This window comes from Rhizobium sp. CG5 (assembly GCF_023701945.1).
Taxonomy (GTDB): domain Bacteria; phylum Pseudomonadota; class Alphaproteobacteria; order Rhizobiales; family Rhizobiaceae; genus Allorhizobium.
In genome coordinates, this window is record NZ_JABAEF010000031.1 from 1 (window position 1) to 42,155 (window position 42,155).

Consider the following 42,155-nt stretch of genomic DNA (forward strand, 5'->3'; position numbering starts at 1 on the left):
CGAGCGAAACGATGTAATTGCCGTGGTTGCTCATCAGCGGCGGCATCAGGACATTCGGCAGGCGCAGCGAGCCGGCCGGGCCGAGAAAGAGGAACTGGTCGTCGGTGACTTCCGTCTTGAAGGGATGATCGGCCTCGTCGCGCCAGCCGGGGATCAGCTTGTCGACACCGATCGGATCGACCACGGCGCCGGACAGGATATGGGCGCCGACTTCAGCGCCCTTTTCGAGAACGACGACGGTGAGCTCCGGATTGACCTGCTTCAGGCGAATGGCCGCCGAGAGACCAGCCGGCCCGGCACCGACGATCACCACGTCGAATTCCATGCTTTCACGCAAGGAGGAACTATGCGCTTGGGCCATCACGCTGTCTGCTCGCCATGCATTGCGTGATAATCTCTCAAGAACGCGATGATGGCCGAAAAATCCCTGTGCCCCTCCCCGGACACTACAAAGTCCTCGTAAAGCCGTCTGGCGTGCGCACCCAGCGGGGTTGCCGCCGTGCAGTCGGTAGCCGCTTGGCTTGCAAGACGAAGGTCCTTGAGCATCAGAGCACTGGCAAAGCCCGGCACATAGTCGCGATTTGCCGGTGAGGTTGAAACAGGACCCGGGACCGGGCAATAGCTGTTGACCGACCAGCATTGGCCCGACGAGGTCGACAGGACGTCGAACAGGGCCTGATGTTCCAGACCAAGCTTTTCGCCCAGCACGAACGCTTCGGCCGCACCGATCATCGAAATACCGAGCAGCATATTGTTGCAGAGCTTTGCCGCCTGACCTGCACCCGCCGTTCCGCAGGGAATGATACGGCCGCCCATGGGTTCAAGAACCGGACGCGCAGCGTCGATCGCGCCGATGTCGCCGCCCAGCATGAAGCTCAGCGTTCCGGCTTCAGCGCCGCCCGTTCCACCGGAGACCGGCGCATCTACAGTCACGCAACCGGGCAGCAGCCTGTGCGCAGCGCGCGCGCCTTCGACATCGATCGTCGAACTGTCGATGACCAGGGTTCCCGGCCGAACGATGGCGGCGAGCCGTATCCAGACCTCCAGCACCAGTGCGGCATTCGGCAGCATGGTAATGACGGCATCCACCCCATCGGCCGCCGCTTCGATGGAATCGGCGATCAGCACCCCGCGGTCGGTTGCATTTTGCCGCGCGGCTGGTGCGACATCGAAGCCGGTCACGGTGTAACCGGCCTTGACGAGGTTACCCGCCATAGGCGCACCCATGTTTCCCAGACCTATAAAGGCGATCGATCGGACCATATCAATTCTCCTTCCGTCGGAGGTTTTCCGACAATGCTATTGGAAACAGCGAGGGGAGAGGCTTGATCGCGGCGAGAAGCGCCTGCTGATCGACCTCTTCCAGCCGCGCAGGCGACCATGCGGGATTGCGATCCTTGTCGATGACCGCAGCTCTTACCCCCTCGTAGAAATCATGACCGTGAAGGATCGCCGCATCGGCGGCATATTCGCGATCGAGGCAGGCTTCGAGTGACGCCGACCTCTGTGCCTCGCGCAGCAGATGCAGCGTCAATACGAGGCTGGTCGGAGATTTCCCCTCGAGATGCGCAACTGTCATTGCTGCAAAATCCGATCCAACGGCACGTAGGGCTTTGAAAACCCCGGCCATGTCCCGCATGGCGAACACGCTGTCGATCAGCGCGGCATTCTCTTTCAGCGTTGACACGCCGGGATCGACCCTATGGGCGGCGATGGCAGTATCGACGCTCCGGCCTGATGCAATATCGGACAACAGTGCCGGAAGGACATCAGACGGAACCATGACATCGGCAAGACCGGCAGCAATCGTGTCGGCGGCGCCAATGCTGGCACCGGTGAGCCCGATCCAGAATCCAAGGTGTTGCGGCGCACGCGCCAATACCCAGGTACCGCCGACATCGGGAAAATAACCGATACCGGTTTCCGGCATCGCAAACCTTGTCCGCTCCGTCACCACGCGATGACTGCCATGAACAGACAGGCCAACGCCGCCGCCCATGCAGATGCCGTCCATCAATGCGAGCCAGGGCTTCCGCATATGGCTGATCCGGGCGTTCAGGCGGTATTCCTCCGCCCAGAAAGCGAGAGCTTCCTCCGGCGCGGTTCGCCCTGTCTGCCAGATCATCTTGATGTCGCCGCCCGCGCATAGCGCCCGCCCCTCGCCCGTCAGCGCAATCACGCGAACGGAGGGATTGCTCTCCAGCGCTTCGATTTCCCAGGCGATCTTGCGGACCATATCCAGGTCGAGGCTGTTCAGGGCCTCCGGACGGTTGAGATGAATGCGCCCCAATGCGCCGTCGACCCCGGTCAGGACCGTATCGCTCGCCATGACGTCCTCTGGAAAATCCCACGGCATCCTATCGTTCCCTTTGAAAATCTGGCGGGCGTTTCTCGATGAAGGCAGCCATGCCTTCGCGTTGGTCATGGGTGCCGAACAGACGGTGGAACACGGCGCGCTCGTACAGAATGCCTTCACGCAGGGACAACTCCTCCGCCTTCATCACGGATTCCCGTGCCAGACGTGTCGCGGAACGTGAATAGCCGGCGATCTGTGTCGCAGCCGCCATTGCGGACGTCACCACCTCGGCATCGGGCACGACACGGGCCACGAGGCCGGCGCGCAACGCCTCATCCGCTCCCATCATCCGCCCTGTCAGGTGCAGGTCCATGGACAAGGCCCGACCGATCTGCTTGGTCATGCGCTGGGTGCCGCCCATGCCTGCGATCACGCCGAGCTTGACCTCGGGTTGTCCGAATTTCGCGCTTTCGCCCGCAATGGCGAAATCGCACATCATCATCAGTTCGCAACCACCGCCAAGCGCATAGCCGTTAACGGCGGCGATCTTCGGCAGTCGATTGCCTGCGAAACGATCCCAGATCGCGAAGAAATCCTCCTCGATCATCTGCTCGGCGCTTTTGCCGACCATTTCGGCGATATCGGCGCCAGCCGCGAAGGCACGATCCGAGCCCGTGATCACCAGGGCGCCGACGTCCTTGTCGGCATCGAGTACTTCGACGGCCGCAACCATCTCCGTTGCGAGCTGCGAATTCAACGCATTGAGCTGCGCCGGACGGTTAAGCCGGATCAGCGCAACGCGGCCTTCCCTGCTGATTTCTATCGTGTCTGGCATGGCCTTCTCCTAGAGCTGACGGGCGATGACGAGGCGCTGCACCTCGCTGGTGCCCTCGTAGATCTGGCAAATACGCACGTCGCGGTAGATTCGCTCGACCGGATAGTCGGCCAGATAGCCGTAGCCACCATGCACCTGGATGGCTGCGGAGCAAACCTTCTCCGCCATCTCCGAGGCAAACAGCTTGGCCATGGAGGCTTCCGTCAGACACGGCCTTCCCGCATCGCGCAGGCTCGCGGCATGCAGCACCAGCTGGCGCGCCGCCTCGATCTGCGTTGCCATGTCGGCGAGACTGAACCCCACGGCCTGATGTTCGATGATCGCCTTGCCGAAGCTTTTTCGTTCCTTGGCATAGGCCGTTGCAGCCTCGAACGCCGCCCGCGCCATGCCCACGGCCTGCGAGGCGATGCCGATACGCCCGCCCTCAAGATTGGCCAGCGCGATCCTGTAGCCTTCGCCTTCGGCTCCTAGCCGGTTTTCCACCGGGATGCGCATGCCGTCAAACGCGAGGGCGCATGTATCGGACCCGTGCAGGCCCAGCTTATGTTCAACGGATACAACATTATAACCCGGCGTCTCGGTGGGGACGATGAAGGCCGATATGCCCTTCTTGCCCGCCTCCGGATCGGTGACGGCGAAAACGATGATCACCTTGCCGTTCTTGCCTGAGGTGATGAACTGTTTTGATCCGTCGATGATGTAGTGATCGCCATCCAGGCGGGCACGCGTGCGCAGGGCGGACGCATCAGACCCCGCCTGGGCCTCCGTTAAGGCGAAACCGCCGATCCACTCGCCGGAAGCCATTTTGGGCAGAAAGCGGGCCTTCTGATCTTCCGTCCCGAAGCGCAGGATGGGCACGCAGCCGACGGAGGAATGGACCGATACGATCGTCGAGCATGCGCCGTCTGCGGCGGCGATTTCTTCCAGCGCCAGCGCATAGGCGACCGTTCCCGTTTCCGAGCCGCCATACTCCTCCGTAACGAGCATGCCGAGAAAGCCAAGCTCGCCCAGTTCCGTCAACTCAGCGCGCGGAAAAGCACTGTTGCGATCCCGCGCTGCGGCACCGGGAGCAAGGCGATTGGTGGCAAAGTCGCGGACGGTATCGCGGATCTGTTCCTGAAGGTCATCCAGCAGCATCAGTTGATCCTCTCGATAGCGATCGCGGTCGCTTCTCCGCCGCCGATGCAGACCGAGGCCATGCCGCGATCAAGACGGTGTTCTTCCAGCGCCGCCAGCAGGGTAACGATCACACGGGCGCCTGAGGCCCCGATCGGATGGCCCAGCGCGCAGGCACCGCCATTCGGGTTGACCTTGTCATGCGGCAGGTCGAGGTCGCGCATGGCGGCCATGGCGACCACCGCAAAGGCCTCGTTGATCTCGAACAGGTCGACATCCGCCAGCGCCCAGCCCGTTCGTTGCGACAGCCGACGTAGCGCCCCGATAGGGGCCGTGGCAAAAAGCGACGGTTCGTTGGCATAGGTTGCATGGCCGGAAATGCGCGCCTTCGGCCTCAGCCCACGCCGTTCCGCCTCGGATGCACGCATCAGCACCAGGGCGGCGGCCCCGTCCGAAATGGAAGAAGCGTTGGCCGCAGTGACGGTACCACCCTCGCGAAATGCAGGCCGCAGCCTGGGGATTTTTTCCGGCTGCGCCTTGCCCGGCTGCTCATCGATGGAAACGACAGTCTGAACTTTGCCCGTGGCAAGCGTCACCGGCGCGATTTCAGCCGCAAACCGGCCGTCGGCAATCGCCGTTCTGGCGCGTTCCAGGGAGGCCAGCGCATAGGCATCCTGCGCTTCCCGGGTGAATTGGTAGGCCTCAGCGCAATCCTCGGCGAAGGTGCCCATAAGGCGACCCTTGTCATAGGCGTCCTCCAGCCCGTCGAGAAACATGTGGTCGAGGACCTGCCCATGACCCATCCGATGTCCGGTCCGTGCCTTGGGTAAAAGATAAGGCGCGCTGGACATGCTCTCCATGCCACCAGCGACGGCGACATCCGCCGAGCCGGCAGCGATCAGGTCATGCGCCAGCATCACCGCCTTCATGCCGGAACCGCACATCTTGTTGAGCGTGGTGGCACCGGCCGCCAGCGGCAAACCGGCGGCAATTGCCGCCTGACGTGCCGGTGCCTGCCCCTGCCCTGCCGACAGCACGCAACCCATGAGGATCTCTTCGACTGCCTCTTTTGCCAACCCGGCTCGCGACAGCGCACCATCGATGGCTGCCGCACCGAGCAAGGTTGCAGGAATATCGGCAAAATCGCCCTGGAAGCCACCCATGGGGGTGCGCGCTGCGCCGACGATCACGATGGGATCTCGTTCATTCATCTGTCTGTCTCCTGCTTTTGCATTGCTTCAGCGCGGCGGCATTCTGAGTGCACCGTCGAGACGGATGACCTCACCGTTCAGCATCGGGTTTTCGACAATATGGCGCACCAGTGCGGCATATTCTGCGGGCCGACCGAGACGCTGCGGAAAGGGAACGGAAGCGCCGAGTGCATCCTGCACTTCCTGCGGCAACCCGCTCATCATTGGCGTCTCGAAAATTCCGGGTGCGATCGCCATGACACGGATCGCATGCCGAGCCAGTTCGCGCGCTGCCGGCAATGTCAGCGACGCGACGCCACCCTTTGAGGCGGCATAGCCGCTCTGCCCGATCTGTCCCTCGAACGCAGCAACGGATGCCGTGCTGACGATGACGCCACGCTCCCCGCTATCGCCGGGCGGCTGTTTTGCCATCGCATCCGCCGCCAGGCGCAGCATGTTGAAGGTGCCGACAAGGTTGATCGCCACCGTTCGTGCGAAGCTGTCCAAATCGTGCGGCCCTTCACGCCCGACGATCTTTTCACCTGGGCACACGCCGGCGCAGTTGACCAGCACATCGACGCGGCCGAAGGTGTCGATGGCGGTCCGTACAGCTCCGGCTCCGTCCTCGGCGCTGGTGACATCGGTGCGCACGAAGCGGACGCCATCGCCTAGTTCCGCGGCAAGCGCCGCGCCACGGTCCACGTTGACATCCAGCAGCACAGCCCGCGCGCCCGCTTCTACCGCCATTTTGGCGACAGCAGCACCCAGACCGGAACCCGCACCGCTAATCAGAAATACGCTGTTTTCAAGCTTCATGCCGAGTGATCCTGCTTCTGAGCCGCGTTCAGTTTCTCGACCTCCGCCTTGCGCAGCAAAAACCGCTGTATCTTGCCGCTCGGCGTTTTCGGCAGCTCGCCTACGAAATCCACGAGCCGTGGATAGGCATGGGCCGACAATCGTCTCTTGACATGCTGCGCGAGTTCCTCGGCCAGAACGGGCGTGCCCTCTACCCCCTTCGCCAACACGATAAAGGCCTTGACGATTTCCGTTCGCTCCGGATCCGGCACGCCGATCACCGCTGCCTCGATCACGGCGGCATGCTCGATCAGGGCGCTTTCGACATCGAAGGGACCGATCCGATAGCCGGACGATGTAATCAGATCGTCTTCCCGACCGATGAAACTGATGGAACCATCTGGCTCGGCCTCGACTGTATCGCCGGTTCGATAAAAGCCCCCGGCGATTGCCGGCGTTTCCTGTTGGAAATAACCTCTGAACCACATGAGCGGCGAATTGGCGATATCAACGGCCAGCACGCCTGGCTTGTTGGGACTAAGCTCGCGGCCGTCGTCATCGAGCACGGCAACCCGATAGCCCGGCATGGCGAAACCCGCCGAACCGGCCCGCACATCATGGACCAGCCCATGATGATTGTTGACCACCATGCCGGTTTCCGTCTGACCATAGTGATCGTAGATGGGTGCGGCCAGATGGGTTTCGAACCAGCGCAGGATTTCCGGGTTCAGCGGTTCGCCGGCGCTGCTGACGACACGCAGCCGCCCTTTGGTGCCAGCCGCCGCCTCGTCACCCGCAGCAATCAGCAGCCGGTACGCCGTGGGCGATCCCGCAAGGCTGGTGACACCCAGTCGGTCGATGATGCGATAGGTGCTTTCTGCGGTAAAGCTGCCCTCGTACAACACTGTTGCGCAGCCCAGCATTAAGGGTCCGGTCACCGCGTAATACAACCCGTAGGCCCAGCCCGGATCGGCAATGTTCCAGAAGACATCGTCCTCGCGCAGATCGATGGCATAGCGCATATAGGCGGAGAAGGAGACAAGGGCGCGCATCGGAACCGGAACACCCTTGGGAAGCCCCGTTGTGCCCGACGTCGACATCATCATGAAGAGGTCGTCGCCCTTGCCCATCACCGGCTCGAAGTCCGGGCTGGACGCTGCAAGCGCCTCACAGAAATCGATGGTGCCGTCGTTGAGAGGCTCATTGGCGTTGCGCACGACGGCCAGCATCGGACGGTCCGACACCTCGGCGAACTTCGACTCGTTGACCGTATTGGTGACAACCAACCGGGCGTTGCTCATCTTCAAACGATGCTCGATTGCCTTTGGCCCGAAAGCCGTGAAAAGCGGCTGATAGACTGCGCCCAACCGCCAGGCACCCAGGATGGCCGCGACCAGCTCGACGGCCCGCGGCAGCATGCCGGCGACCACATCGCCTTGCCTGACCCCCTGGGACACGAAAAAATTCGCCGCGCGTGCGGACATGTCTCGCAGATGTTCGAATGTATATTCGCGCAACGCGCCATCGGCGGACAGGCAGCGAAGGGCAAGCTTGCCGCTGCCGACATGCCTGTCGCAACATTCCACGCAGGCGTTGATGCCATTTTCCAGATCGCCGGCGAGAAGCCCCACCGCTTCCTTGAGCTGAAACGCGGATTTTTCGACCGCATAGCTGGACTTTGTCGCACCTTCATTTAGCTGCAGCATGATTATCTCCTCATCAACCCGCGCTCAAAGCGTCTCCTCCGGGTGCTTGTAAAATCTATCAAATTTATCCTTGCAAACAATGACAAACGTCAACATGATAAGTGATCGAAAATACAATGATGGACAGCACCGTGAGCGAACGCCGCATGATATCGCCGGGCTTTGTCGAGGATGCTCTTGACTGCCTGCGGCGCGAAAACATCGATCCAGCAGGCGTGTTGGCCCGCGCGAATATTTCACAGGATGCCGCGGACTATGTCTCGAACGAGCAATATGGCATGCTCTGGCTCGAAATCGCGGCTCTGTCGAGGGACGAATTCTTTGGCCTTGGCGCACGGCCGATGCGTCCCGGCAGCTTCAAGCTCATGTGCTACGCCTGCCTGCATGCCGGCACCCTGGAGCGGGCCCTGCGCCGGGCCCTGTCCTTTCTCAACGTCGTGCTCGACAGCCCGACCGGCGAGCTTCGCCAACAAGACGGGCAAGCGGAAATCGTTCTGACCAGTGCCGATGCGCCCCGCCCCGCCTTTGCTTATCGGACCTACTGGCTGCTGCTGCTCGGCATTCTCTGCTGGCTGATCGGACGACGCATCCCTCTGCGGCGCGTGGATTTTGCCTGCCCGGCGCCGACAAACCGTCGCGACTATCTGCAGTTTTTCGGCGCGCCGGTGCATTTCGGCACTTCGCACGGCCGGCTGGTCTTCAATGCAAGCTATCTGACGCTACCGACAATCCGAGATGAGAAATCATTAAAAAACTTTCTGCGCGGCGCTCCTGCGAATATCCTGCTGCGCTATCGTCACGATCAGGGCATGTCCGCCCGCTTGCGAAACCGTTTCAAAATGACAGACCCGGCGGATTGGCCGGACTTCGATGTCCTTGCCCGCGAGTTGAAGCTGTCTCCCGCAACCTTGCGCCGCAGACTGAAGAGCGAGGGGCAGAGTTTCGTCACTATTCGCGACGAAATTCGCTACGAGCAGGCGCGCGTCCTGATGGGCAAACAGCAGCTAAACGTGGCGGAGACCGCAGCCCGACTGGGCTATGCGGAAGCAAGCGCTTTTTACCGTGCCTTCGTGAAATGGTCCGGCATGACACCCGCGGCCTTTCGCCAATCCATCAAGAACAGATCCGACGACAATGATGTCGCTTGAAGCATCGCTCAGTTTAGCAATGTACAAGCGTCTTAGATCTGTTAATTTTGCACGAAATTGAGGCTGTGGCAACGATGGCGCGTAAAACTCTAAAGATCGGTGTTCTCATCCCGCGCAGTGGACCGGCCGGGATCTGGGCGCCGTCGTGTGAAGCCAGCGCCATTCTTGCAGCGTCGGAGATCAATGCGGCAGGTGGTCTTCTCGGCCGGGACATCGAACTCGTCATCCGTGATGCCGGCTCCACAGACCGCAGCGCGGCTGAGGCGGCGTCCAGCTCTGCCAGTCTCGATCTGGTGGAAGCCGTCGTCGCCATGGTGCCAAGTTCGGCCCGGCAGCCGGTCCGCCATGCGTTACAAGGGCGTATTCCATTCGTCTACACACCACAGTTCGAAGGCGACGAGCATCACCCCGGCATCATCACCATCGGAGAAACGGCAGCCGAACTCCTGAACCCGGGCGTGGAATGGCTGGTCCAGCAAAAAAACGCGTCTCGGTTTTTCCTGCTGGGCAATAACTATATCTGGCCGCAGCGCTCCATGGCGCAGGCGCGGCGTCTGATTTCCCGCGGCGGCGGGCGGGTTGTGGGAGAGACCGAAGTGCCATTCGGCCTCGAAGATCAGGACTTCATTCTGTCGCAAATCCGGCAAACACGTCCGCATGTGGTGATGTCATGGCTATTGGGGCACGAAGCGGTGGTTTTCAACCGGGCATTCGCCGAATCAGGGCTTGCTAGCAGAATTCTGCGCTTCAGTACGTCCATCGATGAAACCGTGCTGTATGGTATCGGGGATGATCACACCGAGAATCTTTATGTGTCGTCGGCTTATTTTTCAGGTGTGCGTTCACGCAACAACGATGCCTTTCTGGAGAAGTATCACCAGTATTTCGGCGCATGCCCGGCACCGCCCAATGCGTTTGGGGAATCGCTCTATGAGGGCGTCCACTGCCTGGGCAGCCTTGCGCAGGCCGCCGGCAGCATTCAATCCTTGGATCTCGTGAGTAAGGTGGGACGCTCAAGTCAGTCGCGAACCGCCCGGGGTATGGAGCCGGAAGTGGCCACAGGGAACAGACATAAGGTTCACATCGCCGCCGTGGATGGTTTCGATTTCCGAATCATCACCAGCTAGAGTTGGAGCAATTCCAGGCGAAGCGAAGTGGTTTTGGCGGCGCACGATACCACAAAAAGCCAGAGAATTTTACTGCGACCCAGAATAGCACAAGCGCTGGAGATTTCGCGCGTTTCCCTTATCCGGCCCTGGACCGCCGGGGCTTGTCAGTTCATAAGGCCGCGCAAAATATCGGCAAGCTGGTCGGCTTTTCGCTCCGACAGACGGCTCACAAGGTTATGCTGTTGCGCATCATGGAGAATTTTCAGCCGCTCATAGAGGGCTTTGCCCTTGCTGGCCATGCATATCAGGACTTTCCGCCGGTCGTTCGGAGCGGGCGCGCGAAAGACGAGTGCCTCGACCACCATGCGGTCAATCACTTTCGTCAGTGACGCCGGATCGATCAGCACGGCACTGGCAAGATCACCCATTGGGCGACCATCGGACGCGGCCAAAGCCGTCAATATCCGGAAATGCTCGATCACCACACCCTGCGGCTTCAGAATATCGCTCATCTCTTCTTCAAGCTGACGATTAATGCTTGCGATCAGGTAAGCAAGCTGATCCTGCATTGTGGGTTTGCTCGGCACGGCAACGATCCAATCGTCATTAATTCATAATCATGGTATTCTCAGATATATAAGGCTCAATGGTCGGACTTACAAGCTTATAAATTGGCATGCGCGCCTATTTTTCAGGCACCAAGCCGTACGCTTGGATAAGATGCAAGCGACCCGCCACCGCCGCGATACGATGTTGCCAATAAGCAGCACCAGATCCATCCTAGCCTGGTAAGCCCCTCCCGATTAGCGGGAAGGGCTCTGATCGCAAAAGCCAACTAGGCTGCACTATGCAGGCGACTGACGAACGCCGGGCCTTCAGTGAACTTGCGCAGGGATTTTGCCATTGCCAGAACCGCAAGGTCAAGCAACGGCTCCACGACCACGACGCTCATATATGCGGCACCAAACATGGTCACGTTGGCGAGGTTGGCTGCCGTAAAGCCCTGTCCATACAAGGCCCAGAAGGCGACCCACAGAACAATACCGCCTTGATATGCCGATGAAAGCGCAAGCGTCTGCCTATAGGTCACCTCGACATAAGGCGTTTCCTGAGGGATGAGGCGCTTGGCTATCTGGTTGATCGCAAAGAGCGGAACCAGAAGGGTCGTCACGTTCATGCCGTATTGCGGCAGGTCGAATGGCGCAAAGAAAATTCCCTGCAGCAGCAGCCCGAGAGAAAGTCCCACGGCCGCCGGCCCCGCGCCAAACAAAAGCAGAAGTGTCGACCCAAGGATAAGATGGACTTCCGACACCCCGACCGGATGGTGCGGCAGCACTTCGAAGAAGAAAAAGACGAGCGCCGTCGCGATTGCACTTCTCATCGCATAAGGCACGGCACCGCTCACTCGGACAGTGTCGTAAGACATCTTGGCCGCGCCACCGAACGCACCCAGCGCCGTGACGTAACTAAGCACGATTTTAGCGTCGTCGACGACGCTTGGTTCGATATGCATGGAGTTCCCCTTCTCTCTTAATTTGAAACAGGCGCGGCAATCGCGACAGGACGCCGCGTTGCTGCATGATGGTGATCGTGATGATCGTGATGATCATGGTGGTCGTGATGATGTGCATGCTTTGGAGGGCAGCTGGCATTCATGAGCAGGATCGGCTGGCCATGGGGCGTATTCAGATAGGCTTGCCGCCATTCCTGCGTGCGGTCGCGGAGGTCGGTTTCCTCTACGAGCTTGCGGGATGCGACCATCTTTTCCAGTGCGGATATCCACTGGCGATAATAGGCATCGTTGATGCTCTCACCGGGCAGTTCAGGAGAAGCCTTGATTTCCGCGCTGAAGACCTCGACCCATTCGGGCCAGGTGAATAGCTTGCTCTTGTAAAGTTCGACCGTGAGAGCAAAGGCTTGCGCCTGCCATGGCCGGTCAAAAACCGGCCCGGCCTCATCGCTGGGAAGATGGACCAAATCGTAAGGGACGGCCGCGTTCATGATCCGACCTTTTCCAGATAATCGTCCCAAAGGTCGATGGACACCGTGTCCTTCCCGGATGCATTGCCGCCCCAAAGTTCGTCGCCATGGAAGACGACATTGTAGAGGTGCTGCGGATGTTCCCCCAGTCCGTGCGCCACGGTGTCCGGCGTCACAAAAACCCCATGATCCATCAGGATCGTACCGACCTTGCCGCGCACGTAGCGGGGAAGCCGCGTATGCGTGGTCGGGTTGATGTTCTTGGCGCGAACCTTGTCACCCACCTTGAAGCTTGCGGGCATGTCTTCCGCGACACGTGCAGATGCGCCCGTCTTCACGATGATTGGAATCATATCTTTGGTAACGGCCATCAGTTGGCTCCCTTCATCTGTGCGATCCGGGCATCGAGTTCTGCCGCCGTCATGTAGCCCTTCTCGCAAAGAAGCGTCTCGAAAGAATGCAGCCAGTGCTCGTAATAGCTACCTTCGAGATATTCGGCCGGTGGCATGCGCTCGATGGCATGGCGGAATTCATCGACGTTGAAGCAGCCCGCGCCAAACAGCGGCACGAACAGCGCGAAGGCGCGCCGCTCCCATTCATGCGTGAAGACCGGCTCTTGCGCCGGCGGTGCGATCGGCCCCATGCCATGCATGCCGCCAAGATCGTGGATCCCGTTCATTGTCAGTTCTCCTCATTTGTTATCGTCGTTGACACATGACTGTAGAAGCAGCGGCCGGAACGAGCACGACAAGTCGTGCTGCCCCTTTGGCCACTGCCGAGATCGGCGTCAGGCGCCGGCGCCTGGCACACTCGCCTGCTTCGGAAATCCGGTACCGATCATGGAATCGCGGGTGACGAGTTCGACAAGCCGTTCCTCGCTCCAGTCGTCCGTTCCTGCAGGGCGTTCCGGAAGCACGAGGTATCGGATTTCGGCGCTGCTATCCCAGACACGGATTTCCTTCTCCGCCGGTACGCTGACGCCAAACTCGGCCAGCACGCCGCGCGGATCCATGACGACGCGAGAGCGGTATGGAGCCGATTTGTACCAGGCCGGGGGTAGACCAAGGGTCGGCCACGGATAGCACGAGCACAGCGTGCAAACCGTCATGTTGTGGACGTCGGCAGTGTTCTCGACGACGACCATATCCTCACCCTGAACGCCGGAAAAACCGAGTTCCGCGATTGCAGCCGTGCTGTCCTCCAGAAGGCGTTTTTTATAATCCGGGTCGGTCCAGGCTTTGGCAACGACAAGCGCGCCGTTCCGCGGTCCGACGCGGTTTTCGTATGTATCGACCAGTTCATCCAGAGCGGCAGGGTCGATCAGACCCTTTTCCGTCAGGAGAGACTCCAGCGCCTTGACGCGCAGTTCGATGTCTGCGGGTGGTTCTGTGTGGCTATGCGACATGTCAGTCTCCTCTGTCATGATATTAAATCGTATCATCGTTTATCGTAATTACAAGTAATTGGTTGCGATCTAGAACAGCTTCAGCAAGCGCATGGAAACGCGGGCGTCCTCCTTGAACCCACCTTCGACACGCAGATCGCGTTGCAACAGGCCCTGGAGCTGCAATGTCGGCGTCAGGAACTTCGCCGCTTGCAGCCTGACCTGGTCGGACTCGGTAAAGGTACCATTTGCGACACCGTCGAGCCTCTGCTCGCCACCCCAATATTTCGAGTAGCCAACGGCAAAGTTCCAGCTGGTGTCGGCTGGTGGCGTGTAGGACAGCCAGATTTGTGCTTGATAGGTGTTGTCCTGCTCAAGATTCCCGACGCCTTCAGAAGTGGCATCGGAATTGCGCCCGTACCACATCGTATCGAACGATGCCTGGACCGTGAAACCGTTACCGAGCGCCTGCGTTCCACCGACCTGAAGATCGAATTTCCAGCGGTTTTCGCCCAAATTGAGCGAATCGCCAGCCTCATAGGTTCCGAGCGGGACGAAGAGATAGGGAACGACGGCGAACGTCGTTCCGCTTTCCTTGTTGTTGACGAGCCACAACGGCGCAGCCAGGATCGGATCACCAATGCCGCTTGCCGATTCCAGTGCCGATCCGCCCAGACTGCCATTGTACAGACTGCCATAGGGCAGCAGGACCTGCGGCGCGAACGCCAGGCCGCCGATGTCGGTATAGTGAACGTAGCGAAGGATACCGACATAGGAGTCAAGTCCGGTACCGTCTTTTATGCTCTGTCCGTCACCGGTGACGTAGCTGCCCCTCTTCGTGAAGGTCGAATAGGACAGGATCGCATTTGTTCCGCTCGGAGCCGGAATGAGATCCAGTGCATCGAGATCCACGGCCCTGGCGGGCGAAGCCATTACCAGACCGAAAGCCATCATGGCCGTCATCAGTGTCATTCGTTGTTTCAGAAATGGCATTTCATCAGTCCCCCTTTTTAGCGGGCGGATATCCCAACCGATCCGCCCGGATTTCTAGTCTTTGATGTGCTCTCAGAACGTCTTCCAGTCGCCATCGGCCTCGAAGGCGCTTGCCGCCTGGTAGATCGTGCCTTCGCAGTAATCGTTGGCGATCAGCATGAGGCCGACGGGGAGGCCGTCGGACAGGCCGCAGGGAATCGACATGGCCGGATGCCCGGTCACGTCGAAGGCGGCCGTCGTTGCCGTCATTTCGAAACCGCGCGTAACGATTTCAGCAATGGATGCATCCTTGCCGGGCAGCGGCGACGCGACGCAGGGCACGGTCGGCATCAGCAGGAGGTCATAGGAGCCGAATACGGCGTCGAACGCTTTTTTCAGCTCAAGCACGATGTTGTGCGACTTCGCATAATAGCGGCCGCGATAATGGCTGAGCCCCCACTGCCCCACGAGCATGCAGAGCTTCAGCGTCACCGAGAGATCGTCGGCCTTCTCCCGCCAGCTCGAATGGGCATCGAGCAGGCCCACGTCATAGAGACCCTTCCAGTTGAAGCCCATGCCGTTGCCGTGCAGCATCTGCGCCATGAAACCTTCGAGCGTGATCGGGTTCCAGGCGCAAAGGGCAGTGAGGAACTCCGGTATGGAAACCTCGGAAACCTCGGCTCCGAGTGCCGCAAAGCGCTCGGCCCCTGCCCGCACCTTTTGCGCCACGCCGTCCTGCGTATTCGGGAAGGAGAAGCCCTCCGTCAGGATTCCGATCCTGAGACCCTTGACGCCCTTGCCGAGGAAATCCGTATAGGCTGCGACCTTGGGCGCATACTGGCGCGGATCGAGACCATCGGCCCCGGCCAGCACTTCCAGCAGCAGAGCATTGTCGGCAACGTTCGACGTAATCGGACCGGTATGATCGATGGTGCTTTCGATCGGCATGACGCCGGTATAGGGCACCAGGCCATGCGTGGGTTTCATTCCATAGGTGCCGCAATAGGCCGACGGAATGCGGATCGATCCCCCCTGATCGCCGCCGATCGCCATATCGACTTCGCCGGCCGCGACCAGTGCTGCCGAGCCGGAAGAAGAGCCGCCGGCCGAATAGCCATGACGGTTCGGATTGTGGACGGGGCCGGGATGGGACGTGTGGCTGCCGCCGGAGAGGCAGAAATGCTCGCAGGTGGCCTTGCCGACGATGGTCGCACCGGCATCCAGCATGCGCGTGACGATGGTGGCGTCGCTGGCGGGAATGAAGCCTTCCAGCGTTGTGGAGCCGTTCATCATCGGCACGCCGGCAAGCGCCACATTGTCCTTGAGAGCGACTGTCCTGCCCGCAAGCTTGCCGTCTTTGGCGCCCGTCACGGTGCTTTTCCGAGCCCAGGCGCCGAGTTTGTTTTCGTCTCCGCCCGGCCTGTAGCCCGGCGTGCGGGGATATTTGACATCCGGCGTCGGGTTCGGGTGATTGTCGATCACGTCATAGGCGTCGAATATCCCGCCCATCAGTGCCTGGTATTCGGCCGCCTCTTCCAGAGACATGGTCATATGCAGGCTGGCGGCAAGCTTTGCGACGTCTGCTGCGGTGGGGCGTGTGATGGACATAGGTCATCCTTTCCTGTTGTGACAAGAGCATTGGGTGTCAGTGATGGAGTTGGGTGGCGGCGGTGGCCTGCGGTTCGGTTCAGCCGATGCCGAACTGTGCGGCGATGCCCTCATACCGGTCGAGTTAACCTGTGATCCTGCGTATCTGGATAGGCAGAATGTCTTCGGTCGGTTTAGAGAGCAGCATCTTTCGATGCCACGCGACACGGAACGCGGGCCGAACTGATCACGCCGCGATCCTCGTCAAAATGGGACCGGTTGAAGAGGCCGGTTGGCGCAAGACGGCGGGCGCAGGGAAGAAAGCGCCGCGGATGCAGGCGGTACAACACAGGAAAAGGCGGCCAGACAATTTCATCATTGGGTTCCCCATTGTTATAGCGAGAGATATGGATGAAATTATATTAGTTGTAAAGTCTATTATTTTGCGCGATACTCGTTACGAAATAAGGCAGCTATGCCACTAATATATATACATATTTCCGCTTTTCGTGCCCACAAGAACCCCAATGCAGGACCTTGGAAATGCGCACAAATTCGAAACAGACGGCAAACATGCGCCTACATTTGCCGTCCGCATCAAAGAGGAGCGGCCGTTTAGTTTCCGGCGCTCGCGGCATCCCGCATCATGCCAGTTTCGGGATGACAGTTGATGTATTCGTAGAACTGGTTCGCACCGTCGAAGACCGATACCTCATGATAGAGGCGCAGCTTCTGGAGACCGGCGGCAACGCGGAAAAACGTAACGAAAATACGCAGATGCGTCGGATGCGACTCCGCCCAGCGCTCCAGGAGATCCAGCGAGCGCCAGTGACCGATGTTATAGCTTTTCTCCAGCAAATTGCCGTCAAGATCAATGTATTGAACGTAGCGGTTGCTATAGCAGCCGAGCGGTTTGCCGTTATCACGCAGGAAGTCCATGCCGTCCCGCAACGTCGGCTCAATCTCATCGAGATAGAGACTGCGCTCTGTGCCGTCCGCCTCGGCCCAGTCCTGACCGGAGCGGATAAGGGCAATGTTGTCGTGTGCCTTGACGACCACCCTCCCCCGTTTATCCGGCTCTCCGGATATGATCTCGAGTCCGCCGGTGGCGCTCATCCGATCGGTCTGCGAAATCGGAAACCTGTCGCGCATGGAGCCCCAGTAACCATGCTCCTGAATATCTCCACTGATATCGTCCATGATGGCACCGACGCCGGGAAGCCGGTCCTTGAAGGCGTAGAGCGTTTCATACTGCTCGGCGCGCGGGCTGACGATCTCGCGAAAGTATCCGACGGAGTCCGAAAGTCTCTCCTCCGACGCCCACCAGCCGGCGACGGCCGGCGAAGCCAACCAACGCAGATAGGCGTCTCGATCGCGCCAATAGCCGACGGCAATCAGGTTGTCATAGCCCTGCGCATCCTGATGGTGCGTGAGATCGTATTCTCCCGGACCGTCCGGCAGGGCAAAATGGCTGACGAGGCCACGAAGCGCATCCATCGCGTTAGCTTTCCGCTCCTCGCCGAGATACTGAACGCCGAGATATCCCATGACGACCTGTTGCAGATCTTCACCTGCTCGTGCGACCCACATGGGAAACGGCGGTTGATAATCATCAGCAATACGGCGGGACAGGGATCTGGGACATTTGAGATGCTGGTCGATAGCCGATTCCATAGTTCCTCTCTTTCTTCCTTCCCGCCGCGGCGAAAAGCCTTTCAGCCGATCCAGCGGGTGGCGCGGGTCCTTCGAGGTGCGGGATTGCTCTTGAGGCCCGTCTGCGAGAATGTCATCGGCAACGGGACCGGTATCGTCCCGTATTGCGGAGTCGTTGACCGAAACTGCGCATTGGCGAGAAGGCGAGCCTTATGACGATCGACTGTCACAGCACGCGGAAATACAGCACCGGGACATTGATCGCGGTGGAACAGGACACGCCGCTTATGAGAGTGGAAACCTGGCGCCATGGCGCAGGCCGTTTGCCGGAGGTTATTCCCGCGGCGACCGAGATCGCGGTCATGCTGTCAGGCCGGCTGAACGTCGAACGACGAGGGGATGGCCGCTATCAGAAGAGCGCGGCGGGCCCTGGAACATTCTGGCTCTGTCCCGCAGGAATCCATGAATCCTGTATCTCGCTGTCGGACACCATGGTCGAAACGGTCCATTTCTTCCTGCCGCCGGACCTGCTCGGCGCGACGGCGCTCGAGGAATGGGAGATCGACCCGGGGGCCGTCCAACTGGACTATGCCGGCGGCTGCTTCGATCCGATGCTCAATCAGATCGCGACGGCATTTCGCACCTTGCGTCACGCGCCGGAAGCAGGAATCAACCGGTTGCTGTCGGACAGCCTCCGGATAACGCTGGCGGCCCATCTGTTGCGTTCCTATCTGGTTCGCCCAGCAAGCCGCGATGAGCCGACGCAGCGCCGTGGCCTCCTCGATGATCGCCGTCTCCGGCGGGTGGTCGACCTTGTGGAAACCCGGCCTGAAGCAGATTTCTCGCTGCAGGCGCTTGCCGATGAAGCCTGCCTCAGCCCGTTCCATTTCGTCCGAGCCTTCCATCGCACTGTTGGGAAAACACCCTACCAATATGTCGTCGAGCGGCGGATCGAAAAAGCGAAGGACAAACTTCGCTCGAGATCGCTATCCCTCGTGCAAATCGCCGCCGAAAGCGGCTTCGCCACTCAATCGGGATTTACCCGCACCTTCAGGAAACTGACGGGCGTTACGCCGGGACGTTTCCGGGATAGCGCCGCAGAACAGGCAGGGGTGCCTGAGCGCAACAAGGGTGTCGGTGAGGCGCATCGCAAACAGCCGCCATCCTGAGCATCAAGCGGGCGTCGGTCGCGACGCTTTCTGTGAACGAACGACAAGTCTTGCCATTTCCAACATCAAATTTTCCATGAGCGAATTTGGCGCATTTTTCTTATTTTCCCGATGTCAGTTTGTGGCGTTGCAACGAGGGCAACACGATGTGGACATGATGTCTTTCGATCTGGCCAAGATCAGAACGGCAGAGCGATTCCGCGGCTGCAGACGCTCTGTCTTGGCGGAACGCCGCCGAGGCATCGCCGATCCATGGCCTTGAGGTATCAGATACATTCCCTAACGTGAGACAAGGATCAACGCGCACCGCCGCTCGCGCTACGAAACGACATGGCGGTGATCGGCGAGATGGTCTTCCCCGAACGATGCGGCTGGCCTGAACTGCGGCCAGATACATCCTCCAGATGGAAGCGCCCGACGAGACGCATGAGTTCCGCGGCTTCCTGTGAAAGACTATGGATGGCGGCCGTCGTCTCTTCCACCATGGCGGCGTTCTGTTGCGTTGCCTGGTCCATCTGGATGACGGCTGTGTTGACCTGCCCAAGGCCGGCCGCCTGCTCCTGTGCGCCTGTGGCGATTTCAGAAACTATGGCATTGATGTCGCCCACATGAGTGACGATGCGATCAAGCGACTTGCCAGTTTCATCGACAAGCGTGACGCCCTGGGTTACCTGCTGCGCGGAAGTCGAGATAAGTGACCTGATCTCTTTGGCAGCCTCAGCTGAACGTTGGGCCAATGCTCGCACCTCGGACGCCACCACAGCGAAACCGCGCCCAGCCTCGCCTGCCCTTGCCGCCTCGACGCCAGCATTCAGCGCCAACAGGTTCGTTTGAAATGCGATATCGTTGATGACCCCGATGATCTGGCTGATCTGTCTCGACGACTGCTCGATAGCCGTCATCGCGGTGATCGCGTCACCAACTACCTTGCTGGAATGTTCGGCATCGGCCCTGGCGTCCAGGACCGCCTGTTTTGCATGTCTGGCTCCGCTCGCGGTTTTGTTCACGGTCACGGTGATCTCGTTGAGCGTCGCAACGGTTTCCTCGAGTGAGGCTGCCTGTTGTTCGGTACGTCGGGACAGGTCCTCCGCAGCGCCAGAAATTTCGCGAGAGCTTAAGTCTATCGTCGACGTGTTGGTCGCAACCATCCGGATCGCGTCTTGCTGCTTCTGCATGGCTTGGTTAAAGTCGTGCCGCAATGCTTCATAGTCCGCAGCGAATACATCAACCAGGCGGAACGTCAGATCTCCGTCCGCAAGTTTGCTGAGACCGGCAGCGACCCGATCAACGACAAGTGCCTGTTGGCTGAGCAGCGCGGCTTGCCTTTCCTCAGCATCCTTGATCTCCTGGATATGAGATTGGGTGCCTGTCATCCGGAGAGGCTTACCAGCTTTATCGCGCAAGCACGCAGCGGAAGAACGTACCCAAACCCATGAACCGTCACGATGCCGAAGCCGAAAATCCTCGTAAAAGCGCTTTTTGCCCGTAGTATCAGTCGCGAAGGCGGCAAGTGCTGCCAGGATGCGGTCAGCATCTTCCGGATGGAAGCGCTCACCGACGAATGCGATCGAATTTGGAAAATCTTCCTGACTGTTAAACCCGAGAAAACGCCGATAACTGTTCGAGAAGACCCATTTGCAGTCAGGAGACAAGATGTCGCCGTCTGCAATCACGCAGTCCCACACGCCGACACCATCAATGTCAAAAACGAGTTCAGTCATCTGACGCAGATCGAGAAGTTCCCGACGTTCAGGCGACGTCATTTGAGACCGATCTGAAAACACTTTCGAAAACATTCACATGCCCCTCACTGAAATTTGGAGCAAGAATACTCAACATAAGTTAATTTTGTCAGAAAATGCAGATAATTATTACATGAAAAAGCGTCCGATTAAGGGAAGGGAAAAATCCTGCAATCTGAGAAACCTCCGTCTGGAGCAGATCGATCCCATTCTTTCACTCATCAAAGAACCATAGGGACGATCATCGTCCTGAAGATGAAACACGGTGTAGCGGTATGCCGGCGGGCTTTGCGGCCCGGAATCCTGGTAAACGTGCTTGGTTCTGCACATGACTATTGCTGTAAAGTCTTGAGCCGCGGCAGCGCAATCCGGCTCGCGCATTTAGTCGTAAGTACTATGAATCATAGATTTCAGTTTTACGACCTTATATTCGCTGCTTGCCGTGCGCGCAGATACCACACTGCTGCACCTGACAGTATTAATATCCTCAATCTCCAAGCAGAGATGATGGACACCCCCCCGCCAGGTTCGGCAAAAGATGTGGATGAGACTTAAAGCGTTCCGAGCGCTATTATATTTGCCAAGCGCTAGATCCGCCGAACGGTGCTCGTCCACAGGCCTAAAAGTCGACTGCATGCGCATGGTGAGCTTCCCGGAATTCGCGCGGGGAGGCCCCGAAGCGTTTGCGGAAGGTCCGGCTGAAATACGAGAGATCATTAAACCCCCAGGCAAAGGCTATCTCCGATATCGACAGCCGAAACTGCTGGTTGGCGAGTGTATCAGCACAATGATCCAGACGTTTCTCCAGCAACATCCGTTCGAAACAGGTGTCCTGTTCGTGGAGCAGTCGCTGGATTTGCCGTCTCGATATGCCAAAACGCCGCGCCACCTTGTCGATATTCAATGCCGCATCGGCGGCATTGCCATCGATGTAACCTGCTATGGAACGTTTCAACTCGGATCGAACGATCTCGCGACTTGACTCCACGGCAGGTTGCGTCGCTCCCATTGCAACGGCTGTCAATTGCGCAATGCTCCGCGACATCACGTCGGCTGAGCCCTGGTCGATATCCTGTGCCTTGCCCGCAATCGACTTGAGAAAATCGATCAACACCTCACCGACGCCGCTGTCACGCCCCACGGCCACAGCGAGCGCCGCCTCAGGGCGTTCAAGGAGCGGGCGCAGCAAATGTTGCGGAATACGGAACGACACGACGTTCCAGTTATCGATAAAATCAAGAGAATAGGGGCGCGTCGAGTCGACAATGGCGAACTGGTCCGGATAGACCATCGTTTCCCGACCTGCATGCATCACGCGGCTGCGGCCGGCGAGTTGCAGGTTAAGGAAGAAGCAATAGCGATCGTCGCGTTTGATTTCCCGGCTTCGCCTGTGTACGATCTGGGACTGCGACGTGACGTTGACGACATTGATATCGGAAAGAAGCTTCGATTCAACGCGACTGGAAAAGCCCCCGTTGGTTCGACGCTCCGGCAAGAGATTGATGAATGCCTCGCATAGAACCTCGCGCCAATAGCTGAACTGGTCCTTCTCCGGCAAATGCTCCGTTGTCCAAACAGTCATCCCTTAACTCCAGATCCGCGATTAACTCCCTCCCGCCGCTTCCCTGTTCTTTTTATCGAAACGGCGTTTCGACGCACGTGGTAACCAAGGCTTTTCATCGGGGCGGTCTCTTCAACCGCTCCGATGCCATGCATAGTCAAAACGGCCCGCCGCAGGAACCATAACGCACCTGCAGGCCAGATCAACGACCTGTCAAGCGCCGCAGGCACCCAACGGATCATAGTCGTCGCTCAAAAACATCTCATGGAGCTGTCGCCGACGCGCACCCATATTGCCACCATCATAGAGCGGGAAGCAGAGCGCATCCTGCATAAGCTCAGCCAAAGGATGGAGTTGGGTATAACTGTCGACCCCAACCAGCCGCATCGCGTCGTAAACCACCTGGACTGAAAGTTCCGAGCAATAGACCTTCGCCATGACCGCGAGTTCGAGATCCTCGTAATCGCTTTCGTCCAGACGATGGCACGCCTTCCATGTAAGGTAGCGAGAAGCCTCGATCCGCATCTTGAGGTCGGCGAGCATGAAGCCGACATTCTGATAGCCAATGATTGGCGCCGGGCCCGACCGGCTATCTGTACGCGCGAATTGATAGGCCGTTTCGAATGCCGCGCGCATGACGCCGGTGCATGCTGCGCCGATCAGGGCGGCGGTCCATGCAAAGGTCTGGCCAAGGATGCGTTTCCCATCGCCCGGTTTGCCGAGCAGGTTCGACACCGGCACACGCACATTGTTGAACCGGATACGCGGCGACACTGTTGCGCGATGGCCGAGCGTGTCGAGGAAACCCACCACTTCGATGCCGGGGGTAGAGCCAGGAACGACGATCATTGCCAAAGATTCTTCTGGCCCCTTTGTCGGGTCGGTGCGGCAAGTGACCGTATAGAGATCGCAGGTGGTACCGTCCCACCCCGAGCCGTTGGTCGTGTAGTGCTTCTCGCCGTTGATGACATAGTCATCGCCGTCGCGGATCGCGAAGGTCTGAACGCCAAAGCGCGGGTCCGGACAATCGAAATTCGCGCCACCTGTCACTTCGGTGAAAGCCAGCGCCGCGAGCTTAGCATCGCTTCCAGCGAAGTCGGGCAGGAAACGCTGCTTTTGTTCTTCCGTGCCGAACCGCGCAATGGGGATCACGCCCAGACCAGTGGCGAGCAGGGCGGAAGGCACATTGACATCGATGCGGGCAAGTTCTTCGGCGGCAAGGGCGAAGTCCAGGGTAGGCATCGCGGTCCCCCCGTATGCCACCGGCAGCAGCGCCTTCAGGAAGCCCGCGTCCACCATCTTTTGGTAAAAGGGCCGTGTAGCGTAGAACCTGTCTTCCGGTTTTGCGAAGGGGGCGATCGTTGCCTTTACCTGGCCAAGAACCGTTTCTGCAAACATGCGGGCATTCTGACGAAGAGCCTTTTGCTCGTCGCTGAAGGTGAAATCAATCGACATGATGTAATCCGTTCCCTTTTTTGTTGTTTACGAGCGGCCAACGACGCCGCATCGGCCAATATTTCGGCCAGGGCGAATGCCGCAGGCGCTCGCCATGTCCTCGTGTCGGCTGTCCGTGCCAATCCAGATTCAACACGCTGGCGTCTGCGTTCTGATCCGTATGGCAGTCACAGCATTTGACGCGGTTGCAAACTCAATAAAATCCCGCCTGAACCTCCCCTGCGTTTCTGCCGATACCGAGGGCTTACCGTGCAACGTTAAGCACTTGAATCTGCATGAATTCTTTTAGCCCTTCCTCCGACTGCTCGACGCCGATGCCGGACTGCCGGAATCCCGCCATGGGCAGATCGGGACCGATTGCCAGATGTTGGTTGACCCAGATCGAGCCGGTCTGGATACGATTGGCGACAGCGATGGCCCGCTCGGTATCGGCAGACCAGACCGAGCCACCAAGGGCCTGGGGAGAGGCGTTGATATTGCCGATCACCCTGTCCAGATCGTCGAACCGGATGACCGGGAGAATCGGGCCGAACTGCTCCTTGTCGACGATCTCGTCGCCATCGGACACATTGGTAACGATCGCGGGGCTGATGAAATAACCCGATCGCTCCAGGATTTCGCCGCCGGCGATGACTGTGCCATCCTGGCGGGCCTGTTGGAGAAAGGCTTGCACTTTCTCAAACTGCAGCCGGTTCTGGATGGGGCCGACAGTCGTGCCCTGCTCCAGACCATCGCCGACCACCGCCTCGCGGGCCAGCCGGGCCAACTCCTCGCAAAGCGCGTCATGGATGGAGGCATGCACATAGACACGCTTGATCGCCAGGCAGACCTGGCCGCAATTCAGGAAGCCATAGGTGAAAATCTGCTGTGCGACAGCGGGAACATCGACATCATCCAGCACGATCGCCGGATCGTTGCCGCCGAGTTCCAGCGTCAACCGCTTCAAGGTTCCCGAAGCCCCGGCCATGATCCGCCGCCCGGTTTCGGTCGAACCGGTAAAGCTGATCTTGGCGATATCCGGGTGGTTGGTCAGGAACGGTCCAAGATCATTGTTGTCGGCGATGATGTTGACCACACCGGCGGGAAAGATGTCGCGGCACAGGGCACCCAGCATCAGCGTTGCGACCGGTGTGGTCGGCGCCGGCTTCAGAATGATTGCATTGCCCGCAAGAACCGCCGGCCCAATTTTCCAGCCGGCAAGAAGCAGCGGGAAATTCCATGCGACGATCCCGGCGACGACACCGAGCGGATGGTACCGCACCACAGCAAGTGCAGACGCGTCATCGCGTACGGTACGGCCGGGAAGGTCAAGCGTGGCATAGTGGCGAATATAGCCCTCGACCCAGGCCAGTTCGCCCTTGGCTTCCGCAAGCGGCTTGCCCTGCTCAAGGGTCAGCGCCCGGGCGAGCGCTTCGCTGTTTGCATTGATCGCATCGGCGAGACGAACGAGGCATGCCTGGCGATCCGCATGCTTCAGCGCCGCCCATTGCGGAAATGCCGCCTTTGCCGCGGCAACGGCCTCTTGCGCCTGCTCCTCCGAGGCGAGCCCGACAGACGTGAACGGCTTGCCGGTTGCCGGGTTCACGATGTCAAGCTGCGCAGCGCCCTCCACCAATTCGCCGTTGATCAGCATAAGTGCTTTCAGATCACCATCATTGTTCAAGATATGCTCCTCCGATTCCCAATCAGCTTCCGTTTGACGGAAGTCCGTTGCCCCACCCGGCTGGCAGCGCCATCAATGCGATGTCTGCAAACGCATCATCGGACCACGCCGCCAATCATGGAGTCGTAACGCCGGAACGGATTGACCTCTTGGGCTGTGGCGTCTCGCAATTTGCCCTATTGCGCCTCGACCTGATCTCTCGTGCCGGGTTATTCATGCCGAAAGTGAGCACGAATGATCCCGCCGCGCCCGCTATCGCTATCTTCGCCAGGCGACATGGGTTCGCAATTTCGTGTGCTGCCGTGGGTGCCGGCCGCACAGAATGGGTCCGTTGCGAAGTTTCGGCATGGTTTGCCGTGGCAGATCAACGTAAAAAGGAAAACTGGGGTCAAATCCCTCCGATGTTCCCCAAGCATGCCGCCCTCCTTGCCTGGCTGAGGCAAAAAAGCCGGTCGATTACGGGCCGGCTTTGCTTTTTCGGCTTATTCTCCTGCCCTGTCCGCGAGCATACCGACCATCACATCCGATTGCGAAATAATCCCTACAAGTTTGTTGTTGGCGCCAACAACCGGCAGATAGTGCAAGCCCTGTTCTGCCAGAATGATGATCGCATCTTCGACCGGCGTTTCGGGGGACACCGTTTTAACCGGGGATGTCATGATATCTTTGACCGTGCCGTTGGGAGCGCTGCGTCCCGAGACTATCAGCCGAATTCGTTGAAGAAAGCCGATGGTCGGACGACCGCTTGCCCAGCTTGCTTTGTCGAGCAAATCGGTCTGCGTCACGATCCCGACGACCTCCGCATTATCATTTGTCACGGGCAAAGCCTTGAAATGGTGATTGCGCATCAATTCATGGGCTGTTTTCAACGGATGATCCGGTGCGACGCCCACAACGTCGCGGGACATGATGCTGGCGCAGTCCAGATGTGTGGCTCGACGGCGGTAGGAGCGCAGTTCAGTACGACGCAGTATCGTTTCAAGATCGTCGCGATCGATGTCCAACACCTGATCGAAATCCTTCAGAACATCATCCAGATCGGCCGACGAGAAACCGATGCGCTGGACTGGCGCCGGGTCTTTCGTGCCGTGGTTGCTTGGCTGTATGCGCATCGCGTGCGGATAGCGACGACCAGACAGATTGTTGAAGATGACCGCCACGGTGAGAAGCGCTAAGGAATTGCCCGTCACCGGCCAAAGCACGAAGCCATAGCCAAGATCGTGAATGGCCGATCCGCCAAGAACTGCCGTCAAAGCCACCGCACCGCTTGGTGGATGCAGGCAACGTAGAGCCATCATGGCCGCTATGGCGATGCTAATGGCGAGCCCCGCGGCGGCGACGGGATCCATAACCAGCTTTGCAATTGTAACACCGACAATGGCGGAGACGATATTGCCGCAGAGAATGGACCATGGCTGTGCGAGCGGGCTGGAGGGAACCGCAAACAGCAGGACGGCGGACGCCCCCATTGGGGCGATCAAAGCAGGCAGCGCGGCGGTATCGCTGATCGCCAGACGTCCCAGAAAACCGGTCAGGAGAATGCCAATCAATGCCCCCGTGGCGGAACGAAGCCGCTCCCTATAGCTGACCGGCATCGCCTCTGGCAGGATCAGGCGCAACAGATGTCTCATTCTGCAAATTCTCAATTCGCGTCGGGAATTGGCGTTCTAGCAGAAAACAATCCGCTGTCTGCACGTCAGTGAATCCGCCGGGGTGTCTGACCCACAGAGCGTTGAAAATACGGCGCTCTGCAATCCATTCAAGCTAGCAGTGTTTCTCCGATAGCGCGCGTACAACGTGAACCCGAAACATAAGATTGTTCTCGGCCGCCATTGCGAAAGCAAAAAATGCCAGCGCCTTGACGGATCTGAACCATCGGCGCGTCCATTCTCTATGGTAGCCCACCGAGGCACTCTCCGATCAAACCTGTTCGGTCGGCAGAATGAACAGCTCCGCCACGTTTACATGTGCCGGCGCCTAGCCTGCAAAGGATAGCATTGGCAGTGTCAGCCGGCTTCAGGAACCGAACCGCAGCCCGATAGACCGGTTCCCCTGCGTCCGAAATCCGGCCAGAACGAACGTCTTGTCATCTCCTTAGCGTATCGAGGATCAAGGGCGGAAGTCGGTCGAGCAAGTAGGTTATAGACAGGGGCGACTGAAACCACAGGGCCGCGCTCAGGGATATGTCTTCTTCCGACAGCCACAGGCACCTGCCTTGTTTGTAAACAGCAAGAGACGTGAAGACGGCGATATCATCCAACGGGCCTCGAACATCGTTCGGCCAGATCAGGAGATCCAGATCGAGCAATTCCGCGTGCTCCAGGCTGATGTGGATCCAGCCGGCTGGACTGGCGAGTGCCTCGAGAGAGGCTGGGACGTTCAGACCCAGTTGCTCGATGAAACGGGTGGGAGCAGTGCGGTTGCTCCACAGGACAAACTGGCCTTCGCGGAAATCCGCAAGGGCTGCGGATCGACCCATAAGTGCCGGGTAATCGACACGGATCCGTTCGATCCGCCGGCCTATTCCGTTCGTCATCACCGTAGCATCCGAGGATCGGCCGAGGGCACGGGCGATCAGGGCAAATTGTTCATCCCATGGGGCGCTCCAGGCCGGGTAGCCTGCGGGCGCCGCCACCACAGGGGCGATGCGTGAAAGCTTGCGATACGCGCGTTCATCCAGATCCAGATATACGGCCAGGATCAGATCCGGCTCAAGGGACAGTATCCACTCGTAGTCGAGATAGCGGCTGCCGGTAACCTGGGGCTCAGCTCCAAGATTCAACCGTGCCGGTTCCGCCCATGGCCAGGTGGCGTAAGGTCGCTTCCCCCACCATTCGGTTACTCCGAGTGGCGATATCCCCACGGCATAGACGAAATCCTGGTCGTTCAGGCCGAGACAGACGACCCGTCGCGGTTCGGCAATGATGACAGTCTCCCCATGTCGATGCCGCACGGTCACCGGAAAGTCCGGTTTGTCGTTTGCAGCGGTCGGCCTTGCCGGAAAGGCAGAGGTGACGAGTCCGGCCCCGGCAAGGCCAAGTATCTCGCGACGCTTCATGCCCCCTCTCCCCTCGCAGCCAAGCCGGCTTCGCGGCGCGGGCAGGGAATGATCAGCGGACTACCGGTTACCGGGTCCTCGATGATCACGGCCGAAAGGCCGAATACCTGCTCGACCAATGCCACCGACATGATCTGTAGCGGCGGGCCTTCGGCGAAGACCGTGCCGCCTTTGAGGGCAACGACGCGGTCGGCATAGCGACAGGCCTGGTTGAGGTCATGCAATACGGCAATCACGGTGCGGCCCTCGCGGCGTACCAGCCTTGAAAGCAGTTCCATGACTTCAACCTGATGAGCGATGTCGAGAAAGGTCGTGGGCTCGTCGAGCAGCAGAAGCGGCGTTTCTTGGGCCAGCACGACGGCAATCCAGACACGCTGGCGCTGGCCACCCGAGAGTTCATCGACGCGGCGACCTGATAGGTCCGATATCCCCGTCAAGGCGAGGGCCTGCTGAACCGCGGCGGCGTCCTCAGCGCTGCATTCGCGAAGAAATCGCTGATGGGGGAAACGTCCTCGCCAGACCAGATCCTCCACCAGAATGCCCTCCGGCGCCATCGAGGATTGAGGGAGCAGGCCGAGACGCTTTGCGACGTCTCGGGACGGAAGGGTATGGATCGATCGTCCATCCAGCAGCACCTCACCGCGTTCGGGGCGGATGACGCGCGACAGCATCTTCAAGAGCGTCGACTTGCCGCTACCGTTGGCGCCGACGATGGCCGTGAACCGTCCGGCCGGCACTTCGATGCTGAGGTCGGCAATGACCCGCGTTCCGCCAAAGCCGATTGAGATCTTGTGTGCGGACAGCGAGATGCCGGTGTTTTCGCATGGACCCATATCAAAAAACTCCAGTCTTTGTCTCCCGCCACAGCAGCCAGCCGAAATAGGCGCCGCCGAAACAGGCCGTCAGTGCGCCGACCGGCATCTGCACATCAGAAAAGGCCAATCGTGCAAACAGATCTACCGAAAGCAGGCTCATTGCTCCCACAAGAGCCGACGGCAGGACCGCCAGTCCCGATGTCCCCATCGTCAGGCGAGCGAGTTGAGGTGCCACCAGGGCAACGAACGGTATCGGACCGCATATGGCAGTTGTCGTCGCAGTCAAACCGACGGCGATAACTACAGCGGCAATCCGGCTCCTCGCCACAGCAATACCATGCGCAAGCGCCAGTTCATCGCCAAGCTCCAGCTGGCGTAACGAACGGGACACAGCAATCGCAGCCGAGAGAAGAACCAGGAACGGGATGGCGGCAAAAGCGAGGGTCGAAGCGTCGATCTCGACCAGCGATCCCGCCCGCCAGCCGGCGGCGAGCAAGGCCCGGTGCAGGTCGGCCGTTAGCATCAGCCATGTATTGACCGCGTGGAGCATGGCCGACACACCGATGCCAACCACGACCAGCCGCAGTTGCGGCAAGCCGTTTGCGCTGCGGCTCAGCGAGCCGACGAAGAGGGCTGTCAGCACTCCGCCGCCAAAAGCACCTGCGGCAATGCCCGCGAAGCCGCCACCGGTGCAGATGATCGTCAGCAGCACACCGGTTTGGGCACCTGCATCAAGGCCGACGAGATCGGGGCTGCCGAGCGGATTTCGGGTCACCGATTGCAGCAAGGCGCCGGCGACAGCCAGTGCTGCGCCACACAATAGGGCTCCGGCGATGCGCGGCAGGCGCCATTCGAGGACGACAAGAGACAGTCTCTCGTCTGCCCGGCCAAGGAGCGTCAGGGGAAGATCGCCGAGTGACACGGGATAACGACCGATCGCCAGCCCTGCGGTGATCAATACCAGCGCGACAGCCAGAAGCCAGATGCCGGATATAACGGTGCGCCGCTTCAAACGCAGGCTGATGTGACCGATCGGTCCCCGGAGCAGATGCCATGGCGACGATGGCAGAGCACCCGACTGCGGCTCTTTCATCGGTTCAGCCTTCCGCGCGCCAGTCCGATCAGGACCGGCGCCCCAAGAAGGGCAACGACGATGCCGACCTGCAACTCGGCAGGCCGAAGAATGAGCCTGCCCGTCACATCGGACAAGAGCAGCAGGCTCGGTGCCGACAATGTCGATAGGATGAGGACCCGCCGTTCATCCGGCCCCACCAGCATGCGCACGAAATGCGGCACCATCAATCCGATGAAAGCGATCGGTCCCACCGCAGCCGTCGCAGCTCCACAAAGAAGCGCAATCGACAGAAGGATCAGGATCCGCACCTTGACGATTTCGACGCCGAGGCCAACCGCATTCTCAGGACCGAGGGCCAGCGCATTGAGGGTTGGCCCGGCATAGCTCGCCAGCCCGATGCCCAGAACGGTCGGGCCGAGAATGGCAAGCGGCACGTCGTAACCGATCGTCACCAGGGAACCGGCGCTCCACTGGCGCATCTCATCGAATATTTCCGGATCGCTCAGCATGACGATCGTCGTCAACCCTCCAAGGGCCGCCGTGAGCGCCACCCCGGCCAAAAGAAGGGAGATTGGTGCACTCGACCGGCCGGAAGAACTGCCGCTCATGCCAAGCACCAACAGCATCGCGCCCATCGCGCCGACGAATGCAAGGATCAGCCGCCACTCGATCGACGAAAGGCCGAAGAGTGCGATGCCGGCGACCATCAGCGCTGCGGCCCCGGCATTGACACCGAGAAGCCCCGGATCTGCGAGCGGACTGCGCGTCAATGACTGCATCAGCGCACCGGAGGCTCCAAGCCCCATGCCGGCGAGAAGACCGAGCAAGGTTCGTGGCCCGCGCAAGGTTTGCACGAGCAGGGTTTCAAAGCTGGGTGCCCGCCCGGTCAACACATCAATCAGCGCGCCCGGCGACTCCGTCGCAGTTCCGAGAGCAAGGCTTGTCAGTAAGGCTGAAAGCAGAAGGATGAGCACTCCGGAAAGAACGATGCCCCTTCCGGCCCGGCGGGTCGCCGCCGGGGTGGCGGACGCTCTCATGACTGCAGTCCTGCCGGTTTCCAAGGTGTCGACAAGGCGGCTAGGACAGTCGTGTCCAAGGGGGGCCGACGGGGCCGCAGGCGCTCATCGTCGATCCAGTAGGCAACCAGCTTGTGCCTCTCGGGCTTGAGCTTCAAGGTGTTCTTGACATGCTTGCGAATTGTCCGGATCGCCTCCTGTTCGCCAGCCGCCCAGATGTGTCCTGGCCCAGGAGGCAGGGGGATCAACGGAAAGACATCGCCCAGCCGACTTTTCCAGTGCCCGTTGCCGCTGTCAGTGAGCCAAGTGACGACAACATTGTCGCGCTCCGGCAAAGGCTGGATTTGGTCCGGTGTCGCAACCTCGATGACGACCCTGCAGGCAAGATCGCCGGGTTTCTGCTCGATAAGGCGCGCCGCGGCTGGAATTCCCGTGGCGTCGGCCAGGATCAGTTGCCACGGCAGCCCTTCGGTCGGTGTATAGAGGCCGCGCGGATTGTTCACGACCATGCGATGGCCGGCCTGCGCCCGTTGAGCCCATTCGCTTGCCACGCCGCCGGGGTGCACGACGAAATCGACGTCGAGTTCGCACCTGCGGCGATCGAAGCGCCGGACGGTATAGGTCGAGCAACGCACCGGAGGCCTGTCTTCGTGATAGCTCCAGCGACCTTCCCCATCGATGATCGGCAACACCAGTTCGCCGGTTGCTTCGTCCTCAAAGAACAGGCGCAGATATTCGTCCGCCATGCCCGTGGTGCGGAAGTTCCTAAGATCGTCTCCGCAAAAGGTGATACGCAGCATGCCTGGCGTGAGAAGCGTCTTGGACGAGACGGTAACGTCGAAAAAATTGCTGTCCATGGAGTGCGAGCCCATTTATGCCCCCCGCGCCCGGAGGCGGTCGCCCCCGAGCACAGGATAGGTTGTTACCAGGTGTAGCGGATGCTGCCGATCACGGATCGGCCGGGATCGAGATAGCAATATCCGCTCGTGCAGGTCGTCTCGCGTCTGTCGAACAGATTGTTGGCGTTCACCTGCAGCTTCAGTCCCTTATAGGCCGGATCAAGGGCCGCGAAGTCATAACTTACGCTGGCATCGAACAGCACCCGGGCACTGTTTTCCAGGGTATTGGCGTCGTTGCCATAGCTTTTGCCCTGGAAGCGCGCGCCGGCGCCTATCGCAAGACCGTACAGCGCGGTGCTCTCTGGCAATTGATAGTGCAGCCACAGCGAGGCCATATGGAACGGCACGCTGGAAACGTAGTTATCGACGGTCGCGTCCGGGCCTTCGAGGATTCTCAGATCCGTGTAGGTGTAGGAACCCGAAATCGAGAGGCCGTTGTCAAGGCTCGCAACCGCTTCGAGTTCGACGCCGCGCGAGCGCAGTTTGCCTCTTTGCACCTGCGTGTTGACGCCGTTGACCGCCTCGTAGAACAGGCCGTTTTCCTGGTCGATGTTGAAAAATGCCGCCGTGACGATCATGTTTGCGTCGGGAACCAGGTATTTGACGCCGATTTCCTGCTGGGTGCTCGTCGTCGGGTTGAACGGTGCATTCGTAGTGCTGTTCCACCCGACATTGGGAGAGAACGCCGTCGAGTAGCTCGCGTAGGGTACGAAGCCCCATGGCGTCTCATAGGTCGCACCGATACGGCCGGAGAACTCGCCGTCATCCTGATCGAGCGACGTCACGGCACCGGAGGTCAGGTCCGTATTGTCCGTCTTCGTCGATACCCAGTCGTACCGGCCGCCCATGGTCAGTGTCCAGGCATCGTAGCGGATCTGATCCTGCAGATAGAGACCCGTTTGCAACTGGCGCTGATCGGTTCGCGAGGTCAGGGCCGGCGTGGCGATGTAATTTCCGTAGTTCAGATTGTTGGTATCGAGAGGATCGGCGGTGCCGTAGCCGGCCCGCGACACAAAATCGACCCACGCGAAATCCACGCCGCCGATAACGGTATGATCCAGTTGCCCGGTCTGGAATTTGGCCTCAAGCTGATTGTCGATGACGAATGCATCAAGGCTATGAAGTTCGTATCCGGTACCCCGATCGATCAGGCTGGAATCGGCGGCATGAGCGGTGCCGTCATAGGTGTAGACGTATTTAGACGTGATATCCTGCGTCGAGTAGCGGGCGTTCTGGCGGAACGTCAGGCCGTCACCGAAGGCATGTTCGAACTCCCAGCCGAAGCGGGCCATGTCGTGGTCCAGCGCGCTGAAAGCCGGATCGCCGGATTCGTATCGACTGACATGACCGGCTGCGTCGTTGTAATAGGCGGGATTGCCGCCGGTTTCCGAGTGGGAATATTCCCCGAGCAAGGTCAGCTTGGTGTCCTCGTCCGGCTTCCAGGTGAGCGCCGGGGCTATGAAGGCGACGTCGTCGTCAACGGCTTCGAATTCCGTTCCGCTCTTTCGAGCGACGCCGGTCAGACGGTAGAGAAAACTGTCATCGTCCTCACGGACGGGTCCGGAGAAGTCGAACTGGCCCTGATACCGGTCATCCGTGCCGAACTGGGTCTCGACTTCGCGCAGGGTCTCGTCCGTCGGCCTTTTGGTGATGACATTGTAGAGCCCGCCGGCACCCGTCGCGCCGTATAGCGCGGAGGATGGGCCACGCAGGATGGAGATGCCCTCGATTCCATAGGGTTCGGTCAAGAAATATCCATAGCCAGCAACCGGCTGGCGGAGATTGTCGCGGAAAACGCCGGTATTGGTGACGTTAAAGCCGCGCACGAAGAAGGAATCATATCGAGGATCCTGCCCATAGGCATCGGTGCGGGCGCCGGGCGTGTAGGCGATGGCATCGGTCAGGGATTGAGGATTGCGGTCGCGCATCTGCTGCTCTGTGACCGTCGAGACCGACTGCGGCGTTTCCGCGAACGGCGTATCGGTCTTGGCCCCGGTGGCGCTGCTGAGGCCAACATAGCCTTCTGCATTGATCACACCGCCGCTGCCGCCGTCCACCTGGATCTCGCCGAGAACCGTACCGTCGCCAACTGTCCGGAGCCCCGTGTTCTGGGACGAGGAACGCTCGACGAGGCGAACGGTGCGTTCGTCGCTGAAGTCGTATTGAAGATCGCTGCCAGCCAGGATCTGCCTTAGCGCTTCGTCCATCGTAAAGTTACCTGATAGGCCGGGTGTCGTTTTGCCGCGCGTGATCCGACTATCGAAACCGATTTGTACTTGGCTCTGGAGCGCCAACTGATTGAGGGCGGTGGAAAGCGGTCCTGCCGGAACGGCAATCTTCAAGGTCTCCTGTTGCGCCGAGGCGGCGGCCATCGAGACCATGTAAAGGCTCGCACTAGTCAGCAGCAGCATATGGAAAATGCGGCGGACGGAACGGTGATTATTTGCGGTGGATAGTTTGACAGACATGAAACCCCTCGTCTCCTGATGAGGCAAAAGGCACCAGACGGCGTTTGCCTCAATCCATAGACGAACGACGCGAAAAGTTGAGGCTGTCGCTCCGGAAATAATTAATAGATGATCGTTAAGACTGGACCGGCTCTGACGATCTTAATACCAAAAGCCCGGCCAAAGGCGCGGAGCGCAAGTTCGGGATCCCCCAGATCGAAAGTGCCGCTGATGAGCCGGCGGCCCGTGGCAGGGTTGGCGATGACCAGGCGCCCCGGCAGCCTTCTGAAAATCTCCTCCATCACCGAGGCAAGCGGCCGCTCCTCGAAAACGAGCCTGTTTGTCAGCCATGGCGCCTCCAGGTCGGCTGGCACGTGGATGATGTCACTCAACCGACCCTCCCGATCGTAGGCTATCCGGTCGCCGGGATGCAGGACCACACCCTCCCCTCTTGCTTCACCAACGACCGAAACCCGGCTCTCGGCAACTGTGACCTCGGCCATGCCTCCAACAAGATTGACGTTAAAGGCGGTCCCAAGTGCCCGGACTTCGCCGCCGCCCGCTTCCACGACGAAAGGCCGTGCCGGGTCCTTGGAGACTTCGAAATAGATCTCGCCGCGCAGCAGCCTGACCAGGCGAGTGCCGGGGGTGAAGTCTTCGTCCAGAGCGCTGTTGCCGTTCAGGTGGGCAAGGGTCCCGTCCCCTAGCGTGACGACGGTGGTCTCATTGCTTGCCGTCAGTGCGTCGGCCGTCATGCGAAGCGGCATGTCGAAGGCAAACCAGAGACAGAGCCCGAGCAGCAGAACGGACACGGCCGCCACCTTGGAGAGAACGGGCCCGTCCTTGCCGGAGTTCAAGCTTCGCATGGCGAAATCCGCGTCTTCGCGAAGGATAGCCCGGCTCTCGCCGAGGATCCCGGCGGCACGTTCATAGGCCGCGGCGTGCTCGGGCCACGCCGTGAACCATGCCTCGAAGGCACGCCCCTCGTCCGGCGACAATTCCCCTTCGCTTCGGCGCAAGGCCCAGTCCGCCGCCGCCTCGCGGATCACGCGTTTGTCGGGTTTGTTGGCCATGAGACTTTCGCTGATTTCCGATACATTATAGACGAACGAACCGTCGGGCTTGGGCTGTCATCCCAGTTCGTCGATCCGCTCCATGCAATGCAGCAGCGCCTTGCGCAAGTGCCGGTCGATCATGCGACGCTTGATGGCAAGTCCTTCGGCGATCTCATCCTTCGACAGCCCGCCGATGCGATGGGCGATGAAAACGCTCCGGCATTGCGGAGGCAAGTCCTCGATCGCCGCCCGGATGGCCGCCACATATTTGGCCCGGTCGAGATTGTGCAGTTCGACAGCGGGTCTCGCGGGCACTGCGACACTGTCTCGGTCAATCTGCGCGAAAAGCCTCCTTTCGAAACTCTGGCGACGCAGCCGATCGATGCCAAGGTTGGTGGCAGCCCTGATCAGAAAGGCGCGCAGCGAGGACTTGCCCGCCAGAACATGCGGTCGATGAACCAAATGCAGATAGACGTCATGGACCACTTCGGTCGCGCCCGCAGCATCAAGGCCCCGGCGACGAGCCGCCTTGCGGATATCCTCATAATACACTGTGATCGCCGTATCGAGGATCGCCTTTGCCCTCTGCGCGGAAGGTTGACCAATCCCGATAATCTCCACGGCTGCGGATTTGATGTCACCTGTCACTGGACGATAGCCTTTTCGAGTACCTCGACCTCCATTTAATAAAACGTGACAGTATAAGTCTAGTTTAAAATTTCGACATTTGCAGAGCGACCAATCGATCTCTGCCCTTGCTTGCGATATGCCGGACTGGTGCCATTGGACACACCCGCAGGTTTGTATGTGCCCGCCACGCCTCAGCGAGCCAAAATCCGCAAAGCAAGTCCACATTTCGAGCCGAGAAAGGCGATCAAGCCTTAACGCCGTCGATGAGCCACTCCCACGTCCGCTCGAAGTGTGCATCGATCGATGCTGAATGTCGAATTCGCCGCTAGCGGCGCGCGCCAGACGAAGATGAACCCGATGTCTACAGCTATAGCCCTCTCCTCTACCGCCGCATGGTGTCAGTCGCAGCACAGCCTGACACCATTGATCAGCGCCTTGAGGCATTCTGTGACCGGCAAAGGTCTGATGGACTACCGACCGTCAGTTTGGGAATGAGGAGGCGATAGGTGCCGTTGCCGGGTGAACTGCTTTTCCGATTGGGATGGTATTTCGGGAAAGGCGCGGGGAAGCATGTGCGATATCATCCTTGTTGAACCCGACAGTTTCCTGTATCGATCAAACGTCGCGAAAAACGTCGGCCTGCCTACAGCGTCCGTGCTCCGCAAGCTGCCGCATATACGTCGCTCACGCCTGCGCGTGACCGCCCAGCGCCTCCCAACAACCGCCAGCATCGAAGGATGCTGCGAGACTGGAGCGCGCATATGCGAAATACCATTGCCATCATCGGCGCCGGCCTTGGCGGCCTGACGCTTGCCCGTACCCTGCACCGACACGGGATCGAAGCGACGATCTACGAAGCCGAGCCGTCACCGACCGCCAGGAAGCAGGGAGGCCTGCTCGACATACACGAACATAATGGTCAACTCGCGCTCAAGGCGGCCGGTCTGCATGACGCATTCCTGCGGCTTGTGCGGCCAGGTGAAGATGCAAAACGCGTCGTGAACAAGGATGGGATCATCCTGCTGGATAAGCCAGGGGACCGCCCGCCCCGGCGCCCGGAGGTTGATCGGGGTGAGCTTCGCGCCATGCTGATCGCCTCGCTTCCAAACACTACGATCCGGTGGGATCACAAGGTCACGGATCTGGCTCAGACCGGAAACGACCGGCATGAGATCAGCTTCGCCAACGGAACCCGGGCGACAGCTGATCTGCTCGTGGGCGCTGACGGTGCCTGGTCGAAAGTCCGCCCGGTCCTTTCCGATGCCAAGCCGATCTATTCCGGCACCTGCTTCATCGAGATAGCGTTTGCTGCCGGCGACGCGCGCTATGCGAAAAGCGTGGCAGCGATCGGGGCCGGCACCCTCATGGCAGTGGCACCGGGTAAAGGTATCATCGCACATCGTAATGCCGATGGCAGCGTCAACGGATATGTCGCGTTGAACGAGCCGGAAGCGTGGATCGAGTCTATTGACTTTAGCAAGGCTCGCGCCGGATTGGACATCATAGCCCAGCAATTTGCAGGCTGGGCGCCGCACCTTATCAGCTTCCTCACTGGCAGCGTTGCCGATCCCACGATCCGTCCGATCTATGCGCTACCGGTCGGGCATCAGTGGCAGCGGAAGGCCGGCCTGACCCTGGTCGGCGACGCGGCGCACCTTATGTCCCCGTTCGCTGGTGAGGGCGCCAACCTCGCCATGTATGACGGCGCGGAACTCGCTCAGGTGATCATCGACACCCCCGACGACATTGAATCGGCCTTATCCAGGTATGAGGAGGCCTTGTTTCCGCGAAGCCGTGAAGTGGCGGCAATGTCGGCGCAGAACCTGAGGCTGTTCTTCAGTAAAACTGCCCCGGGTAGCGTGGTCGATCTCTTCAGCAGCTTTGCGGCATCCGACGCATGACAGCAGCCTCATCGCACCACGTCCATGCTCAGTTCCGCCTCCCGAAAACGAACCTTTACCGGGACAGCAGACGCTGGGCGCCTCGCCGTTTTGAGGAGAATGCAGGCTCGACGTCGTATTCGATATCCGCGCTGGAAGTCCATGCGGCAAACTGCGTGGCGCTGAAGGCGGCTTGCGAACGGGCGTCAACCGTAGAGTCCGTTCCGCATCCCATGGTCGTATTGCGCGTCAATGGCGTCCGCAGCGGCCCGATCCTGCTTGGTCATGGCGGCTAGCATTTGCCCAGGCGTTGGAAGACTATTCCGATCCAACCGTGATGCCGGATCCCAAAGCCGCGCTCGGTTCACCGCCTTTCCGCAGTGGAACAAGACCTCATCCACTGCGACGACGATAGCCGTCTTTGGGATCTTCGCCCCTTCCGCCAGCGCTGCGCAATGTGCCGGATCGTCCACGATGCGACCGCGGCCGTTGATGCGCATGAACAGATCCAGGCCGGGGAACAGGAACAGCATGCCTAGCCGATCATCGAACGTGAGGTTGCGCATTGACTCGATCCGGTTGTTCCCGGGCCAGTCGGCGAACGTCACCGTCGTGTTGTCGAGCGCGCGCACGAAACCGGGCGGGCCACCCCGAGGCGACGCATCAAGTCCAACGCTCCCCCCTGTCGCCAAGCAGAAGAACGTCGCTTTCGCCAGATATTCGACATGAAACGAATTCAGTTCGGGCGTCACCGCCTTCTGAATGTGCTCGGAGGGCGGCGCGTACAGGCGTTCAAGATCATGCTCGGCGAGGTATACATCGGGTGGGGTCATCGGCGTTCTCCTGAGAATGGTATAGCTGTTTGCGAAAGGCTGGGCTAAGCTATCGGAGCCAATCAGTATCGAGTTGCCGCCATGCTTGAAGAAAAGCTCGCCCTTGCTGCCAGTGACGCTCGCGACCCACTGATCATCGCGCTTTACGAAGCGCAAGCAGAGCATCGCGAACTAGGCACCCATAGTCATGCGCGCGGACAGCTGTCCGGGCTGCGCCACGGGCTGCTGACCATCGGAACCGATGCGGGAGCCTGGATCGTTCCTGCCGATCATGCGGTTTGGCTTCCGCCGCATCAGCGGCACTACGGATGGACCCATGGCGCCGTCGAGGGCTGGAGTTGCTATATTTCTGAGGCGGCATGTGCAACGCTGCCCGACTGCCCCTGCACGATCAGGACGTCGGGTTTGCTGCGCGAAGCCGTTATGCGAGCGTCGAACTGGCAGGGGAACGACCTCACTCCGGAGCAGTGGCGCCTCGCACAGGTCATTCTGGATGAGCTGCGGGCCGCTCCGGTCGAACCATTTGGATCGCCGATGCCACGCGATCCGCGCCTCGTTCTCATCGCGCGTGCCCTGCTCGACGATCCGGGTCACGGACGCAACATCCAGGAATGGGCGCAGTGGGCAGGTATCCCGGAACGGACGCTGAGCCGCCGTTTCGTCATCGAGACGGGTTTCACTTACACGGCTTGGCGCCAGCGAGCCTGCCTGATGCGGGCGCTTGAGATGCTTGCCGAGGGGCGCGCCGTGACCACCGTAGCGTTGGATATGGGCTATGATAGCGTCAGTGCCTTCATCGCCTTCTTCAAACGCTCGTTGGGCGTCACGCCATCGGCCTACTTTCGACGCACATGAAGGGCGATTTATTCAAGCTACGGCACCTATGCGCACGCGGTCGCTCTGCGAGCATGAACATGAAGGGATGACGGGCTCCAGGCGATGGACGTTCGGTCCGGACGGCCGAGACTGGGCGTTTCCTGCCCTTAGGTGCAGGCCTGCGTGTTATTCCAATCCCGGTTGGTCGTCCATGCGGCAATCGGCTGTGAATGAGTAGCCATCGCCCGGAAATCAACAGCCGCTCGCTCTTCTTTCGCTCCAGACCGATCTCGGACGTCGACAAAAGAACCTTCGGCATGTGCGCTCTAGCTGAGAAGATCGTCGTTAACCACCACACTACCGCGTTTTATCGCCTTCGCTTGATACAACGCGGCATCGGCGGCTTTTAACGCCGCATCACAGTTGGTGGAAGTACCGTCAGCCTGGCTTATACCGAATGACGCGCCGATCGAAACCTCACAGGTCGGCAACTTGAATTTCGCTGCGAGCGAGGCCGCCAATCTTTGGCAAGCCTCTCTTGCTTCCTCGGTCGAAATACCGGGCATGAATATCGCGAACTCGTCGCCACCAAGACGAAAAACCCGATCCGAACCGCGCGTCCCAGATCGGAGTCGCTCGGCCACCACTTGCAGCAACTCGTCGCCAACCGCGTGACCATGACGATCGTTGACACCCTTGAAGCCATCCAGATCGAGACATATGACCTGTGTCACGGCAGCGCTCGTGCAAGCGGCGAACTCCAGCTCCAGCAAAAATCGATTTGGAAGACCTGTAAGAAAATCATGCGTTGCGGCGTGGCGCATTTGACGTTCGCGCCCCAGAAGGGACTGGGCAGCAGAATGGGACGTTCTGATCATCAGATACGATCCTATGATCAGGACCAGGCTCACCGTCACGATCAGGGGAAACGATTGCCGCAATATATCGCTTGCCGGAGTTGGCGGACGCCACGATATGACTTCGACCTCGCCTTGTGGCCCTACCGCAACCGCCGCCCTGGCGCGGTCCGACGAAACCTCGCGCAAAGGCTCGATGCGCGCGTCGTCGAGATCGAAGCGTTTCCCGAAGACGCCCTGCACCGTGCCGGCGATCGGCATGGCCGTGATCAGAATGGGTCCACGCGGTCCCTTGGGCTTCGACGTTCCGAAATCCGGTTGAAACAGGCTTGCGGAAAGGAGAACAGATTCCTCGCCGATGACCATGATCCGGCTTACCGCAATCGGTTGAGGAATGCCGGCCTGTTTGGGCTCCTGCTCTCTTATGCGAACGCCTTTCACCAGCTCCGCCGCGTCCTTTGCGATCGCCGCCGGACCCCTGACGAAATACGGCAGACCCTGCACGGTCTCATCCGTCTTGGAATAGATGATCTTATCGGTGGCATCGAGCACGATGGCCCCGCGCGTGCGCGACGTACCGATCAAGGATGCACCAATATTGCGGTCAGTCCATGCCCGATCAAACTCGTTGTCGAGATTGGCGATCGCTTCGTCCCAGACCGTCCAGGCGGTCAGCGAAAATTCAACCTCGCTGATCCAGATGGAGACGTTCCGCTCGACCAACATTTCCTGCCGCCGCCGGGTTTCCGCATCTAGCTGCCCTACAGCGAAATAGGAAGTGGCGGCCATGCCGGCGATGAGGACGGCCACGCCGATAATAGTTGGGCCAACCAGTTTGAAACGAACGAAACGCATACCAAGCCGATCGATAAGGGATCGCTCACGCAAGAGCTAAGAACTTGATAGCCGGCGGTCCTTTCAATCCCGTTATCTCAAACACGAAAGTTTGTCGGACCGCTCCGAAGGTGCGGCCGGCTCTGCTGGCCGGAATAGCCATGGTTGAGCGCTCAGGACCGAGATGCTCGAAATGCCTCGCGGACAAATGAGGGGCGAGAACAAGGTGCGCTTCAGCAGTACCATCAACGAGATCATGAGGCGTACCTGCCGATCAACTGCGTCATCTCAATTGCAGTTAATCTGAGAATCTTCCCGGTCAGATTCTCACGTTAACTGCTAAACCGGCTCGAAGAGAGCCGCATTCTGACGGTTAACTGCCAACCGACACGTGGGTCGGCAGCTGAGAAGATGTTTCTGCCCGTTTGAGCCGACAAACCAGCGTCACACGCCTTGAGATCCCATCAGGGGTGAGTAGCGGCCTGCACCGTGGCAGAGTGAGGTCGCTAGAAAACTCTCTGGAGGCCAATCATGCCGATAACAGCAGATCAAACTCAGGCGCAGACCACTACCCCCGTC

At 59.7% G+C, this 42,155-nt stretch carries 37 protein-coding genes; 5 read left to right on the forward strand and 32 right to left on the reverse strand.

Annotated features, from left to right (window positions below; genetic code table 11):
- The 8 genes from HGO38_RS29370 to HGO38_RS29405 all read right to left on the reverse strand — a co-directional run.
- On the reverse strand, positions 1–361 hold a 361-nt coding region (locus HGO38_RS29370), incomplete at its 3' end, for an NAD(P)/FAD-dependent oxidoreductase (protein ID WP_250959336.1).
- Entirely contained in the window at positions 361–1,263 is a 903-nt protein-coding gene (mmsB, locus tag HGO38_RS29375) for a 3-hydroxyisobutyrate dehydrogenase (protein WP_250959337.1), read from the reverse strand. The genes mmsB and HGO38_RS29370, both read right to left, overlap by 1 nt.
- A 1-nt stretch (position 1,264) precedes the next feature.
- Positions 1,265–2,329, reverse strand: a complete 1,065-nt coding sequence (locus HGO38_RS29380; protein WP_250959338.1) for an enoyl-CoA hydratase/isomerase family protein — start codon at positions 2,327–2,329, stop codon at positions 1,265–1,267.
- A gap of 28 nt (positions 2,330–2,357) precedes the next feature.
- Positions 2,358–3,131 carry an enoyl-CoA hydratase-related protein gene (locus tag HGO38_RS29385; protein WP_250959339.1) on the reverse strand — a complete coding sequence of 258 codons (774 nt, stop codon included), beginning with the start codon at positions 3,129–3,131 and terminating at the stop codon, positions 2,358–2,360.
- Positions 3,132–3,140: 9 nt separating this feature from the next.
- Entirely contained in the window at positions 3,141–4,268 is a 1,128-nt protein-coding gene (locus HGO38_RS29390; RefSeq protein WP_250959340.1) for an acyl-CoA dehydrogenase family protein, read from the reverse strand.
- Entirely contained in the window at positions 4,268–5,458 is a 1,191-nt protein-coding gene (locus tag HGO38_RS29395) for an acetyl-CoA C-acyltransferase (RefSeq protein WP_250959341.1), read from the reverse strand. Before HGO38_RS29395 ends, HGO38_RS29390 begins: the two co-directional genes overlap by 1 nt.
- 27 nt (positions 5,459–5,485) lie before the next feature.
- Positions 5,486–6,253 carry a 3-hydroxyacyl-CoA dehydrogenase gene (locus HGO38_RS29400; protein ID WP_250959342.1) on the reverse strand — a complete coding sequence of 256 codons (768 nt, stop codon included), beginning with the start codon at positions 6,251–6,253 and terminating at the stop codon, positions 5,486–5,488.
- The gene (locus HGO38_RS29405; protein WP_250959343.1) at positions 6,250–7,938 is read right to left on the reverse strand and encodes an acyl-CoA synthetase; all 1,689 of its coding nucleotides are present in this window, start codon (positions 7,936–7,938) and stop codon (positions 6,250–6,252) included. The genes HGO38_RS29400 and HGO38_RS29405 overlap by 4 nt, the downstream gene beginning before the upstream one ends.
- Positions 7,939–8,057: 119 nt before the next feature.
- Between HGO38_RS29405 and HGO38_RS29410 the strand changes: the two genes are divergently transcribed.
- Both HGO38_RS29410 and HGO38_RS29415 read left to right on the forward strand, forming a co-directional pair.
- A complete protein-coding gene (locus HGO38_RS29410) occupies positions 8,058–9,086 on the forward strand; it encodes an AraC family transcriptional regulator (protein WP_502941664.1) in 1,029 nt (342 codons plus the stop codon).
- Between the two features lie 74 nt (positions 9,087–9,160).
- Positions 9,161–10,213 carry a substrate-binding domain-containing protein gene (locus HGO38_RS29415; RefSeq protein WP_250959345.1) on the forward strand — a complete coding sequence of 351 codons (1,053 nt, stop codon included), beginning with the start codon at positions 9,161–9,163 and terminating at the stop codon, positions 10,211–10,213.
- A 146-nt stretch (positions 10,214–10,359) separates the two neighbouring features.
- Here HGO38_RS29415 and HGO38_RS29420 read toward each other — a convergent pair whose 3' ends face one another.
- The 9 genes from HGO38_RS29420 to oxdA form a co-directional block, all read right to left on the reverse strand.
- Positions 10,360–10,764 (reverse strand): MarR family winged helix-turn-helix transcriptional regulator, encoded by a 405-nt coding sequence (locus HGO38_RS29420; RefSeq protein ID WP_250959346.1) that lies wholly within the window; start codon positions 10,762–10,764, stop codon positions 10,360–10,362.
- Between the two features lie 266 nt (positions 10,765–11,030).
- The gene (locus tag HGO38_RS29425; RefSeq protein WP_250959347.1) at positions 11,031–11,708 is read right to left on the reverse strand and encodes an energy-coupling factor ABC transporter permease; all 678 of its coding nucleotides are present in this window, start codon (positions 11,706–11,708) and stop codon (positions 11,031–11,033) included.
- A 17-nt stretch (positions 11,709–11,725) separates the two neighbouring features.
- Positions 11,726–12,196 (reverse strand): nitrile hydratase accessory protein, encoded by a 471-nt coding sequence (locus HGO38_RS29430; protein WP_250959348.1) that lies wholly within the window; start codon positions 12,194–12,196, stop codon positions 11,726–11,728.
- Positions 12,193–12,546, reverse strand: a complete 354-nt coding sequence (locus HGO38_RS29435) for an SH3-like domain-containing protein (RefSeq protein WP_250959349.1) — start codon at positions 12,544–12,546, stop codon at positions 12,193–12,195. The genes HGO38_RS29430 and HGO38_RS29435 overlap by 4 nt, the downstream gene beginning before the upstream one ends.
- Positions 12,546–12,854, reverse strand: a complete 309-nt coding sequence (locus HGO38_RS29440) for an SH3-like domain-containing protein (RefSeq protein ID WP_250959350.1) — start codon at positions 12,852–12,854, stop codon at positions 12,546–12,548. Before HGO38_RS29440 ends, HGO38_RS29435 begins: the two co-directional genes overlap by 1 nt.
- Positions 12,855–12,962: 108 nt before the next feature.
- Entirely contained in the window at positions 12,963–13,580 is a 618-nt protein-coding gene (gene nthA, locus HGO38_RS29445) for a nitrile hydratase subunit alpha (protein ID WP_250959351.1), read from the reverse strand.
- 69 nt (positions 13,581–13,649) lie between these two features.
- Positions 13,650–14,531, reverse strand: coding sequence for a transporter (locus tag HGO38_RS29450; RefSeq protein ID WP_250959352.1), 882 nt, complete (start codon positions 14,529–14,531; stop codon positions 13,650–13,652).
- 93 nt (positions 14,532–14,624) lie between these two features.
- Positions 14,625–16,139 (reverse strand): amidase, encoded by a 1,515-nt coding sequence (locus HGO38_RS29455; protein ID WP_250959353.1) that lies wholly within the window; start codon positions 16,137–16,139, stop codon positions 14,625–14,627.
- Between the two features lie 594 nt (positions 16,140–16,733).
- Positions 16,734–17,792, reverse strand: coding sequence for an aliphatic aldoxime dehydratase (gene oxdA, locus HGO38_RS29460; protein ID WP_250959354.1), 1,059 nt, complete (start codon positions 17,790–17,792; stop codon positions 16,734–16,736).
- 191 nt (positions 17,793–17,983) lie between these two features.
- Here oxdA and HGO38_RS29465 point away from each other — a divergent pair, with 191 nt between their 5' ends.
- A complete protein-coding gene (locus tag HGO38_RS29465) occupies positions 17,984–18,940 on the forward strand; it encodes a helix-turn-helix domain-containing protein (protein WP_250959355.1) in 957 nt (318 codons plus the stop codon).
- Between the two features lie 296 nt (positions 18,941–19,236).
- Here HGO38_RS29465 and HGO38_RS29470 read toward each other — a convergent pair whose 3' ends face one another.
- From HGO38_RS29470 to HGO38_RS29530, 13 genes are all read right to left on the reverse strand, one after another.
- The gene (locus HGO38_RS29470; protein WP_250959356.1) at positions 19,237–20,736 is read right to left on the reverse strand and encodes a methyl-accepting chemotaxis protein; all 1,500 of its coding nucleotides are present in this window, start codon (positions 20,734–20,736) and stop codon (positions 19,237–19,239) included.
- 565 nt (positions 20,737–21,301) lie between these two features.
- Positions 21,302–22,264, reverse strand: coding sequence for a helix-turn-helix domain-containing protein (locus tag HGO38_RS29475; protein WP_250959357.1), 963 nt, complete (start codon positions 22,262–22,264; stop codon positions 21,302–21,304).
- 192 nt (positions 22,265–22,456) lie between these two features.
- Positions 22,457–23,698: an acyl-CoA dehydrogenase family protein gene (locus HGO38_RS29480; RefSeq protein ID WP_250959358.1), complete on the reverse strand. Its 1,242-nt coding sequence runs from the start codon at positions 23,696–23,698 to the stop codon at positions 22,457–22,459.
- Between the two features lie 244 nt (positions 23,699–23,942).
- Positions 23,943–25,361, reverse strand: a complete 1,419-nt coding sequence (locus tag HGO38_RS29485; protein WP_250959359.1) for an aldehyde dehydrogenase family protein — start codon at positions 25,359–25,361, stop codon at positions 23,943–23,945.
- Positions 25,362–25,843: 482 nt separating this feature from the next.
- Positions 25,844–26,992: an HPP family protein gene (locus HGO38_RS29490; protein WP_250959360.1), complete on the reverse strand. Its 1,149-nt coding sequence runs from the start codon at positions 26,990–26,992 to the stop codon at positions 25,844–25,846.
- A gap of 455 nt (positions 26,993–27,447) precedes the next feature.
- Complete coding sequence (locus HGO38_RS29495) at positions 27,448–28,419, reverse strand: ABC transporter substrate-binding protein (protein WP_250959361.1); 972 nt, start codon at positions 28,417–28,419, stop codon at positions 27,448–27,450.
- Positions 28,416–29,252: an ABC transporter ATP-binding protein gene (locus tag HGO38_RS29500; RefSeq protein WP_250959362.1), complete on the reverse strand. Its 837-nt coding sequence runs from the start codon at positions 29,250–29,252 to the stop codon at positions 28,416–28,418. The genes HGO38_RS29495 and HGO38_RS29500 overlap by 4 nt, the downstream gene beginning before the upstream one ends.
- 1 nt (position 29,253) lies before the next feature.
- A complete protein-coding gene (locus tag HGO38_RS29505; RefSeq protein WP_250959363.1) occupies positions 29,254–30,327 on the reverse strand; it encodes a FecCD family ABC transporter permease in 1,074 nt (357 codons plus the stop codon).
- Positions 30,324–31,346, reverse strand: coding sequence for a FecCD family ABC transporter permease (locus HGO38_RS29510; protein WP_250959364.1), 1,023 nt, complete (start codon positions 31,344–31,346; stop codon positions 30,324–30,326). The genes HGO38_RS29505 and HGO38_RS29510 overlap by 4 nt, the downstream gene beginning before the upstream one ends.
- Positions 31,343–32,182 carry a siderophore-interacting protein gene (locus tag HGO38_RS29515; protein WP_250959365.1) on the reverse strand — a complete coding sequence of 280 codons (840 nt, stop codon included), beginning with the start codon at positions 32,180–32,182 and terminating at the stop codon, positions 31,343–31,345. Before HGO38_RS29515 ends, HGO38_RS29510 begins: the two co-directional genes overlap by 4 nt.
- Before the next feature lie 65 nt (positions 32,183–32,247).
- Positions 32,248–34,692, reverse strand: coding sequence for a TonB-dependent siderophore receptor (locus HGO38_RS29520; protein WP_250959366.1), 2,445 nt, complete (start codon positions 34,690–34,692; stop codon positions 32,248–32,250).
- A 101-nt stretch (positions 34,693–34,793) separates the two neighbouring features.
- Positions 34,794–35,744, reverse strand: coding sequence for a FecR family protein (locus HGO38_RS29525; RefSeq protein ID WP_250959367.1), 951 nt, complete (start codon positions 35,742–35,744; stop codon positions 34,794–34,796).
- Positions 35,745–35,801: 57 nt separating this feature from the next.
- Positions 35,802–36,374 carry an RNA polymerase sigma factor gene (locus tag HGO38_RS29530; RefSeq protein WP_250959368.1) on the reverse strand — a complete coding sequence of 191 codons (573 nt, stop codon included), beginning with the start codon at positions 36,372–36,374 and terminating at the stop codon, positions 35,802–35,804.
- Positions 36,375–37,117: 743 nt separating this feature from the next.
- On the opposite strand from HGO38_RS29530, the gene HGO38_RS29535 reads away from it, so the two are divergent.
- On the forward strand, positions 37,118–38,257 hold the full coding sequence (locus HGO38_RS29535; protein ID WP_250959369.1) for an FAD-dependent oxidoreductase: 1,140 nt from the start codon (positions 37,118–37,120) through the stop codon (positions 38,255–38,257).
- A 185-nt stretch (positions 38,258–38,442) separates the two neighbouring features.
- On the opposite strand, the gene HGO38_RS29540 is transcribed toward HGO38_RS29535, so the two are convergent.
- A complete protein-coding gene (locus HGO38_RS29540) occupies positions 38,443–39,069 on the reverse strand; it encodes a pyridoxamine 5'-phosphate oxidase family protein (RefSeq protein ID WP_250959370.1) in 627 nt (208 codons plus the stop codon).
- 81 nt (positions 39,070–39,150) lie between these two features.
- On the opposite strand from HGO38_RS29540, the gene HGO38_RS29545 reads away from it, so the two are divergent.
- The gene (locus tag HGO38_RS29545; RefSeq protein ID WP_250959371.1) at positions 39,151–39,924 is read left to right on the forward strand and encodes an AraC family transcriptional regulator; all 774 of its coding nucleotides are present in this window, start codon (positions 39,151–39,153) and stop codon (positions 39,922–39,924) included.
- Between the two features lie 287 nt (positions 39,925–40,211).
- On the opposite strand, the gene HGO38_RS29550 is transcribed toward HGO38_RS29545, so the two are convergent.
- A complete protein-coding gene (locus HGO38_RS29550; RefSeq protein ID WP_250959372.1) occupies positions 40,212–41,597 on the reverse strand; it encodes a sensor domain-containing diguanylate cyclase in 1,386 nt (461 codons plus the stop codon).
- Between the last annotated feature and the right edge of the window lie 558 nt (positions 41,598–42,155).

Excerpts from the sequence above, each read along its gene's own strand:
- mmsB (WP_250959337.1), bottom strand. The coding sequence starts at position 1,263 with ATGGTCCGATCGATCGCCTTTATAGGTCTGGGAAACATGGGTGCGCCT.
- HGO38_RS29380 (WP_250959338.1), bottom strand. The coding sequence starts at position 2,329 with ATGGCGAGCGATACGGTCCTGACCGGGGTCGACGGCGCATTGGGGCGC.
- HGO38_RS29385 (WP_250959339.1), bottom strand. The coding sequence starts at position 3,131 with ATGCCAGACACGATAGAAATCAGCAGGGAAGGCCGCGTTGCGCTGATC.
- HGO38_RS29390 (WP_250959340.1), bottom strand. The coding sequence starts at position 4,268 with ATGCTGCTGGATGACCTTCAGGAACAGATCCGCGATACCGTCCGCGAC.
- HGO38_RS29395 (WP_250959341.1), bottom strand. The coding sequence starts at position 5,458 with ATGAATGAACGAGATCCCATCGTGATCGTCGGCGCAGCGCGCACCCCC.
- HGO38_RS29400 (WP_250959342.1), bottom strand. The coding sequence starts at position 6,253 with ATGAAGCTTGAAAACAGCGTATTTCTGATTAGCGGTGCGGGTTCCGGT.
- HGO38_RS29405 (WP_250959343.1), bottom strand. The coding sequence starts at position 7,938 with ATGCTGCAGCTAAATGAAGGTGCGACAAAGTCCAGCTATGCGGTCGAA.
- HGO38_RS29410 (WP_502941664.1), top strand. The coding sequence starts at position 8,058 with ATGGACAGCACCGTGAGCGAACGCCGCATGATATCGCCGGGCTTTGTC.
- HGO38_RS29415 (WP_250959345.1), top strand. The coding sequence starts at position 9,161 with ATGGCGCGTAAAACTCTAAAGATCGGTGTTCTCATCCCGCGCAGTGGA.
- HGO38_RS29420 (WP_250959346.1), bottom strand. The coding sequence starts at position 10,764 with ATGCAGGATCAGCTTGCTTACCTGATCGCAAGCATTAATCGTCAGCTT.
- HGO38_RS29425 (WP_250959347.1), bottom strand. The coding sequence starts at position 11,708 with ATGCATATCGAACCAAGCGTCGTCGACGACGCTAAAATCGTGCTTAGT.
- HGO38_RS29430 (WP_250959348.1), bottom strand. The coding sequence starts at position 12,196 with ATGAACGCGGCCGTCCCTTACGATTTGGTCCATCTTCCCAGCGATGAG.
- HGO38_RS29435 (WP_250959349.1), bottom strand. The coding sequence starts at position 12,546 with ATGGCCGTTACCAAAGATATGATTCCAATCATCGTGAAGACGGGCGCA.
- HGO38_RS29440 (WP_250959350.1), bottom strand. The coding sequence starts at position 12,854 with ATGAACGGGATCCACGATCTTGGCGGCATGCATGGCATGGGGCCGATC.
- nthA (WP_250959351.1), bottom strand. The coding sequence starts at position 13,580 with ATGTCGCATAGCCACACAGAACCACCCGCAGACATCGAACTGCGCGTC.
- HGO38_RS29450 (WP_250959352.1), bottom strand. The coding sequence starts at position 14,531 with ATGACACTGATGACGGCCATGATGGCTTTCGGTCTGGTAATGGCTTCG.
- HGO38_RS29455 (WP_250959353.1), bottom strand. The coding sequence starts at position 16,139 with ATGTCCATCACACGCCCCACCGCAGCAGACGTCGCAAAGCTTGCCGCC.
- oxdA (WP_250959354.1), bottom strand. The coding sequence starts at position 17,792 with ATGGAATCGGCTATCGACCAGCATCTCAAATGTCCCAGATCCCTGTCC.
- HGO38_RS29465 (WP_250959355.1), top strand. The coding sequence starts at position 17,984 with ATGACGATCGACTGTCACAGCACGCGGAAATACAGCACCGGGACATTG.
- HGO38_RS29470 (WP_250959356.1), bottom strand. The coding sequence starts at position 20,736 with ATGTTTTCGAAAGTGTTTTCAGATCGGTCTCAAATGACGTCGCCTGAA.
- HGO38_RS29475 (WP_250959357.1), bottom strand. The coding sequence starts at position 22,264 with ATGACTGTTTGGACAACGGAGCATTTGCCGGAGAAGGACCAGTTCAGC.
- HGO38_RS29480 (WP_250959358.1), bottom strand. The coding sequence starts at position 23,698 with ATGTCGATTGATTTCACCTTCAGCGACGAGCAAAAGGCTCTTCGTCAG.
- HGO38_RS29490 (WP_250959360.1), bottom strand. The coding sequence starts at position 26,992 with ATGAGACATCTGTTGCGCCTGATCCTGCCAGAGGCGATGCCGGTCAGC.
- HGO38_RS29495 (WP_250959361.1), bottom strand. The coding sequence starts at position 28,419 with ATGAAGCGTCGCGAGATACTTGGCCTTGCCGGGGCCGGACTCGTCACC.
- HGO38_RS29500 (WP_250959362.1), bottom strand. The coding sequence starts at position 29,252 with ATGGGTCCATGCGAAAACACCGGCATCTCGCTGTCCGCACACAAGATC.
- HGO38_RS29505 (WP_250959363.1), bottom strand. The coding sequence starts at position 30,327 with ATGAAAGAGCCGCAGTCGGGTGCTCTGCCATCGTCGCCATGGCATCTG.
- HGO38_RS29510 (WP_250959364.1), bottom strand. The coding sequence starts at position 31,346 with ATGAGAGCGTCCGCCACCCCGGCGGCGACCCGCCGGGCCGGAAGGGGC.
- HGO38_RS29515 (WP_250959365.1), bottom strand. The coding sequence starts at position 32,182 with ATGGACAGCAATTTTTTCGACGTTACCGTCTCGTCCAAGACGCTTCTC.
- HGO38_RS29520 (WP_250959366.1), bottom strand. The coding sequence starts at position 34,692 with ATGTCTGTCAAACTATCCACCGCAAATAATCACCGTTCCGTCCGCCGC.
- HGO38_RS29525 (WP_250959367.1), bottom strand. The coding sequence starts at position 35,744 with ATGGCCAACAAACCCGACAAACGCGTGATCCGCGAGGCGGCGGCGGAC.
- HGO38_RS29535 (WP_250959369.1), top strand. The coding sequence starts at position 37,118 with ATGCGAAATACCATTGCCATCATCGGCGCCGGCCTTGGCGGCCTGACG.
- HGO38_RS29540 (WP_250959370.1), bottom strand. The coding sequence starts at position 39,069 with ATGACCCCACCCGATGTATACCTCGCCGAGCATGATCTTGAACGCCTG.
- HGO38_RS29545 (WP_250959371.1), top strand. The coding sequence starts at position 39,151 with ATGCTTGAAGAAAAGCTCGCCCTTGCTGCCAGTGACGCTCGCGACCCA.
- HGO38_RS29550 (WP_250959372.1), bottom strand. The coding sequence starts at position 41,597 with ATGCGTTTCGTTCGTTTCAAACTGGTTGGCCCAACTATTATCGGCGTG.